Here is a 55,424-nt window from a genome sequence, read left to right as displayed (position 1 = left end):
TTGGCGTCAGCGATCTCCTTCCACCGGCTCTTTCGCCCGAGCGCCTTCCCGGCGATGCTGCGGTAGGTGTCGCCCTTCACGACCGTGTAGGTGTGCGGCTTGTCGCGATTGGCCTCCTCGGGCGAAGGAAGCCGCTGGCCGGTGACGTCCTGCCGTGGGTCGTGGCGCAGGTACAGCGTGCCCGCCCAGCGCACGAGGCGGTCCGCCTGGTCGGTCGCAGGGCACTGCTCGTCACGGCGCTCATCAACGCCGTCGATCACGTACGCGAGGTCGGCGTGACGCAGAGGACCTTCGACGCGCAGCCGCGGCGGGCGTGACCCGTCAGGCCGGCGCATCAGCTTCTCCAGGGCGTCGAACTCCCGCTGCACGTGAGTGCCGTGGGCGATGCCCTCGAGCAGCACAGGAACGGCGTGCACGAGCGTCTGACCGGAGACCCAGTCGAGCAGCTCGGTCTGGTCGGTGCGGGGCGCCGACTGGAAGCCGCCGTAGCCGCCGGGCGGGACGATCTTGCCCGTGAGGAACAGGTCCAGTGCGGGGTCGGGCTTCGGCGGGATGAGGCGGATCCAGCCGCGCTGACGCGGGCCAGGCGGGTTGAGGATCGCCTCGCCGTCGCGTCGCGGGCCCGCCGCGCGTCCGAGCGCGCCGCCGAGGCTGGACCCTGGCCCGCCGACGCGGGCGCCGAGGCTGCTGCCCGTTCGGATCGTGGGCATCTACCGGCGCCCCTTCGTGCGCAGCTCCGACTTGTGGTTCGCCCGCGCGACGACTTCCCCGTCGAGCTTGACCTCGGTCTGCACGTAGGCGACGCCCGCGTCGCGGTAGCCAGTGAGGCGCGGGTCGACCGGGTAGGCGTGCCCGTCGACGTTCACGCTCGTGGCGGTGCGACCGTCGGGCAGCGCGCCCGGCGAGCCCATTCCGGGGCCGACCGCTGCGCGCCGGCGCGCAGCGTCAGCGCCGGTGGTCGCGTAGTCGTTGTTGGGCATGATGCCCGACTCGGCCAGCAGGATCCCCGGGAGGAGAAGGCCGGACAGCTTGCCGACCGTCTTGGCCTTGCTCACCAAACCTGGCGTCTTGTCCAGCTTGGTCGGCAGCCCCCCGGGCCCCGAGCCCGAGCCGGTCACGTCCTCCACGAAGATCGGGTTCAGCGGCGTCGACCCACGCCCAGCCGCACCGGCCAGGTTGCCCTTCAACCCGCCGGAGAAGCCGCCACCGAACCGCCCCGCAGCGATCCTGCCGACCGTGCCGAACGCGCCCATCTTCGTCAGCAGGAAGCTGGCGCTGAAGACCTTCGTCCAGGTGTCCGCGTTCCACCAGGCGGTGGCGAAGCGCTCAGCGAGCACGGGGGCGGTGTGCACGATGTGATCAGCGATGAACGGCGCGGCCGCGTCGAAGCCGTCACCGAGCGCCTCGCCGAACTCGCGCCCGCCGAGCAGCTGCTTGAACTCGTCACCCCAGTCGTCGACGAGCGGTCCGAAGGACCGCTGCGCGCGTCGGCTGGAGAGCGCCAACTTCTGCTCGATGTCGAGATCGTCGCGGCCGAAAATGTCGGCTACGCCCTTGCCGAACTTCTCGATGACGGGGGTGACCTCGTCGACGCGATTGGTGATGCCCGTGAAGAGCCGATCGGTGATCGGCTCCAGGCCGCTGCCAATCGCCTCTTCGAGGTTCTCGACGTTCGTGTGGAGCTTGTCCAGCGCGGTGCCCTGCGCGGCGGCCTGGCCGCCGAACTGGCTGCGCAGCTCCTTCAGGATGATTCCCTGGGCCTCGCGGAGCTTGTTCTCCTTGACCAGGCGTTCGATGCGCTTCTCGTCGGCGGCCGAGAACTGGACGCCAGCGCGGCCCAGCGCGGTCATGCCCTTGATCGGGTCGTTCAACGCCTTCCCGAGCATGATCGCCGCCTGCTTGGGCTCCTTGTCCATCTTCACCGCGACGTCCGACAGCAGCCCGATCGTCTGATCGAGGGTGCCGCCGACCTTGCCGCCCTCGTTGCGGATGTTCTTGAAGGTCAGGAGCATGTTCGCTCCCGACTGGATGGCCTCGTCGTCGACGCCGGTGAGGCCGCTGATCTTGCCCGACAGGCGTGCGATGTGGTCGGCTGTGACGTTCGCGGCGCCGCCGGTCGACTTGATCGTCGCGACGGTGTCAGCCTGGACCTTGCGCGACTCCTCCCAGGCCTGGGTGGCGCGCTTGGCCTCCCAGAAGATGAGACCGCCGGCGGTTGCTGCTGCGCTGCCGGCGGCGATCAGCCCCGTGCGGAGTCGGCCGGTGGCACTGTTGAAGAGACGACTGGCGTGCTCGGCCTTTGAGACGTCGCTCGTGACGCCGCGAACGGGGCGCCGGATGTCGGCGTCGACGTCGCGGGCGAAAGCCTTGTTCCCGAGGAGTCGGTACCGAAGAGCGACTTCATCAGCCATTGCGTATCACCCCGAGCGCTACGAGAACGGCACGTGTAGCCGCGTCGGCGGCCATCTGCGCGGCAGCCTCTTGGCCGTCGCGTTCCAGCTCCGCGCGCCGTACAGCGACGGCAAGTGCGAGCAGGTGCTCGGCGCGGTCGGTGGACCGCGCCAAGTCGATTTCTAGTCCGCCGAGACGGGCGATCGCGTCGACCGCACGCCAGCGAGCGATTCCCCCACAAGAGCGCCCTCGACCTCCTGCGAGGTGTCGAGTTCCCAACGTCCCTGCTGCGCGTAGAGGCGCCGGATGGCGCCACCGTTCTGGCGGGTGAGACACATCAGTACGTCGCGCTCGGAGCGTGCAGTGTCGATCCCTTCGACCTTGCCGCGCAGCCGGTTGGCAAGGTCAGCGCCGATCGTAACGGACTGCCCGTTGCCGTCGAGGACCTCGTGTTGCGTGCCTTGGCCGTCGACGGCGAAGACGCCCGTGCAGGCAGCAGCCAGCCATGCGCTCTTGAAGATGAGGTCGTCCTCATCGGCTGCGAGCTCGGCCAGGCGCTCGACCTCCTCGTCATCGTTGAGGACCTCGAACCGGGCGAACAGCTTGCCGTGCCAAGTGGGGATCCACAGCAGCAGCCGCTCACCCTGCGCGTAGGCCTCATTCCACGCGTCGGCGACCTCGGCGAGGACGCTGCCGTCCGGATGCTCGCTCACAGCGCGAGGTCCTGGTCGACCGCGAAGGTGCAGACGAACATCTTCGCCGTCGCACCGTTGGCCAGGTTGACGTTGCCCGACGCCGCACCGAGCAGCACACCCGTGTACACGTCCGGGTCGCCGAACGCGACCTTGCGGCCGTCGATGTAGACCACGGTGACGCCGTCGCTGTCGGAGACGGCGCCAGCGTTCAGGGCGCGTTCGACCTGGCGGCGCAGAGCGATGTCGCTCTGCTTCTGAGGGCGGCGGACGATGACCGGGCTGCGGTCGCCGGAAAGGCCGGGCAGGACGATCTTCTTGCCGTCCTCGTCGGTGATGGTGAACGCCTCCATCGTGAGCTCGCCGCCCTCGAACTCGGTGAACCGACCGAGCTGGATACCGCCGGCGCCGACGGCGCTGAGTCGGGCGTTGGCCTCTGACAGGCGAATTTCGCGGGCCATGTGATCAGGCCTCCTCGGGGGTCGTGGCGCTGCGCACGGTCTCGATGGTCACGGTCTCCGCGGTGAAGGCGTCGGTCCAGCGGGCAACGATCTTCACGCGGCCAGCCTGCAGCTCGCTGACGGGGTTGACGGACTGCGAGGGGCCGGTGTCGATGACCAGGCCACTGATCGCGCCGGCGGTGACGTAGGGCTTGAGGACCTTGGCGCCATCGGCGGCGAGGTCCTTCAGCTGCACGTTGTTGCGGTCAAACGTCTGGTGGACGTAGCGGGCGGCGACGACCCCCAGCAGCGCCTTCACGGCCATCCGCATCCGAGCGGCTCCGAAGAACACGCTCAGCGGGTAGGTGTCCGGGTCGGCGGGCCCGCGGCTGCCGTACATCTTGATGTCGCCGTACTCCTCGATGAAGACGGCCAGCCCCTTGGCGTTCAGCGTGGCCCAGTCGTCCTCGGCGAGCACCATTGTCGCGAGCGCGTCAGAGCGCACCCACGGCGTGACGATGCCGAGGTCACCGGCGGCCGGCTGGTTGGGCATCTCGCCCGCACGGTCGTTGCGCGCCAAGCGCGCGGCCTCGATCACCGAGGCGGCGATGGTCCGCGTGGTGCCGGGCACGACGCCGTCGCAGGGGAGCGGCGGCCAGCACGGGTACATCACCTGGGCGACCGAGCCGAGGTCGCGAACGTCGTCGATGTAGTCGTCGAGCGTGCCGAACGTCGTGGTCGCCGGCGCGTCGACCGGGTACACGCGGTTGCGGTCAGCGACGACGTCGGCGATCGCGCCCTGGATCGCGGCATCGCGGAGATCCGGAGTGACGACCTGGCCGACGCCGAGGTTCCGCGGCGCGGTCTTCGCCGCGGCGACCCACTGCGTCACCGTGGCGTTGGCCACGTCGTCGGTGCCGCCGGCCAGCGCGCCCTTGACCACGGCGACGGGGAGAGCGCTGGAGGCGCCAGTCGCGATCAGCTTGCCGTACACGCCGTTGGCGGTCGCCGAGATGCACGCCGCGCGGCTCGCCGCGGTGAACGTCTCCACGAGCTCCTTGACGCCGTCGCCGTCCTCGTCGTAGTAGACGTTCAGCACGACCGGGCTGGTGCCGGTGATCTCGATCTCGATGTTGTTGCCGTCGTCCCACTCGTTCGCGACGTACTTCAGGGTGTCGGCGTTGGTGCCGTCCTTCAGCACCTTGAACGCCTGCACCGGGGTGGGGCCGAACAGCCGCGACGTGTGGATCGTCGCGGGCCCCTCCATCTCGAAGGCCTTGTCGACCCCGTCGTAGGCGCTCTGCGCCTTCGTCGTGCGGCCACCGCGCTCGCGGATGTAGTCGGCGAGCGAATGCAGGTCAGTGACTAGGGCCGGGCCCTTGGCCATCGCCTGGATCAGCAGCATGGTGTCCAGCGCAGTGGGCTGGCTCCGCGGCGTCACCAGGTCGGAATCGCGGTACTTGACGCCTGGCGTGTCGGCCACGGGTCAGTCCTCCTCGGTCTCAGGGACGGGGATCTCCAGCAACAGGCCGTCGGCGAGCAGCTGGCGGTTGGTCGGGTGGTCGGGATCCACGTCGTGGGCCTCCTCCAGCGGGGCGAGTAGACCTCCGCCGCCGAGAACCAGCGGCGTACTGCCCGCCGGCGCGGTGCTCGCGACGCTCACGCGCTGAGGCGTGTGCTCTGCGATGAACGCCTCGAGCTCGGGGACGGTCAGCTTCTCGTCGACCTCGACGTCAACCAACTGGCGGGCCTCCGTGAGGAGGGTCGCCTTGTTCTTCTGAGCCATGCTCGCCTCCTCAGGCGGGGTCTAGGTCCGGATCCGGCGAGATAAGCGGCGCGTCATCACCGACGTCGACCGTGACCTGCTCAACGAGATATGCCGGGTCAGGTTCCTCAGTGGGGTCGGTTGACGGCTCGGTCGGACCGCCGCTCGGATCGACGATGGCGTCGACGAGGAGATCGAAAGTCACCCGGCCGAGCGAGTACTGGCGGGCCGTCTCGCTTCCTGCCAGGTCGTCGAATGAGACGCCGGTGATCTCCAGGTTCTGAGCGAAGCCGTCGTAGGTCCCGTACTGCTCAAGCACGGCGTAGATCGCCGCGGTGTACGTCCCCGCGAGCCAGCGGCTCTGCTCGTGGGCACTGCTCGTGATGCCCTCAGCTCGCTGGTTGGCTTCGGTGAAGATCCCGACCCCGCAGCGCCACACAGCGCTCTTGGCCGAATCATCGATCTGATGGAGGCCAGTGGGGATACTGGACACGCCGATGCCGATGACGGGGAAGCTGCCGTCAGGCTCTTCCTGAAATCGGGCCGCGAACCGCCAAGCACGCGGCATCGGTAGCCAGTCCCGTGGTCGGCCAGCGCGGGCACTGAGCTCGGCGAGCCAGTCGGGCAGCCAGGCCCGTAAGGTGCCGGCGACGCTCTGCTCGACCTCGTGACGAGTAACGAGGGGCCCGAAGATGTTGGTGTCCTCAGCCATCAGGGCTCCCCTGTGATGGCCCAACTCTGCAGGCGCTTGACCGCGGAATCGCGGTCATGTTCGGTGAGGTCGATCACTCGCCGTTGAGGCACGCCGCGCCCGCGCTGGTGGAATTCGGCGTAGTCGAGCAGAGGTCGGAACAACATCCAGTCGGGCTCACTGATGAACTCCTGGTTCTTGTCCCCGCGCTGGGTGAGTGCGCGGCGCAGGTCGCCGCCGTCCTCGAGGATCGCGTACGGGTCCTTGCCGCGCCGCGCCTTGTCCTCCTTCGTGGAGTCCGCGAGTTCTGGCCACGGGTGTGCACGACCGCCGCGGCTGTCGAACTGCTTCTCGCCGATGACTAGAAGGTCGTCGCGAATGGCGTTCCAGGCCGGCCGCGCGTCGCGCACGCGATCCTCGAGTCGAAGAATCTCGCGATCGACCTGGACGTCGCCGAAGATGTCGAGGACGAGGCGCATTCGCTACCGGGCGCAGCGGCCAATGCCCGACGCGGGCGGAAACCCGTACGCCGGCGCGGCCGCATCATCGATCGCACCTGCGTCGCCGCCGGCAGCCTCCTCACGGATCGCCTTTGTCAACGCCCCGAGCCCATCGGTCCACTCGGAGCGCATCTGCTCGTACGTCGACTGGCCGGCGGCGACCTGCTGACGGAAGAAGCGGCGCTCGACGAGCATCGCGGCGCGCAGCACCACCAGGTGGCGGGCGCTGCCAATGAGCTCCTCGTCCTCGAGCTGGGTGCCGGTGCGCAGCGCGACGTCACGGACGGCCTGGTCGATGAGCTCCTCGACCTGCGCCTGTGTCGGCTGGGTCTCTGCGGTCCAGTCCTCGAGGTAGTTGCCGGCGTCGTCCTTGCAGCGGTCGGGGAGCTCGGCGGCGACCTCCTCGGTGGAGGGCCGGAAGATGACGCTGCTGTTGAAGCTGACTGCTGCGTCGCCGTCGGCCATCGTCTACCTCCGTTGCGTTCTGGGCGTCACCGATACGCGACCCATCAGAAGCCCGCGCTGGCCGCCTGCGGGGACCGCTTCCCCGCCTTCCATGCCAGGTACATCGCGGCGAGGCGCGCGCCTGCGGCCATGGAGTAGGCGGCGTAGGGGTGGTAGGTGTCCGAGGCGAACGCGTTCTGGTTGAACGAGTTGTGGTTGTCGATCGCGTCGACCGGCAGGATCGCGCCGCCCTCGTTCGGGTTCAGCAGCACGCAGCGACGGTCACCGGTCTCGGCGACGTAGGCATTGAAGCCAGCCGGGTTGCCGCGGTCGAGGCCCGAGGCGCTCTGGTTGAACGGGACGCACACGACGATGTCGGCGACGGGCGCGAGCTCACGCACCAGATGAAGCCCCAGGCGGACGTTCTCCTTGATGTCCTGGTTGACGTCGTTGGTCCCCATGTTGATCAGGACGATCTCCGGCGACGGCCACAGCAGCCCGTCCTCGTCGAGGCGGGAGACGCCGGCCATGTGGTAGGGCATCGTCGATGGCGGCGTGAGGGTGAGGCTGTAGAGCGGGTCCTCGCCGGCGACGCTGTCGGCCCAGTGCTGGCCGGCCTTGCCGATCCCCGCCCACTCCATGCCGACCGTGTCGGCGAACGCCTTGCCGTACGTCTTCAGGGAGTCGTTCCCAGCGCCGCCCTGGCTGCCGCCGGTCTTGCCGATCGTGCCCGACCCGTCGAGGTAGGAGTCACCGAACTCGTACACGGTGCCGCGCTTGCGCTTCACCGGAACGAGCACGGCCGACGAGTGGCACTGCAGGCCGAGCAGGCGCATCCGTCGCGCGCCCGCCCACCGGCCAGTGTCGGTGCCCGAGCCGCCGACCGCGGCGAAGTAGAACCAGATGTCGTACGTGCCGGCCGGGGCCGATGCGAGGAGCACGACGCGGTCAGTCGTGGGCGACAACTTCGTGCGCTGCCACACCTGGTTGGCGTCTGTCGGGTTCACCACCCATGACAGCGTCGGGTAGTTCAGCGGCGAGAGGCTGCCCGCGACGTTCGGCGACGGGTCGAACGGGATCGCGATGTCCCCGGCGGAGGTGGTCGTGATCTGCAGCCGGCCGTAGGCGCTGGGGTTGAAGCTCTCGGCGAACGCGCCGTCGACGATGTGCCAGTTCCCCGGGCTGAGCAGCATGTCGACCATCAGGTCTTCGTCGGGCTCGTAGGCGATGAACGGCTTGACGAAGATCACCGAGAGGACGTTGGAGGCCGAGAAGGCGCTGTCGGTGATCGTGGCCGTGCCGCTCGTCGAGCCGGCGGTGATCGTCAGGCGGACCTCGTTGTCGGAGATCACGTTGACCTGGTCGATCGTCGTCCCCGATGGGAGGGTCGAGCCGGAGAAGTTCGGCGGTGTCGTCAGCCAGCGCTGAACCCCGTTGCCGGTGACCGTGACGATGGACGTGATGCCCGCGTTGATCTGCCGCGGCGACATCGAGATCGACGGGGCGGTCACTGCGAACGAGAACTTGGTGGCGTCCTTGCTGTCGGTCAGGACGATCGCGTCGCTGACCGACCCGGTGTTCGTGATCGGGACGGTCGCGTGCGTCGCATCGTGCACGACGGGGGTGCCAAGCGTGACGCCCGAGCCGCCGGCGGCCGACCAGGTCGTCGACCCGTCCCACGTCGTGCCGATACCCGTCAGCTCGACGGAGACCGACTGGCCCGACCCAGCGGCGCTCGGCGTGCCGACGACGCCCTTCGTGTTGAGCACGTAGGACCGGCTGCGGTACCAGGTGTTCTTGATGCTTGCGCTGCCCTCGGCGATCCCCGATCGGCCCGACGCGGTGATCTTCGACCCGTTGGTGTCGGTCGCCGTGATCGTGGTGATCTCGCCGGTCGTGTTGTTGACCAGCGTGGCGACGAGCACGGGGTTGCCGCCCACGTTGCGGATGGAGAAGTCCCAGACGGCGTCGTTGTTCAGAGGCACGGCGGGGGCGTTCGTCGCGCCGCCGACGGTCGAGGCCGCCTGCGCGGCGCTGACACGCTCGAAGCGGAAGACCGTCGAGCCTGTCACCAGGCGGTAGTGGCTGCCGTCGGACTGCTTGCGCAGGACGATGTACCAGGGCGCGTTGTTGGCCTGGGAGACCTTGTTCTCGCGGCGACGATCCGCGCCCGCTTCGGAGGCGGGGCGCGTGAGGCGGTTGCCGGCCGTGCCGCCCGGGCCGGTCTCGGCGCGCAGCTGGTTGCCGACGATGTCGAAGGTGCTGCCGGCCTCGTCCTCCCAGTTGTTGCCCGCACCGGTCTTGGAGCCTGCGCTGCCGACGGTGGTGTCGGCGCGGGCGTAGTCGTCGCGGGTGAACTCCTGCCACACGTCGACGGCCACCGTCGTCGATGAGCCCTCGCCGTCGTCGATCGTCAGCGTGCCGCCGGCGGCACCGAACGACACCGTGATGAGCGCCGCCAGGGCACCGTTGACCTGCTGGTCGGTGATCTCCGCGCCGGTGATGCCGCTGATCGCGAACACCGTCTCGCTGTCCCACGAGGTGCCCGTGCCCGTCAGCGTGAACTGATGCCGCGAGGCGTTCGGAACCAGCGTCGGGGCGACCGCGACCGACATCAGGCGAGGTTCGCGAAGGTGGCCGTGCCGGTCGCGCTGACGACCTGCTTGATCGCGGCGAGCAGCGTGAACGGCTGATTCGCCGCGTAGGTGATCGTCAGGGTGGAGTCGTTGGTGAACTTGATGACGGCCTGGCCGTCGGTCGTTGGGTTGACCCACAGCCAGCGGCCAGGAGTGACGGCGTCTGCACCGACGGTGAGCGCAACGGCGCCCTGGGCGGGACGGCCGCTGACATTGAGGACGCCGGCGAGCGCATCGACGATCGCCTGCAGTCGGCTGGACGCGGTCGTCTGGTTGCTGGCGGTGGCGAGCTGCGAGAGGTCCCCCGGCTCGAGCTTCTGCGAGAGCTCGGTCAGGAGGTTGGTCAGCAGCGTCGCGGCCGTGTCCTGCTTGGCCGAGGTCGCCGCGCCACCGGCGGGCAGCCGGTCACGAACCTGCTGCAACACCACGTCCTTCGCCAGGCCCGTCTCCGGCGAGTCCGGCATCGCCTCGCCGACCGCGTCAGCGATCAGCTCAACGAGCTGCTCCTGATGCTCGGCCGGGTTGTACGGCACCCACTGCTCGAGCTCGGAGTCCCACACCTGCAGCTGCGCCGAGACGGCCATATTGCTACCTCCCCGCCTCGAGCGCGGTGGTCAGGGTCCTTAGTGCGGCGCCCCGAGTCGAACGGGGAGCCCCGCCGGGGTCACCGGCGGGGCGGCCTGCATGCGCCGCGAGACGTCAGGCGATCGTGAACGTGACCAGCACGAGGCCGCCCGAGTGGGCGGTGCCGGTGCTGGCGTGCGTCTCGACGAGGACGATCACGTCGCCCTTGACCACGTTCAGGTTTGCCGGGGTGCCCGACAGGGTGAACGCCTTCTCGTCGAAGGCCACCAGGTCGGTGCCCGTGACGAGGTCGAGCACCGCGACCGATGTGGACCCGGCCCCGGCCTGTCCCTTGTTCGCGGCGGTGAACGTGCGCTTCGTCGCCGTCGCGCCGGTCACCGCGGCTTCAGGGACCAGCGAGAACGCGCTGATCTTGCCGTCGAACGGGGCAACCGCCACAACCTGGTCAGCGTCCGCCCCCGCGATCTGCGCCGGGATCGTCGCCGTGCGCACCACCGGGTACAACTGCGCGAGCAGAGCCCCGTTGTCGGACCGCTTCAGGTCACGGGTGAACGGATCGCCCGCCTCTGCCGCGGCGACGGAAGCCGTCGCCGCGGGGTCGACGTTCAGCAGGAGGCCGCCGGCGGCGTTGCGCTTGACGCCGCGCCACAGCGTCGGGCCGGCCATCAGGCGTCACCGGCCTTGGCGATCGCCTCGAGCGCGGCGACGAGCGTCTTGCGCGCCTTCTTGCCCTTGGCCTGCTCGAGGTCGAGGACGCGCCGGGCCCGGTCCTTGTCCGCCCCGACCCATGCCTCGAGCGGCTCGACGTTGGCCTCGCCGAGCTGGTCGTCGGTGGCGTCGTCACCGAGCTCGATCGGCTCCGCTGCCTGGCCGGCGACCGGTTCAACGATGCCGTCCGAGGCGAGCCGGGCAGCGCGCTCGTCGGACAGCTCGACGGTCTCGCCGTGCGGGGTGAGCTTGCCGCCGACGCGAACGAACGCGCCGACGACCTTCACCAGGGGGCTCACGAGGACGCCCCGGTCAGCTTCAGCACCGCGTACGGGTTGTCGACGAAGTAGACGACCCGGGCGCCGATCTGGATGTAGTCGCTCTCCTCCTCCTCCTTGCGGTAGGTGTTGGTGTAGAGCGGCTTCTCCCAGCGCGTCTCGCCCGCCTCGTTGGAAGCGATCAGGCGCGACGTGCCGGCGGCGATCAGGTTAGTCGGGATGACCTCACCGTTGCCCTCCGGGAACACGCCGAGGTTCACGCCGCCCTTGTCGATCGGGTAGACCGAAAGCAGTGCGGCGTAGTCGAGCGTGTTGACCAGCAGGACGTTGTAGCTGACGTCCCAGTCGCTCGAATCGGCGATCGCCTGGGCGGCCTGGACGTCCGCGGCGGACCGCTCGCTGATCGGCGTCTGGTTGGCGCCGATGTTGACGATGTCCGCGAACTCGGTCGTCCACGCCGCGGTCCGCGAGAACTCCGCGATCGCAGCGTCGATCGCGGCGACGGCGTTCGCATGGAGCTTGCGCACCATGCTGTTGGACGCCCGGACCTGCTCCCGCTGGACGTAACGAACGTCGTTGCGGTCGCGCTTCTCCTCCGTGATCTTGATCTTCGTGCCCCACTTCGCGACCCGCGCCGTCCGGGGGATCGGCTCGCTGGCGTTGCTGATCGGGAACTCGGCGCCGGGAGCGATCTCCTCCGGCTCGCGATCCGCGTAGGCATCACCAGGCTGGGTCAGGTCGTAGACCACACCGCCGCCGCTGACACCGCCGCCGTTCGGCAGGACGCGATCGGCCCAGTAGTTCGCGACCGCGACAGCAGCGACCTGGCGCGTGACGCGGGTCGGCTGGTTCAGCAGCATCGGGACGGTGATCGCACCGGTCTGCTGATCGACCTCGCCGGGCGAGGTCGGAAGGGGACTCGTGGCAACAGGCATAGTGAGCCCCTCCTCAGAGGCCGGGTGCGACGCGGACCATGGCGAACTCGCCCGCGCTGGCGGTGGACAGGATCTGGCAGGCCTTGACGTTGCTGCCGGTGTGGGTGACGACCTTGCCGGAGGTGTCGACCATGCCGGCGGTGCCGTAGGTGACGCCGCCGGAGCCCACCTCGACGGGCACGACGTGGCCCGGGCCGAAGACGTCGTTGACGTCGCCGTCAGCGGTGTCGCCGGCGAGGACGCCGAGGATCGGGACGGTGGTGCCGGTCGGGTACTTCACCTTCAGCGGCTCGCCGTCAGCCTTGGCGGCGGCCTGCATGACGAAGCGGCCGCCGACGAGGTCGGCGCCCGTCGCGCGCCCGGTGAGGTTCCGTCCGGGCTGGTAGAGCGGGGTGATGGCGCCCATTGGATCAGGCCTCCGCGGGGATCAGGCCGCGCGCCGCCAGGGAGGCGCGCTGCTGGGGGGTGCACAGGGACACGTCGAGGCCGGTCGCGGTGACGCCGGTCTCGTTGTCGCTGGGCGCGCTGCCGCGCTCGTCGACGGGGATGCGGCCCGGGGTGAGCGCAGCGAGGGCGGCCGCTTCGGCCTCGGGGCGAGCGTCGAGCGCCTCGCGCCAGGCCTCCCGGCTCGAGGGGGCGATGCGACCGTCGGCGACGGCCGCCGTGACGAGAGCGTCACGGTCGGAGGCAACCTGCTGGTTGCGGGCCTCTCGACCGGCGGCCGCGTCGGCCTGCATCTGCTCGAACTGACCGCGATCGACGGTGACCGCGCGGGTGGCGGCGACCGGCTCCAGCTCGGTCTCGAGCTCCGGCTCGGCCTCGGCGGTCGGCTCGGTCTCCGCCGGCTCGGTGCCGGCCAGCACTTCGGCTGCGTTGCGCTGCGCCTCGGACGCCGTGTCGGGGTCGAGCCCCTGACGCTCGAGGACCTGGCGGACGGCGTCCTCCATGGTGTGCTCCTCTGAGTCGGGCCCCGCCGAGGCGGCGGCCGGGTTGGTGTTCGGCTGCGGCTTCGAAGGCCGCTCGGTGAAGGTGGCGAGCACCTGCTGCTGCTGGCGCTCCATGACGCTCACGGCCATCGCGGCCGGAGTGCCGGCGTGATCGACAAAGACACGACGGAACCGGTCAGCCGCGCTGGCCGCGGTCGGGGCGACGTCGACGTAGGTCTCGCGGACGCGGACCGGCTCACCGAACGTGACGGCGTCCTCGCCGTCGGTGCTGAACGGGACGCGCCACAGGCCGCCCTCGTCGTCGTCGGCGATGATCTCGGCCGGGTCGTAGCGGATGTCGCGGGCCCACCACCAGTAGGTGTCCAGCCCGTCGACCGGCTCGCCCATCGTCCAGTCGAAGTTGAAGCGGTCGCGGATGACGCTCGCGGAAACGCTGAGCTCGGCTGCGGGCACGGTGGCCTCCGTGGGTTGAGCGGCCGGCAGAGCGTCGGGGCCCTGGGCCAGGAGAGAGACGAGGTCTTCGAGGTCCTGCACGGCAGGGCAGTAGGGGCCCAGCCAGGCGACGGCGGTGACGACCATCGAGTAGCGCTTGCCGCCCGGGGTCGTGACGTCCCACGAGCACTCCATCGACCGGGACGGGTAGGTGCCGGCGTTGATCCAGTCGGGGACGTCGATCGCGTCGCCGATGAGGACGGCGCCGTCATTGGCGGTGCGGAGGTTGATGAAGCGGCCGAAGGCGGGCTCACCGTCGCCGATCGGGGCGAACGGGTCGTTCTTCGGGATGCCCTCGTTGAGCGCGCTGGTGTGACCGACGCGGCCGCGCGGGACCTGAATGTGCGGATCCTCGTTGGCGGCGACGATCGCGTCGGCGATGTTCTCCATCGTGACGGTCGCGGGGCCGGTGGAGGCGGGCCAGTCCATGCCGGCGGTGCAGATCTCGACGCCTTCGATGACGTGGGTCATGCGAACACCGCCGCCACGGCCAGCAGCACGACCAACACCGGCAGCGTCCAGACTGGCCACCACTCACGACGCTGCGAAAAGTCGAAGACGAGCCAGCAGGCGGCGACGAACGCCAGCAGCGGCAGCAGTGAGTTGGGCACCTCAGTCGATGAGCGCAGCCACTCGCTCACGCCGCCTCGCTCTCGTCGTAGACCGCGACCAAAGTCCCGCGGCACTGCGGCCCGCCGAGACAGTCAGCCGCCCCGCCCGTCGGGTAGTCCTGCTCGGCCTCCTCCAGCGACGCGTACTCCTTGCCGTCCAGGTCCGCGCACACCTCGCACGTATTGGCGTCCAGCAGCTCCGACGCGTAGATCCGCACCGGCGGATGGACGCGCATCACCTCGCGCCGCCCGGTCGCCTGCGCCTGCGTCAACGCGCCGCCGAGCTGCTGCTCCAGGTACGTGTCCGACAGGCCCTCGAGATGCTCGCGCACCTGGTCGGCCACGTCGCGCATCGACACCTGGTCGCTGGACCGGGCGACCGCCTGCCGCGCCGCCGTCTCGCTGAGCGACCGCGCCAGCAACGCGGCGACCGCGTCGGCGCGGGAGCGCAGCTGGTCACGGAGCGTGTCGAGGGGCGGGACGCTGAGCGTGCGGCCCTGCGCCGCCGCCTCGGTGATGACCGAGTCGGCGCCCTGGGCCAACAGCGTCTCCATCGACGCGGCCAGCTCGTCGGTGCCGGCAGACGCGGCCGCCAGCTGGGTCAGGTCGGTGAGGTCGCCGGCCGCGGCGATCGCAGCCACGAGCTCGTCGATCTGACCCGCGCGCACCGTTCCCCACGCCTCGAGGACCTGGCCGAGCTCGCGCTGCCATGAGGCCTGCAGCTCGTCGAAATCGACGTGCTCGACACCGGGCGTGTCGGCCGCAGCGGCCATGTGCCGCTTCGCGCGCTGCGGCCGGGCGCGGGCCGCGGCCGGCGCGGGCGCCGGCGGGGCGGGCGCGTCGTCCTGACGTTCCGGCGCGCCGAGCTGCTGGCGCAACCAGTTCTCGGTGTCCGGGTCCATGACGATCGCGCCGGCGCCGACCGCCTCCAGCAGCGTGCCGACCGCGGCCATCGGGTCGTCGTCGCGCTCGAAGACGATCCGCGGCACCAGCGCCTCGGTCTCGCCGTAGTTCCAGTCGACCCAGTCCTCGACGATGTGCTCGTTGCTGACGTCGGCGGCCCATAGGGCGACGGTCTCCTGGCCGAGGCTGAAGAAGTCCAGTTGCGTCTCGGCCTGCTGCGTCGAGCCGTGCCCGGTCGAGGTCACCCCGATCTGCATGAACATGGCCAGCAGCGCGCGAGCCATCGCCTCGTCGTGGTAGCGGATCGAGCCGAGCGTGTCCGGCAGGTTGCCCTGCACGCCCTTGAGCTCGAGGTCAAGCCCGTACGGCAGGTAGCCGCCGGCGTCCTCGCCGGCGCGAACGGCCTGCGCCATGCCCAACGCCTTCGCCTGATCGGCAGGACTCGGCACGACGTCCTTGTCGGTCTGACGGGTGAACGGCATCCCCATGCCGTTGCGCTCGTGCTTAAGCGCGTCGACACGGATCAGGATGTCCTTCACCAGCCAATGCCGGTACAAGGGGCGCAGCATCGACCGGCCCGTCCAGTTGCCGGCCTCCTGCTGCCAGATGTAGGCGACGAGACGGTCAACGGGGATCTCCGGCCCGTTCGCGACGTTCTGCTTGATGTAGACGAGGCCGCCGTCGTCGGCGACCTTGATGTCGCTGATCGTGCGCGGCAGCCGCGGCGCCAACTTGCGCAGCCGCCACATGCTGTCGCGGATCTCACCGACCTGCTCGAAGAACATGTGGCCGTACACCAGGCCAAGCAGCACGTGATAGAGATGCTGCTGCCAGCTGAAGCGGCCGCGGGTGCGGCGCTGGAAGTCGGCCTCGGCGCCCTGGATCGGGAGGCCGAGGTCCTCGGAGAGCTTCTCGACGATGACGTCGCGCGCCCCGTTGGGGTCGATCATCCACCGGTAGCGGCGGATCGGCAGCGTCATCGCCGACCACAGGGCGTGGACCTGCGCATCGCCGCGCATGCGCTCGTAGGTCGCAACAGCGCCGTACCCGTCGGGCTGCCAGCGCAGCTCGGGAACGTCCTCGGTGTCGTCGGTGTAGCTGGCCAGCCCCTTCCAGCCGGGAATGGCGGTGAACGGGGCGACGCTGCCGAGCTCGCTGGTAGGCGCTGAGGCCACGGGTGACCTCCAAGGTCAGGGCTACATGGCGCGGCTCATCAAGCCCGCGGTCAACGACTGGCCGGCCGTGATGACCGTGTCGTCGGGGAACTCCATCGGCCGCGACTCCATGAGATCGGTGACCGCCCAAACCATGGCGTCGAGCCGATCCGGGGAGTCGTCATCGCCGGGCACCCAGGTGCACAGCTGGTCCTCGAGCTCAGGGAAGCCGCCGACCAGGTGAACCTTCGACGGGCGGGCGGGCGGGTTGCCGAACATGGCGGCGACCGGTTCGGCGCGGGTCTGCTTGCCGCGACTGGCGTGCACCGCCTTGTAGGCGACGTGCGTGTCGGCGTTGCGGATGACGGCCTCGACCATCTCGCCGCCGTTGTTGACCTCGCCGACGATGCGATCACCGTGATGCTTGTGGTGGGCGCGCACCGCGCGCTGGCCCCAGCCGTCGGGCGGGAGGTGACAGGTGCGGTCGGCGACGATGTAGATGTCGCCGTCGACGCCGCGGCCGGCGACGATGATGCCGGTGTCGTCGTTGCCGGCGCCGCTGCCGGCGGCCGGGTCAACAGCGGTGACGACGACCGCGAGGTCGGGGACCTGGTCGTCGCTGACGCGGCACGCCTCGAGCACCTTGCGCTTCCACAGTGCGCCCTCGACATCGTCGAGCAGCTCGCCGCCGAGCTCCTGGCGGCCGAGGCGGGTGCCCTCGTAGCGGCGGCGCATCATCTCGACCCATTCGGGCGGGTTGTGCGGGTTGTCGAAGAGGGTGCCGTGCGTGCGGGCGACACCTTCGTCGCCGCGAATGTCCCGGTAGTCACTGACCGAGCGCGGCGTGGTGGAGGCGATCGCGCGCGGGTGCTCGCCGAGGCGCAGCCCGAACGCCGCCTGATCCCAGGCGGCCTTCAGCTGCGGGTTGGCGGCCATCTCCTCCCACCAGTCGATGTGCCGGTTGCCGCCGGCGCGGAGACGGTCGACGTCCTTGGGGAACGGGGTGCCGAGAACGAGCGCTTCGGAGCCGTTGGGCCAGACGACTTTCGCGCCGCCGGGCGCTGAGGGCAGCCACTTGATGTCGGGGTCCATGGCCAGCAGGCCGGATGGGCCTTGGATGCACGCTTCGACGGCGTCGCCGAAGGTCGGGGCGATGATGCGGCCGCGGTGCCCGGGGTTGGCGCGCATGTAGCGGGCGTAGTAGCGGGCGCATGCTTCGGTCTTGCCGGAGCCGCGGCCGCCTTCGAGGAGCCAGAGGTTCCAGTCGCCGGCGGGGGGTTGTTGGTGCGGCTCGAGGTCGGGGCGGCCGGTGGGTTCCCAGGCGGGTGGGAAGAGGCGGTCGAGGACCTGGTCGGTGGTGCCGCGTGGGAGCCGTCTGGCGGCCGGTTCGATGAGCGCCATCTCGGAGTGGTCCCCCTTCCCCTTGCGCCGGCCAAATCGGTCGGCGTAGGGTCAGCGCTATGGACGATCAGATCGGTCAGCAGATCGCTGACAACTTGGCGCGGCTCGCGACGACGCAGCAGGAGATCATGAAGCTGCTCGGCAACATCAACGCGAACTTGCAGGCGATCGCGACCAACAAGCCGCCGAGCATTCGGCAGCAGGTCTAGCGCGCTGGTGGCGCCGCGAGCCGCGCCTAGGCGGGGCCGGCTTCGAGTAGCGCCATGTGCCGGCGCACCACGATCGGCGCCTGCTCCTGCTGCGCCGCGGTGAGGACCAGGTCGCCGAGGATGCCGCCGATGAGGCGGGCGAGCATCTCGCCATACCGCTCGGCCATCTGGATCTTCCGCTCGTCGACGCCGGCGTCGAGCGCCATCTTGCTGAACTTCGCGAGCCGGTCCAGGCCTTCGTGCCGGACCTTGATCCAGACGTTCAACTCGACCGGGGCGGCGGTCGTCTCGACGAGCTCGCCTTCGATGTCCTGGTCGTCTGGATCGTCGAGGTCGGCGTGGTGGACGACGATCCGCTTGCGCTTCTCGGTCACCGGGTTGCCGACCGCGTTGTCGGGATCGAGCTCGGCGATGCGCCGGCTGGCGTAGGCGACTTCACCGGCGGCGACGCGGACGCACCACATGAGGGCGTCGAGCGGGTCGAGGTCGAGCTCGGCGCCCATGACCTGGACTTCGTTCATGGCGGCGAGCTTGGCGGCGTACTTCATCCCGTTCGGGGAGAGGCCGCCGTGGTGTTTGCAGTGGCCGTAGCCGAGGTGGTCGGTGCCCCAGCCGGCTTCGCGGCCGCAGGGCTTGCCGTTGCGGACGGCGCCGCACTTGCCGGTGTCGGTCATGAGGGCAGGGGTCGGGATGGGCCCTTGTCAGTGCTCATGACGACCCCGGTCGCGGCTCCGGGCATCTGGCAGGCTGCCGGAGAATGTAGCGCGTTGCAGGGACGTTGTGTCAAGCGCCGCCCCAAAGCCGAAGGTTCCGCGCCGGCTGACCCGCTCGGCTGCAGCCGCTTTCTCGTCGTCCGTCATCTCAAGCGTGGTGATCGACGCGGAGGCCGAAACCGAGACGTAGAGGTCCTCTCCGTGGTCAATCACGCCGCCTGTCCTTCCTCGAGCTCGGCGACAGCCTGCTCGATCACCGCCAACTGCGGCGCATCCGGATCCGCGTGCAGCACCGCCTGCCGCGCCCGCCGACCGATGTCCCGAGCCGACGACCGCCGCCCGTTGCGCGACTGACGATGCTCGACCCGAGCCTGCTCCACGTACGCGGCCACCGCCGCGTCATCGAGAACCTCCCCAGCATCCACCATCCCGAGATCCATGCGGCTGGTGTAGCCATGCTCACTCCCCGCCGGCTGCCCGGCCGGAGCCAGCCACACCACCGGCTGCTGCCGCTCGTGCACCAGGTCCAGCACCCACACCTGCCGATGCGCATGCCGCTTCTCAAAGCGCGACAGCGTCTCCTCGTCCGGCACCTCGACCGGCCGGCGGATCGCGCCCAGCCCCTCACAGACCGCGCACGTCCCATCCTTCGGGCACGACGGGCACCACGCCCACCTCGTCGGCGGCCACTGCTCATGCTCGCGCAGCCACGCCGCCGCGAACCCCGCCCGGGTCGAGAAGCCCTCCGCCTCGATGTCCTCCTGCGACAACTCGCCCAGCCGCGCCCGGCGCCGTCCCGTCACCGTCACCCGGGCCTTCGCCTTGCCGGCCGCCTCGACCTGAGCCACATAGGTCTCGCCGACCGAGTACGCGCACCGCGTCGCGCGACCGTCAGCCACAGACACCGGATAGCGCTTCGTCGCCGGCCGATCCTTCAACAGCCGACGCACCTGCTCCACACGCAGCCTCATCGCATACCCCCTTGGGGTACCCGCATCGCATGGGCTCGCCGCACCCCGCCCCGTGCATAAGGACCCAGGCGCCGCGACCGTCGATCGGTCTCGCAGGTCAGACGAGCGACAGCGGAGTCGTGCATCTGTGGACGCGGTGCACCCCCGTCTCGTTGCTCCTTATACGTGGGGCCTGTCATGCGGCTTCGTCGAGGGCGGCGCGGAGTTCGCGGCGGTTGAGCTGCAGGGTTTCGCCGCTGGTGGCGAGGGTGAGCAGGACGGTGTCGCCGTCGCATTCGAGGAGCGTTGGTTCAGGTTCGGGTTCGTTGTCGGGTGGGGTGCGGACGGCCATGAGGTGGATCGGGTCCATTGGGCGCCTCCTGTGGTGGCGGGTGGTGGTGGTGCCCGATTGGTGACCGGAAGTCCGGATCCACCGGTTCGATTCCGGTCGTCGCCTCTCGCAGCCTGACCGGCTGGTCACCGGTTGTCCGGACACCGCCGCGGGTAGACGCGGCGCCATGCGCTCCATCGTCGCGGTCGCCGTGGCCGTCGTCGTCGTGGTCGTCGTCGCGATCGGGCTGCTGCTCGTGCTCCACCAGGGCGACAGCGGGGTGGCATGGACGTATCCCGCCGACCAGCGACTCGTTCTGGCCCAGGGCGAGACCGCCGTCACGACCGCCGACGACGGCGGGAAGCTGGTCGCCCGCGCGGCGGATTCCGGCCAGCAGCGTTGGACGTTCGACCTGGGGTCCGCAGAGATCGTCACGGTGCAGGCGGTCGGGAGGACGCTGCTGGCCACGAGCGAGGACAACCTGGTCCGGGCGATCGACCTGGACAGCGGGAAGCTGCGCTGGAGCGAGCCCGCGGACGATCCCGCGTTGCCCGTCGTCGCCTCCCCCACGACCGTCGCCATCACCACCTGTCAGGGCAAGGAGTGCGCCGTCCAGGCCCGCGCGCTGGACACCGGCGAGGTGGTCTGGTCGGCACGGACCTCGTCGCGCGGCGCGTACCTCGGCGCCCCGACCACGTCGCGCCAGTTCCCCGCGCAGCTGTCCCAGCTGTGGCCCGCGCGGTACGTGATCGTCGCCGACCCCGACGAGATGAACCCGGCCTACGCGGTCCGCGCGCTGGACAGCGGCCAGACCGTCCTGCGCGACGAGATCGGCGACGAGGAGCAGGTCGTCATCGTCGGGAACCAGCTGGTGCGCGCCGGGACCGACACCGAGCGCCACACCCCGCTCGTCGCCACCGACCTCGACACGCAAAGGACCGCCTGGCAGCTCCCGCAGCCCGCGTCCGCGGCGATCGGCACCGAGGACCCGCCCTACACGATCGCCATCGTCGACGGCAGCATCGTCCTGTTCCCCCGTTTCTCGCTCATGCCGCGCGGCAAGATCGCCCGCGACGGACGCCTCCAGACCGTCGATCCGGCCACCGGCCGCGTCCGCACGACCGACGTCGGCTTCCCGGGTGCGACGGCGATCCTCATCGAGGACGCCGTCGGGCCGGTCACCGAGCGGTCGGCCGGCCGCGCCCCGGCCGCACGCGTTCCCGTCATGCTGGCCTACCAGGACGACAAGCCGACGCTCGTCTCCGGCGACCTGCGCGAGACCGACTTCGACAGCGCCTCGGTCGTCACCACGTCGACGCGCGTCGCCTACCTCGAAGGCGACGACCACGCGATCGTGCGCGACCGGACCAGCGGCGACGTCGTCGGAGAGGCCCACGGCGACGACCTCGAGGTCACCGCGATCGGCGACGTCGTGGTCGCCCGCGGCGACGACACGGTGCGCGTCTTCACGCCCTAGCTCGCTGGACGACCCGTTCCAGCTCATCCAGCGCCGCCACCCGCTCGGCCAGCGGCGGATGCGTGGCCCACAGGCGCTTGATCCCCTGCGGATCCTCGACGGGCAGCAGGTGGAAGACGTCGGCGGTGGCGGCGACCCGCAGGTCGCGCCCGCGGCGCTGCTCGAGCTCGCCGTTGAGCGTCAGCAGCGTCGCGCTCAGCGTGGCTGCCGAGCCGGTCAGCGCGACGGCGCCGCGGTCGGCCAGCAGCTCGCGGTGACGGGAGACGAGCCGGGCCAGCAGCATGCTCAGCAACAGCGGCGGGACCATCCAGAACGAGAGCAGCACGACGCCCTGCTTGCCCTTGCCGCTGGCCCCGTCCCACAGGTGACGCAGGCCGGTCAGCAGCGTCGTGGTCGGGCCGGCCACCGTGGTCATGATCCAGGCGTCGCCGTTGACGATGTGGGCCAGCTCGTGGGCGACGGCGGCCTCCAACTGCTCGTCGTCCAGCGCCTCGGCCAGCGCCTGCGTGACGACGATCGTCGCACGGCGGCCGGGCACCTGGGTGGTCCAGCTCAGCGGCGGCAGGCCCTCGGGGACGCGCACCTTGGGCGGCCGCGCGTCGGCCAGCACGCACAGCCGGTCCAGGATCGTGCGCACGCGCGCCTCCTGCTCGGCGTCGTCGACGCCGTCGCCCCGGCGCTCCATCACGCCGGCGAACCAGCCGACCGCCACACAGACCACCACGAAGACCAGCAGCGCCCACGACAGGGGCCCGGCGTCGTTGCTGACCAGCCAGTAGGTGACCCAGGCCAGCGCGCCGATGACCACGGCGACCAGGAGCACCGCGCCCACGAAGGCCGACAGCATCAGCGCCTGGCGCCACCACGGCGGCGAGGGAATCGGGCGACGTGTGGTCACGATCGCCAGATTCCCCGCCGCCGGTGCCGCGCTAACAGCCGGTCGTCGGCGGGACGCCGAACCGGGGGCTCGTGGCCGCGTCGATCGTCGCCTGGTCCAGCGTGAACGGCGCCGTCGTCTTGTAGTCGTCCAGCTTCACCGACGGGTCGCCCTGGATCGTCGCCGAGCGGGTGCACTTCAGGAACGGCAGCGCGATGCTGGCGCTGCGCACGGTCACCGTCTGCAGCGTGGGCACGTGCAGCCACCACTCGCTGTTGGCGCCGGTGACGAGCACGCCCAGCCGATGCCCGGCGGGCAGCTTCCAGTCGTCGCCGTACAGGTCGAACGTGACCGCCCCGGGCGCCCGCAGCAGGTACGCGCCCCGCGAGATCAGCGTCGCCGCGCCCTCGGCGTCGATGTCGTAGACGTCGGCCACGAGGTTGGCGTTGGGCAGCGGCGTGTCGACGTCGACGGTGATCTTCGGCACGCCGGCCAGGTGCGCGTCGCCCCGCAGCGGCGGGGAGATCGTCCACACGCCCTGTCCGTTGGGCGTCCCGCCGTCGGCCGTCCCGACGTTCTGGCCGTCATCGCTGTAGGTGCCCGGGTTCAGCCCGCGCGTGACCGCGCGGGAGTCGGCCGGCGGCCAGGCCGTCTCCGAGCGCCACGTGCCGTCGCTGGACTCGACCGCGATCGGGGGATCGACGGAGCTCGCGCCGACGTCGCCCTTGAGGTGCTCGTCGTAGAAGCGCATGACCTCGTCGAACCAGCCCTCGCGCCCCATCAGCAGGCGGCCGCTCTCGTCGACGTCGTTGCCGCGGACGTGGTCCCACATGCCGAACCACGCGCGCTTGGGGCCGGCCAGGCCGTTGTACAGGTCCCAGGTGCCGTCGGGCTTGGTGTTGTTCTCCAGGAAGCCCTGCGTCAGGAACAGCGGGGTCGTCTTGCCCTTGGTCTTGGCGATCAGGTCGCGCTCGCGCCAGTAGGTCGCGTCGTGCTCGCTCTGCTGCTGGTCGAGCCAGTTGAGCACCGGGCAGCCGGGCCGCGCGGTGTCGTCCAGCGCGCCCTGGTTGTAGGCCAGCTCGTCCTGGATCGAGCCGGGCGTGCCGGCGATCGCGTCGTACAGCAGCGGCGTGGCCACCGAGTTGGTGAAGCGCACGCGGTTGGAGAACAGGTAGCGGTACATGTCGTACAGCGGCTCCTGCGAGACGACCGCCGACAGGCCCTTGGGCTGCTGCGCGATGCCCAGCAGGCCGGTGACGCCGTCGTAGGACTTGCCGTACATGCCGACCTTGCCGGTCGACCAGGGCTGCGAGGCGGCCCACTCGACCGCGTTCTTGACGTCGGCCTGCTCGCCCGGTCCACCCCAGTCCAGACAGCCCGAGCTGCCGCCGAAGCCGCGCAGGTCCACCATCACGAACGAGTAGCCGCGCTCCATCAGCTTGGCGCCCTCGATGAAGTCGTAGAAGCGCGCCGACGGTCCCGCCTCACCGGCGGGCGTGAACGGCGTGCCCTCGATCGGGCCGGCCGGGCCGGTCTGGCCCGAGTGGTTGAAGTACGGGCCGATCGACACGATCACCGGCGTCTTGGCGTCGGCCGGGAGGTTCGACGGCCGCAGCACGTCGGCGTGCAGCTTCGTCCCGTCGGGCTCGGTGATGGTGGCCTGCGACCAGGTCGAGCCGGGCGGGGGCGGATCGGCGGAGGCCAGGGCGGGCAGCGCGCACAGGGCGGTGCCGGCCGTGGCCAGGAGAGCGAGAAGGCGGCGCATGCAGCCCAGAACGCTGGGCTGCGCCAGGACTTGCGGCTATCCGACGGCGGGTCGCCGCTGGCCCTTGAGCACGCGCAGGACGCGGCGCTTGAGCTGCAGCGGGATGCGGCGCTTGAGGCCCACCGGGACGGCCTTGGCCAGCCGCACACGCAGCGGTTGGGCGCGCTGCACGGCCGCGGCGGCGGCCGGCGGCTTGCGCGTGGCCGCGGCGATCGAGGACTGCGCGACCGCCTCGGCCTCCTCGTAGAGGTCGATGTACGCCGTGCGCGCCGCCTCCAGGCGCTCGATGCTGGCCGCGTCGGCGATGCCGTCGGTCTCGGCCAGGCCGCAGACCAGCGCCCACACCTCATCGGCCTGCTCGCGCAGCGGGCCGGGGATCCGGAACGCCTCCCAGTCGGAGCTGGAGCGGCTCAGCGAGCGATCGACGAAGTCGTGCACGTCGCGCATCGAGGCGGCGCTGGCGTCGCGCACGACCGCCAGGTCCAGCACCTCGCCGACGTGGCCGACCGTCTTGGTCCAGTCGTCCAGCAGATCCCCGTAGTGGACGAAGATGCGCGGCGCGTCGCGCGTCGCGCGCTCGGTGTACAGCGTGAAGTTGACCCAGCCGGCGCAGCGCGCGGCCTCGCCCTGCCAGCCGCCGTACCAGCGCTGCTTGGAGGCGATCACGGCGGCCGGGTGGCGCAGCATCGTCACGAAGCTCGGCGTCACGCCCAGGCCCTCGGCCACGCGGCGCCACAGCGGCAGGAACCACGACAGGCGCGGGTCCTTGACGATCAGGTGGTCGTTGTCGCTGAACTGCCCCTCCAGCCACAGGCGCAGCTCGGCCTCGACCTCCTCGTCGAGCGTGACCTGTGCGGTCTGGGCCCACGCGGCGGGACGCGCGTCGGACACCTGCACGCCGGCGCGGCGCAGCAGGCGGGTGTGGAAGTCGACGACCCACTGCGACTCGGCGAACCCCTTGGGGTTCGTGTCGTCGGCCGGCACTTCGGGCTGCGGCACGTGGTAGCCCAGCCGCTGGAGCATCCCGGAGAACAGGCTGGTGCCGCTGCGGCCCGAGCCGGCGACGAAGATCAGCGAACGATCGGAGGCAGGAGTCATGTTCGCCCCGAACCCTATCGGGTCAATGGACCCGTTCCGGGCTCCTCATCGCCAGGTCTTAGACTGACCGCGATGGCCACGACCGAGCTCCCCGAAGCCGCGCCCGTGCCGTTCGCTCGCCACGTCGCGCAGCGGACCGTGGTGCTCGAAGACCTGAAGATCCTGTTCCTGCCGGTGCCCAAGTCGGCCTGCACGACGATCCTGTGGCTGCTGGCCGACATGGCCGGCATCCCGGCCGAGCGCTTCGAGAAGTCGCTGCAGCCGGAGGTCTCCCCCGCGCTCACCGTGCACGACATGAGCCTGTGGGAGCCCGAGCACCGCCTGTCCTTCTACGAGGACGAGGCGCGCGAGCGGATCCTCACCGCGGACGGCTGGCTGCGCTTCGGCATCGTCCGTGATCCCGCCTCCCGCGTGTGGTCGGCCTGGCAGTCCAAGCTGCTGCTGCGCGAGCCGCGCTTCGTCGAGCAGTTCGGCGAGGCGCCGTGGTTCCCGCGCGTCCCCCAGGAGCCCTTCGACCTGGTCGAGGACTTCCGCGCGTTCGTCGCCGCGCTGGCCACGCCCGACCCGCCCGTCGACGTGCACTGGGCCGTCCAGCACGACCTGGTGCGCCAGCTGCCGCTCAACCACGTCGGCCGCGTCGAGTCCTTCGGCGAGACGATGCAGCTGCTGCGCGACCACGTCGGCGAGGCGCGCTGGCCCGCGACCAAGCGCCGGGAGAACCGCACGCCGTTCTCGCTCCCGCCCGCGGCCTACGACGAGGCCGCCGCGGCGATCCTGGGCGACCGCTACGCCGCCGACGCCGAGGCCTTCGGCTACGAGCTGCCACCGGCGCCGGGCAGCAGCGAGGCGCAGGCCGCCTGGGAGGAGCGCGTCGCGCCGCTGCTGGGCATGGCCCGCGACGCGATCGACGAGCACGGCCGCGTCGGTGCGATGCACCGCGCCGCGCAGGAGCGCCTGGCCGTCCAGCGCCAGCAGCGCGAGGAGCGCGAGGAGCGCCAGAAGGCCAACAAGCGCGCCCAGCCCACCACGAGCCGCTCGCCGTGGCTGCCCAACGCCGAGGGCGACGAGGACTTCGACGTGACCTGGGGCTGGTCGGAGGGCGCGCTGGAGAACGGCTTCACCGCCGTGCTGCGCGTCAAGGACGAGGCCCGCTCGCTGCCCTGGACGCTGCCGCCGCTGCTGCGCGCCGTCCAGCGCATCGTCGTCGTCGACAACGGCTCCACCGACGGCACGCCCGACGTGGCCCGCGCCGTGGCCGCCGAGCACGGCGCCGAGGATCGCCTCGAGGTCCACGAGTACCCGTTCTCGGTCGCGCCCTGCGGCGCCGAGCACCTGGCCACGCCGACCGACTCGCTGCACAGCCTGGCCTACTTCTACAACTGGTCCTTCGCCCACGTGCGCACCAACTACGCGCTGAAGTGGGACGGCGACATGGTGCTGACCGACGCCGCGGTGGCCCAGCTGCGCGATCTGGCCTGGCAGGTGGAGAGCGTCGAGGCGATCATCCGCGTCCCGCGGATCCCCCTGTACCTGGCCGACGACCGCCACGCGTTCCTGGACGTGTCGGTGCGCAACGTGGAGCCGTGGGGCTGGCCCAACCGGCCCGGCTACAGCTTCGTCAAGGCGATGGAGTGGGAACTGCCGCTGTGGGGCTCCAAGGCCCGCAACGTCGTGCTCCCCAGCTGGGGCTGCGTCGAGCTCAAGCACCTCGACGCCGACGAGTTCGCGCACTGGTCCAGCACCGACTTCGACCAGACCTCGCGCACCGCGCGCAAGCGGCGCGAGTGGGAGGTCTTCCAGGCGCTGACCAACGGGGCGAAGGCCCCCGACGAGGTCGTGCGCATCGAGGCGCCCGCAGGCGTGCACGTGATCGACCACGTGCGCGACACCGTGCTGCCCCAGCAGGCCCGCGCCGGCGCCGGCCGGTAGCGGCAGCGCCGATCGGGCATCCTGACGGGATGGCCGCCGACGACCGCGACGTGCTCCGGCGCCTGTGGGAGCGCCTGCAGGCCCGCGACTGGGACGCCGTCGGCGACTGCCTGCAGCCCGACGCGACGCTCGCCTACCCGCACACGGGTGAGCGGTTCGCCGGGCGCGAGGCGATCGTCGCCATCAACCGCGAGTACCCCGACGGCTGGACGATCGAGATCGAGGCGGTGCTGGCCACCGACGAGGGCGTCGCCTCGCGCGTGCTCGTCACCCAGGACGGCGAGCGCCATCGGGCGGCGACGTTCTTCACGCTGCGCGACGGGCGCCTGGCCGACGGCACCGAGTACTGGGTCACCGAGGCGCCGGACGACGCGCCCGCGTGGCGCGCCCGGTTCGCCCCATGACCGGCCCGCGCCGTCTGCCGGCGCTGGACGGCCTGCGCGGCGTGGCCGCCGTGGCCATCGTCATCCACCACGCCTGGATGTTCAGCGCCCACGGCCTGACGCTGACCGACCGCGCGCTGGACGAGCTGCGCCTGGGCGTGACCATGTTCTTCGTCCTGTCCGGCTTCCTCGTGTTCGGCCCGTTCGTGGCCGCCGCGCTGGACGGGCGCCACCAGCCCAGCAGGCGCCGGTACGCGCTCAAGCGCGCGGCCCGGATCCTGCCCGCCTACTGGCTGGTGCTGATCGGCGCGTTCGTCCTGACCGCGGCGATCGACCACCCGATGCGCATCGACGCCGCGCAGCTGCCGCTGTTCGTCGTCTTCGCCCAGAACCAGGTCGAGGCGGTGCGCGGGCACCTCGATCCACCGCTGTGGTCGCTGGCCGTGGAGGCGAGCTTCTACGTGCTGCTGCCGATCGTGGCCATCGCCGTCGCGCGCCTGGGCCGCAACCGCCGGGCGCAGCTGCTGCTGGTGCTCGCGCTCGGCACCGCCGGCCTGGTCTGCTGCGCGCTGGGCGCCGCGCTGGACTGGCCGCGCACGGTGACCGACTCGCTCCTGACCACGCTCCCGCTGTTCGCCTGCGGCATGGCCGTCGCGGTGATCACGCACGGGCGCGCGTTCACCGCACGCGCCGGCACCCTGCTGGCCTTGGCCGGCCTGCCGCTGATCCTCGGCGGGGCGATCGTCGAGAGCGCCGCCGGGCTGGAGGCGGGCGCGCTGCGCTTCCTGGTCAGCGACTTCCCCGCGGCGGCCGGCTTCGCGTTGATCGTCGCCGCGCTGGTGGCCACGCCGCTGCGCGCCCGGCCGCTGGTCGCCGCCCCGGTGCTGTTCGCCGGCACGATCTCCTACGGCCTGTACCTGTGGCACTTCCCGGTCATCTACGGCCTGCACGCCGCGCACGCCTGGCCTGCGGGCCCGGTCCCGGCCATGGCGCTCACGCTGGCCGTGACGATCGTCCCGGCCACGATCTCCTGGTACGCGCTCGAGCAGCCGACGCTGCGCTGGGCGCACCGCCGGCGCGGCGGGGCCGCTAGCGCGCCATCAGGGACGCCGCCGCGTCCCGATTCCCCGCGCGCCGCTGCACAGCCAGGTTGACGAACAGCAGCACGATCACGAACAGCAGCAGGCCGGTGGCCACGACGTTGACCTGCGGCGGCACGCCCTGACGCGCGGCGCCGTAGACGAACAGCGGGAACGTCTCGGTCTGACCGGCGGTGAAGTTCGTGATGACGAAGTCGTCCAGGGAGATCGCGAAGGCCAGCAGCGCCGCGGCCGCGATGCCCGGGGCGATCAGGGGCAGCGTGACCAGGCGCAGCGTGCGCCACTGGTTGGCGCCCAGGTCCATCGCCGCCTCCTCGATGTGCAGGTCCAGGCCCTCCAGCCGCGCGCGCACGGTCAGCACGACGTAGCCGAGCGTGAACATCACGTGGGCGATCAGGATCGTCACGAAGCCGCGGGCGAAGCCGAGCGTCAGGAAGTAGCCCAGCAGCGCCGCGCCGAGCACCACCTCGGGGGTGGCCAGCGGCAGCAGCATCAGCCCGTCGACCGCGCTGCGACCGCGGATCTTGTGGCGGACCAGCGCGAGCGCGACGCCCACGCCGAGGATCACCGCGATCGCCGTGGCCACCGCGCCGATGATCAGCGAGTCGATCAGCGCGTCCTGCAGGCCGGGAACGATGAACGGGTCCTTCCAGTGCTTCAGCGTGAAGCCCTGCCACGTGTAGTTGAAGCGGCCCTTGTTGTCGTTGAACGAGAACAGGCCGATCACGAAGATCGGGACGAACAGGTAGATCAGCGCCACGCCGGACCACAGGCCCAGGCCCCAGTTGCGCAGGCGGTCGGCGCCGCTGATCACGCGATCGACTCCCGCAGCGTCTTGGTGCCCAGCGCGCGGGCGTAGGCGAAGATCCCCAGCAGGATCGCGGCCATCAGCACGAACGACAGCGCGGCGGCGACCGGGTAGTTGCGCACCACCAGGTACTGCGACTGGATCACGTTGCCGATCATCTGCTGCCGCGTGGAGCCGAGCAGCTGCGCGTTGATGAAGTCGCCCAGCGCCGGGATGAAGACCAGCAGCGTGCCGCTGAACACGCCCGGGAGCGAGAGCGGCAGCGTCACCCGCGCGAACGCCATCAGGCGGTTGGCGTACAGGTCGGTGGCCGCCTCGATCAGGCGCCGGTCGATCTTCTCCAGCGCCACGTACAGCGGCAGCACCATGAAGGGCAGGAAGTTGTAGGTGATGCCGGCGATCACCGCGGTCCGCGTGGCCAGCACGCGCCCGTCGTCGGCCACCAGCCCGAGGCTCTGCATCGCGTGCACGACCCAGCCGTCGTCGGTGAAGATCGTCTGCCAGGCGACGGTGCGCACCAGCGAGCTGGTGAAGAACGGCAGGATCACCAGCAGCAGCATCGCGTTGCGGTAGCGGCCCGCCTTGAAGGCCATGAAGTAGGCCAGCGGGAAGGCGATGATCAGGCACAGGACCGTCGCGGTCGCCGCGTAGCCGACGGAGCGCAGCAGCTGCTCGGAGTACTTGTCGATCGAGTCCGGATAGACCGACCAGTTCCAGTTGGGCTCGAAGCCCTTGTCGGCGTTGCCCGTCATCAGCGACACCCACAGCTGGTTGATCAGCGGGATGACGAAGAAGATGAGCAGGAAGAGGACGCCGGGGGCGAGCAGCGTGTAGGCCATGGTGCGGCGCCGCCGCTCCAGGCCGCTCACGCGCCCGCGACCTCCTGCATCCGCGCGGTCGCCTCGCGCTCGGCGGCGCCGGTCAGGTTGACCAGCGGGTAGAGCCGCTTCTGGGTCGCCTCGTCGGGGAAGATCAGCTGGTTGGCGGCCAGGCCCGGATCGATCTGCTCGGCGTACTTCTTGGCCCCGACCACCGGCGAGACGTAGTTGACGTAGGCGGCGAGCTCGGCGGCGACCTTCGGGTCGTAGTAGTAGTTCATCCACGTCTCGGCGCCGTAGGGCTGCGTCGCCTTCTGCGGGATCATCATGTTGTCGGACCAGATGCCCGCGCCCGCCTCGGGGATCAGGAACTCCAGCTGCGGGTTGTCGGACTGCAGCTGCACCACGTCGCCCGACCAGGCCACGCAGGCCCACACGTTGCCGTCGGCCAGGTCCTTGGCGTAGTCGTTGCCGGTGAAGCGGCGGATCTGCCCGTTCTGGGCGTTCTCGTCCAGCTTGTCGAGCTGCGTCATGACGTCGTCGAGCTTGGCCTCGGCGGGCTTGATGCCCTCGCCCAGCAACATCAGCGACACCGAGTCGCGCCACTCGCTCAGGAACGTCACCCGGCCCTTGAACTTCGGGTCGAACAGGTCCTGGATCCCGGTCAGCTTGCCGCCGGTCTTCTCCGGGTTGTAGCCGATGCCCGTCATGCCCGACTGCCAGGGCAGCGTGTAGTTGCGCACCGGGTCCCAGCTCGGGCTGGCCAGCGAGGGCTGCAGGTTGGCCGCGTTGGGGACGTTCGTGCGGTCGACCGGCTCCAGGTAGCCGGAGCGGATCCATCGCGCGGCCATCCAGTCGGTGAGGATCACCATGTCACGCCCGATCGCGCGACCGTCCTGGAGCTCCTGGCGGACCTTGGCGAAGAACTCCTCGTTGTCGTTGATGTCCTCGACGTACTTCAGGCCCGCGTCGTACTTGGCCTGCCAGGCCTTCGGCGTCTTCTTGTCGATGTACAGCGGCCAGTTGGAGATCGTCACCGTGCCGATGTCCCCGCGCGCGTGACGCGCGATCTCCGAGCTGGCGGCCGCCGTGGGCGCCGTGCTGGTGCGCTCCCCGGCGATGCCGCCGCACGCGCTCAGCAGCCCACCGGCGCCGGCCACGAGGCCGACCGCGCCCATGCGGCGCAGGAAGACCCGGCGCGAGTGGTCGTCGCCGTTGATCAGCCGCTCGACGACATCGGCCAGCGGCTGCTCGTCACTCCGCGACACGCTCGGCCTCCTTGTCGACGACGAAGCTGTGGTGTGGGCTCCAGGAGACGTCGACCTCGCGGCCGGCGCCGAGCGTGCTCAGGTCGCTGTCGCCGGCGTTCTGGGCGATCGCCGTCAGCTCCTGGCCGGCGGCGGTGCGCACGACGTACTGCGTCATCACGCCCAGGAAGCTGGCGTCGGTGATCGTGCCGGTCAGCACGTTGGCGTCCCCGGTCGTGCTGCCCACGGGCGCCAGGCGAAGCTTCTCCGGGCGCACGCCGACCCGCACGGCGGCGGCGTCGTGGCCGCTGACCCGGTCGGCGGGCACGCGCAGGCGGGCGCCCTCGGGCGTGATCAGCTCCACGACGTCGGAGGCCCGGGCGACGAGCTGCCCGTCGAGCAGGTTGCAGGCGCCGAGGAACTGGGCGACGAAGCTGGTCTGCGGGTGGTCGTACAGCTCGGCGGGGCTGCCCAGCTGCTCGATGCGGCCCTGGTTCATGACGGCGATCGTGTCGGCCATCGACATCGCCTCCTCCTGGTCGTGCGTGACGTGCACGAACGTGATGCCGACCTCGCGCTGGATGCGGCTGAGCTCGAGCTGCAGCTGCTTGCGCAGCTTGAGGTCCAGCGCGCCGAGCGGCTCGTCCAGCAGCAGCGCGCGCGGGCGGTTGACGATCGCGCGGGCCAGGGCGACGCGCTGCTGCTGACCGCCGGACAGCTGTGACGGCTTGCGGTTGCCGTAGCCCTGCAGCTCGACCAGCTCGAGCGCCTCGGCGACGCGCTGGCGCGCCTGCGCCTTGGGCACCCGCTTCTGCTTGAGGCCGAACGCCACGTTGCGCTCGATCGACAGGTGCGGAAACAGCGCGTAGCTCTGGAAGACCGTGTTGACGTCGCGCTTGTAGGGCGGCGCGTGCGTGACGTCCTGGCCGGCCAGCTCGATGTGCCCGTCGGTGGGGTCCTCGAAGCCGCCGATCATCCGCAGCGTCGTCGTCTTGCCGCAGCCCGAGGGGCCGAGCATCGCGAAGAAGCTGCCCTGCGGGATCTCCAGCGAGATGCCGTCGACGGCCACCGTGTCGCCGAAGCGCTTGGTGACCTCCTTGAGGGCGATATCCGGGGCGGGGTTCTCGGCCATGCGGATCCGTAGACAACACCAATTGGGGCGCGTCGGGCCAGATTTGCCGCAGTCGGTCGGTCGCTGACCGACACGATGTCGAATCCGGTTCGAGCGCGCTGGGGCGCCAAGAATGTCAGACGGAGCGCAAGCGGGCGACCAGGTGCGGCGTGATCTCGTCCACGCGCCGCACGACGGCATCGGCGAGCGCCAGCGCGTCCTCGGCCGGCGGGTAGGTCGGGTTGGGCACCGCGATCACCGCCAGGCCGGCCGCGTGGGCCGAGCGCAGGCCGTTGGAGGAGTCCTCGATCGCCGCGCAGCGGGTCGCCTCGACGCCCAGGCGGCGGGCCGCCTCGAGGTACACGTCGGGCGCCGGCTTGCCGCGCGGCACCTCCTCGGAGGAGACGTAGGCCCGGAACTGCTCGTGCAGGCCGGCCAGCTCGAGCACGAGCTCGATCAGCTCCTTGTTGGCCGACGAGGCGATGGCCAGCGGATAGGCCGCGGCCAGCTGCCGCACCGCGTCGATGGCGCCGGGCAGCAGCGGCAGGTCGTCGCGGTAGCCCTGGGCCATCGCGTCGACGACCTCGCGGCCGATGCGCTGCGGGGACTCCGGCACGCCGAGCTCGTCGTGCAGATAGGCCTCCCATTCGGGCGCGCTCATGCCCTGCATGTCGCGCGTCGCCGCGTCCGGGAAGTCCCGGCCCGCGGCCCGCACGACCGCGCGCCGCGCGTCATCCCAGCGCTCCTCGGAGTCGACCAGGACCCCGTCCATGTCGAAGACCACGGCGTCGATCACGCGCTGCAATCTAAACGGCGTGCGGTTTGACCGGCAGGAGGTGCCGCTTCGGCGTCTAAGCTCGCCCTCTATGGCTCTCGCTTCCGCCGCCCGCCGCTGCGCCGGGCCCATCCTCCTGGCACCGCTGGTCGTGCTGGCGATCGCCGCCTCCCCGGCCTCCGCTGCGTCCGTCGACATCCCCAACGTGTGTCCGAAGGGCTCCAACAACCAGCAGATCATCTCGACCGGCGGCCCGACGGCGCGCTGTGCCGAGGGCGTGCCGCTGATGAAGGCCTGGGTGGCGGCCAAGAAGCCCAAGCAGTTCCGCTCCTACGTGTGCGGTGAGGTCAAGAAGACAACCATCGGCTTCCATGCCGACAAGCGCTGGTTCGCGACGTGGCAGTGCCTGCGGGCAGGAGTCCGTGGCTACACCATCTGGACGCGCTACTAGGAGGCACCTCTGATGCTCCGTACTCCCCTCCTCGGCGCGGTCGCCGCGGGCGCGCTGCTGGCTGCTGCCGGCCCCGCGCTGGCCCAGAGCCCCGTGACCCAGACCTACACCGCGGCCCAGACGATCTTCACCGTCCCGGCGAACGTCAGCACCATCACCGTGACCGCCCAGGGCGGCGCCGGCGGCAACGCGCTGGGCGCCGGCGGCTCGGTCCTCTCGCCCGGCGGCCAGGGCGGCAACGTGACCACGACGATCCCCGTGACCGCGGGCGAGCGGCTGTGGCTGCTCGTCGGCGGCAACGGCAGCAACAGCAGCAGCTCCCAGAACTACGCCGGTGGCGGCGGTGGTGGCGCGACCGACGTGCGCACCTGCGCCCCGAGCAGCTCGCCGACGGGCTGCCCCGGTGGCGTCAGCTCGCTGCAGACGCGCCTGGTCGTGGCCGGCGGCGGCGGCGGCGGCGGCGGTTCGGCGGCCGGCGGCGCGGGCGGTTCGGCCGGGAACGCCGGCCAGGACGGCATCAGCTCGATCGGCTCCGGCGGCTCGGCGGGCACGACGAACGGCGGCGGCGCCGGGGGCACGGGCACGACCAACCCCGGCAGCCTGGGCGCCTTCCCCGGTGGCGGCGCCGGCGGCGCGGCTTCCGGCGCCAGCGGCGGCGGCAACGGCGGCTCGGGATCGGGCGGCAACGGCGGCGCCGGCGGCGGCACCAACGGCACCCTGACCGGTGGCGGCGGTGGCGGCGGCGGCTACTACGGTGGTGGCGGCGGCGCCGGCAGCGACCCGCTCGACGCGGGCGGTGGCGGCGGCGGCGGTGGCGGCGCCAGCTACTCCAGCGGCAGCAGCACGTCGATCTCGTGGAGCTCCGGCCAGCCGTCGATCACGTTGACCTACACGCCCGCGACCCCCGTGGTCGTCCTGCCCCCGCAGGTCCAGGGCGTGACGCCGAACACCGGCTCGACCGCCGGCGGCTACACCGTGACGATCACCGGCATCTACTTCGGCTCCGCGCGCCAGGTGTACTTCGGCAACGTCGTGGCGCCGCAGTTCTCGGTGGTCAACTTCAACACGATCACCGCCGTGGTGCCGGCCAGCCAGACGGCGGCGACCTACGACGTGCGCGTCGTCGGCCCCACGCTGCTCAGCCCGATCGCGGCGGCCGACAAGTTCACCTACACCGCGGCGCCGGCCCCCACACCGACGCCCACGCCTGCGCCGACCCCCACGCCGACCCCGACCCCGACGCCGACACCGACCCCGTCGACGACCATCTGCCGCGTCCCCGACGTGGTGGGCACGACGATCGGCCAGGCCCGCTCCCTGCTGCGCAGCTCACACTGCACGCTGGGCACGGTCGAGGGCTCGACGTCCGGCGGCAACCGCGTCGCCCGCCAGACGATCCCCGCCGGGACCCGCCTGGTGCCCGGCGACAAGGTCGGCCTGCGCATGAAGGCCAAGCGCGTCCGGAGGCACTGAACCACCCCCGCGGAGCGAGGTGGCTATCATGCGCGTCCGCTTGCGGCTGTAGCTCAGTTGGCTAGAGCGTCTGCTTGCCATGCAGAAGGTCGAGGGTTCGAGTCCCTTCAGCCGCTTCGTCAGAAAGCCCCGCAAATGCGGGGCTTTCTCGTTCCCGGAGAACCCCCGGTAATCGCCCCAACCGACCGGAGGGCTCGGAGTCGTCGCCGTTTGGGATGCCGCGCCAAGCGCACCTCGCTCCGCGACGGCGACCGGTCACGAGCCGCGCGAACGGTGGCGTGGCCGAGCGGGATGCAGGATCCGCGTCAGCCAGCTGGGTATCCACCAGTTCCACTTTCCGAGGATCGCGACCAATGCCGGGACGAGCGTCGTGCGCACGACGAACGCGTCGAACAGGATCCCGAACGCCAGGCCTGTGGCGATCACACGCACCGGCAGGTCCGGGCTCGTGCTGAGCGACAGGAACGACACGGCCAGGATCAGGGAGGCCGACGTCACCAGTCGACCGGTGCGGGCCAGGCCCCGCACCACCGCGCCTTCGGTGGTGCCCACCGCGTCGTACTCCTCCCGCATGCGGGCCAGCACGAACACCTCGTAGTCCATCGACAGGCCGAACAGGAACGCGAAGACGATGATCGGGATGAAGTCGCGGATCGCGCCGGTGGCCGGAACCCCGTAGATGAGGCTCGAGCCGTGCCCGTCCTGCCAGAACAGCACGAGGAACCCGTAGGAGGCGCCCAGCGAGATGATGTTCAGGACGACCGCCTTGGCCGCCAGGACGACGGAGCGCAGCGATCGGGCCAGCAGCAGGAACGTGATCAGCGCGATGATCACGAGCATCAACGGGAAGCTGCCGTAGACCGCGCTATTGAAGTCCTGTGCCTGCGCGGTGTTGCCGCCCACCTGCACCCCGCCGGGAACGTCCTTCAGCGCGGTGCGCAGGCGGTCGACGGTCGCCTTGCCCTCCGAGGTGTTGCCCTCGGCCCTGGGGACGACGCTGACCAGCGCGTCGGAGCCGATGCGCGATGACGGGCTGTCCGGCGCCAGGGTCGTGTAGACCCCCGGCGTCGCGTCGGCGATCTTGGCCACCTGGCGTGCGCCCTCGGCGCCGCCGTGAGCGAGGACCTGGATCGGGAAGACCACCGCGTTCGGCACGCCGTCCTGGCTCAGTCCCTTCAGGGCCCGGGCGGCCGCCGTCGAGCCCGGATAGGCGCCGACGCTGGGCTGGCCGGTGTTCATCGACAGCGCCGGGATGGCGAGGGCGAGCAGGACGGCCAGGCCGGCCGCGCCGGCGATCCAGCGCCGGCGCACGATCAGCTTCCCCCAGCGCTCCCAGCCGCGGCTGAACGTGGCCGAGCCGCGCCGGATCCGATGGCGGTCTAGCGCCGGCCCCCACGCGGCCAGCGTCACCGGCAGGAGCGTGATCGCCGCCAGCAGCGCGACGACCGGGATCAGCATGCCGCCGTAGCCGACGCTGCGCAGGAACGGCACCGGCAGGACGATGAGCGACAGCAGACCGATGGCCACGGTGATGCCCGACAGCACCACCGCCCGGCCCGCGCTGGCCAACGCGGCGGCGATCGCGTCCTCGTTGTCGAGTCCGCTCTCGCGTTCCTCGCGCCAGCGGGTGACGATCAGCAGGGAGTAGTCGACGGCGACGCCGAGCCCGATCAGGGCGACCAGGTACTCGAGCAAGAAGCTGATGTCGGTCAGGTGCGTCAGGCCGCCGACGAGCAGGAAGGTGATGAGGATCGACGGGATCGCCATCAGCAGCGGCAGGATGGCCAGTGCGGACCCGTAGACGACGGCCAGGATGATGATCGCCCCGGCCATGCCGATCAGCGTCTCCACCAGCACACTCGGGCCGCTCCCGGCGCCACCGGTCTGCAACTGCTCCACGCCGGTGACGCTCACCGTCGCGCCCGCTGGCGCCACGGCCTTCGTCACCTGCGGGATGCGGTCCATCACGCCGCTGCCCAACGGGATGTCCGGGTTGGGCATGTTCACCAACGCCCATGTCGACCGCCCATCAGCGGAGATGAGCTTCGGGTTGGCGGTGTTGGCGTAATCGGCGACCGCGACATGCCCGGCGCGCGGGATCGCCCCGAACACCTTGGCGGCCGTCGCTCGACCGGCCGCGTCATGCATCGTCTGCCCGGCGGGAAGGTGCAGCACGACGATCGTCGGCTGCTCGTTGCCGGAGATGCCGAAGCGCTGCTGGATGTCGGTGTTGGTGTCGTAGCCCGGGTTGCCGGGCGTCGCGAAGGAGTGGGTCAGGCGCGACGTGGCGGACGACACCGTCAGCGCGCCGGCCAGCGCCAGGACGACCCAGGCGAGGACGACGAGCCGGCGATGGGCCAACACGAAGCGGGAGATCGAGGTCATGTCGGCGACGCTACGAACGGCGGGCCGTGCGCACATCGGCCCGCAGGACGCACTTGTGCTCCGCCGTGAGGAGGAGCGCGCGGGGGCTCAGCGGCGCCCGGGGACCACGATGCCGCCCTCGTAGGCGAGCACCACGAGCTGCACGCGATCGCGCGCGCCGAGCTTGGTCAGGATCCGCGAGACATGGGACTTCGTGGTCAACGGGCTGACCACGAGCTCCTCGGAGATCTCGGCGTTGCTCAGGCCCCCCGCCACGAGCGTCAGCACCTCGCGCTCGCGCTCGGTCAGGTCGCCGATCGCCTCGGGCACGGACGCGGGCGTGGCCACCTGGGCCACGTAGGCCTCGATCAGCCGCCGGGTGGCCGTCGGCGCCAGCAGCGACTCGCCAGCGGCCACGACGCGCACCGCCGTGATCAGCTCGTGGGGCTCCATGCCCTTGAGCAGGAACCCGCTCGCGCCGCTGCGGATCGCGCCGAAGACGTACTCGTCCAGGTCGAAGGTGGTGAGCACCAGGACCCGAGTCTCGCCCAGGCCCGGAGTGGCGATCACGCGGCGGGTCGCCTCCAGCCCGTCCAGGCCCGGCATGCGCACGTCCATCAGGACGACGTCCGGCCGCGTTCGAACGGCCAGCTCGACCGCCTCCGCGCCGTCGGTGGCCTCCCCCACCACCTCGATGTCGTCCTCGGCCGACAGCAGCGACCCGAAGCCGGCGCGCACCAGCGCTTGGTCGTCGGCCAGCAGCACACGGATGGGCGCCATCACTCACTCTCCGGAACGCGCGGCAGACGCGCCGCAACCAGCCAGCCGCCGCCGGCGCGCGGGCCCGCCTGACATTGACCGCCCAGCGCACGGGCGCGCTCGGCCATCCCGCGCAGCCCCTGCCCCCAGCCATCCCCGGCGCCGTTGGGCTGCTCGCCGTCGTCGCTGACGTCGATGCGCAGCGTCTCGTCGTCGAGCGACACGCGCACGTCGGCGGCCGTGGCCTGGGCGTGGCGCACCACGTTGGTGAGGCTTTCCTGCACGATCCGGTAGCCGGCGTGCTGGATGGCGGGCGCCAGATCCGCGGCCGCCCCGGACTGCTCGAGGCGCACGTCCAGGCCGGCGGCGCGCGCGCGCTTGACCAGCGGCTCGATGTCCTGCAGCGTGCGGGTCGACGGACGCAGCGGCGCGCCGCCCGGATCGCGCAGCCGACCGAGCGTGCTGCGCAGGTCGCTCAGCGCGTCGGCCGACGCGTGCTTGATGTCCTCCAGCGCGGCGAGCGCGTCGCCGGGCCGGCGATCGTGCAGGTGCGCCGCGACGCCCGCGCGGGTGTTGATGGCCACCAGCGCGTGCGCGATCGAGTCGTGCAGTTCGTGGGCCAGGCGCAGGCGCTCGCCGTCGACCAGCTGCCGCGTGGCGGCGTCGCGCTCCTGCCGCTCACGCGCCCGCGTGGCGTCCACCGCGGTGCGCCGCGACCGCAGGGCATCGCCCAGCGCGACCGCGGCCAGCACCAGCAGCGAGTTGATGACGATCTCCGTCGCCAGGCCGTCCTCGCCGGCGGCGTTGACTGCGACGATGCCCGCCACGACGGGCGCCATCGCCACCGCGAGCACAAGCGACCGGCGGCGGTCGCCGTAGTAGGCGACCGCGGACACGGTCACCACCCCGATGCCCACTGCGGCCCGCGGGGTGTCCAGCGTGGCCAGCGAGACGACGATCAGAGCCAGCTCGACGATAAGGACGACGACCGGGGCGCGGCTCAGCCACAGGAGCGGCGCGCCGATCGCCAGCGCCAGCGCGACGCTACCCGCACCGATCGCGGCGTCACCGCGCACGGCGACCTCGCCCAGCACCGCCGCTACCGCGGCCACGGCCAACCCGGTGTCCAACGGGGTCGGGGTCGGCAGGCGCAAGCCGAGCATCCCAGCGAGGCTACGCGTCGGGAGCATCGCCGTCATCGTCCTCGAGAAGGAACCGGGCCTCCGCCGCGGGATGGAGCGGTCCACGTCAACCACCCGGAAGCGCGCGCTCCTGGGATTCTGCAACGGGCAGGCCGTCGAGAAGATCACGAACGAACTCGCCGGCGATGGACGCGTCGCAGGTATTCAGTTGTTCCACTTCAGGCTGCGCACGGACTTCGTTGCGCGCCACAGCCTCAATCGCAGGGCGACCGCCATAGCGCGGGTCATGACGCCGACCTCAAGGCGCTCGCGATGCGTCCTGATGGGTCGCCCTCCATTCGAGGTCAGATCAAAGGCTCCGTGAAACCCAGCCTGGCTCAGGTTGCTCAGAGCTCCAGAACCTTCGCGATGTCGTCCGCCGCGTGCGTGAGCGCGCCGAGATGGTCCAGGAGGCGCCGCGATCTCGGCGCGGGGACCAGGAGGGCGAGGCACCACTGCACGACGGTGCGCTGCCCCCGCACCGGTACCGCAAGCGCGTCGGCCCCCTGCTCGCCTCCGTTGCTCGTCGTGGCGTAACCACGCTGACGGATCTCGGCTCCGCCGCCGCCGTCGCGTCCGGCGAACGCGCGCAGCACTCGGCCGGAGGCCGTGTCCTCCAACCGGTGACGGGCGCCGATCACCTGTCGGACACGGACGAGATGGGTCGTGGCCACGACCTGCTCCTCGATCACGGTCATGCCCGAGCGGTGGGCCTGCAGCACCACCGTCTCCCCGGTCTGTCTCGCGACGCCGTCCATCGCGCGTCTCGCGGCGTCCCACATCAGGGGCTCGGCGACCTGGGCCAGCTCGATCAGCGCCGGCCCCGCCACGTAGCGTTCACCGGCCTTGATCACGAACCGGCGGCGGTGCAGGGCGTCGAGCATCTCCTGCGCGCCACGCCAACGCAGATGCGCCGGCGACGCGACGTCGACCACGGAGACCGGACCATCCTCGACGACGCGCATCAGCACATCGAGCAGCACGCTCGTGGACTTCGAGCGGTCCACCCCGTGCTCGATCAGCGCGCGCCGGCGGCCTGCTCGGCGTGCTGGAGGCGCGCGGCCCCGAGCGTGTTGGCGAGGAGCATGGCGATCGTCATCGGCCCCACACCGCCCGGGACCGGCGTGATCCGTCCCGCGATGCCCGCGACCGCCTCGAACGCGACATCGCCGCACAGCCCGGTGGAGGTGCGGTGGATGCCGACGTCGATGACCGTCGCCCCCGGCTTGACGTGGTCGGCGCCGATGAGCCCGCGCACGCCGGCGGCGACCACGAGGATGTCCGCGCGGCGACATGCCCGGGCAAGGTCGATCGTGCCCTTGTGGCAGCTGGTGACCGTGGCGTCGTGCTCGAGCAGCATGTGCGCCTGCGGGCGGCCAACCAGGTCAGACCGGCCGACGACGACGGCCTCCGCGCCGCGGACCTCGACCCCGTAGGCATCCAGGAGCTCCATCACGCCGCTGGGGGTGCACGGCCGCAGGCCTGGCTGGCCCAGGGCCAGACGGCCGGCGCTCTCGGACGTCAGCCCGTCGACGTCCTTGTCGGGGTCGATGAGCGCGATCATGCGGCGCGCGTCGAGGTGATCTGGCAACGGCAGCTGCAGCAGGATGCCGGTGACATCCGGGTCATGGTTGAGCTGATCGATCTCATCGGCCAACCGCGCTTCGGAGACGTTCCCCGAAAACCGGCGATGCAGGTCGCGCATCCCGACCTCCACGCAGAGCTGGCGCTTGCGCGCGACGTAGATCTCGGACGCGGGATCGTCGCCGACCAGGATCGTGGCCAAGCCGGGCGGGTGGGCCATCTCACCGATCTGCGCGCGCACCTCGGAGCGAATCCGATCGGCCACCGCCACGCCATCGATGATCTGCGCCGGCATCAGTGACCACCGGCCGAGTCGGCGTGGACGAGCACGTGGTTGGGTCCCGCGGCCGGCCGTCGCAGGCTCGTCAAGCGAGCAACTGCCTGGCTTCGCGCGCGGCGCGCTGACCCGAGGTCACCGCGCCCTCCATGAAGTCGGTCGCGCCGGTCTCCGCACCGGCGAACACGATGCGACCGATGGGACGCCGCAGTGTTGCCCCGACGGTGCTCAGCGTTCCCGTCGGCACCTGGCCGCCGCAGCCGCGTGACCAGGGGTCGCCCTCCCAGTTGCTGACATAGAACTCCTTCGGCTGGCGGGCCTTGGGACCGAAGTACCGCTCCAGCACGTCGAGCGTCAACGCGCGCGTGGCCTCTTCGCTGGAGAGGTCCCGGCCGTAGCGCGCGAGCGTCGGCCCGCTGCCGAAGAACAGCGCGCACAGAACGCCCTCGTCGCCCTCGCTGGGCGACAGGTCCAGCGCCAGCGGCAGCGGCGTCAGCCCTGACGCAACCCCGGCCAGTCCGTCCTCTCGCCACCACGGCGTGTCGTAGATCGCGAAGATCTTGGCCCCGTGGCCGGCCTGCCAGCGTGCCTGGAGCCGATCGCGGTCGGCCGGGAGCGCGGGCTCGAAGTCGATCTTGCCCGCCTGTCCCGGCTCCATGGCCACGATCACCGCCCCGCACTGCACCGATCCGCGATCGGTGCGGACGGTGATGCGTTCGTCGTCACGCAGGATCGTGCGGACCGGCGCCTGCAGGTGCACGCGCTGGCCGAGCTCCCCGGCCAGCGCCGCGACGATGGCCGAGCTGCCCTGCACGAACCGTCCGGTCCAGACCGCCCCGTGCGCCTCCCAGCCGCCGTAGCAGGCCAGAAACCACGCGAGGTAGAACATCGACGTTTCGTACGGGTCGCCGAAGCTCCCGATCTCCGCCTCGAACGCTGCCCGGGCCGCCGGGTTGACCAGGTTCGCGTCCAGCCAGTCTCCGATGGACACGCGATCCAGCTCGACTGCATCGGGCGCGGTCCACGGCTCGTCGGCCGGGATGCGGGCCGCCAGCGCGTCGACGGCCGCGACCGCCGCGCCGAACGCCTCCTGCGCTTGCGGGTCGGAGGCCAGCGGCCAGTCCTCGACGAACCGCTGTCCGTCGAAGATGCGCACGAACCTGCCCATGTTCTCGAGGTCGGCGAACGGCGGCATCGGCTCCACGTCGATGCCGTACTCCGCCGCGAGCGCCCACAGGCCCGCCTGCGCCTCGCCGGTGAACTCCCCGCCCATCATCAGCGTGCGGCCGTTGGGGCGCACGAGCTCGTAGACGCGACCCCCGACGCGGTCTCGGGCCTCGACGACGACGACGTCCTCGACGCCGGCCCGCACCAGGTCACGGGCCGCGGTCAGGCCTGACAGCCCGGCCCCGATGACGACGACGTCGGCGCGCGCCGGCAGCGCACGTGTGGTCGTCATCGCGACGCCGCCAGACGCGGGTCGACCGGCAGCGTCGACAGGTCGATGCGCGACCGGTTCTCCTTGTAGGGCGTGGCCTGCACCGTCGCGCGGATCTCGAGCTGTGCCGTGCCCGGGTTGCCCCACACCACGGTCACCTCCGTCCCGGGCACGTTGTGCGCGACGTCCAGCACGCACAACGAGATCATCTCGCGGAAGTAGGCGCTGTAGCCCCGTGAGCTGGTGATCCCGACGACCTCGCCGTCCTTGACGACCTTGTCGGTGTACATGAAGCCGCGCGGCTCCTGGGGCATCTCCATGAAGTCGGGGAGCGTGCCGCCCGAGCGGAAGAACGAGCCGAACAGGTCGATCACGTCCTCGGAGTTCCACACGAGCGTGGCCAGCGTCCGCCGCGGGGCCTCCACCTCGGCCACGAGCGCTTCGCGCCCGATGAACTCGTGGTCGAACTTGATGTTGCGACCCCAGCCCAGCTCGACCGGGCTGCGGTACCAGTCACGGATGTCGTCGGACTCGTAGCTGCCGGCGATGCGTCCCCAGTACTGCAGGAAGAGGTCGTCAGCGGCCAGGAGCTCCTCGAGGTAGGCGACCTCGGGCCCACTGAACATCGCTGGCATGTAGTCCAGCGTGTGTGTCGGATAGCTGGCCTCGAGATGGTTGACCATCCCGACGCGGCCGCCCATCTGCTTGATGTCGTACTCCTGCCCGACTTCCAGGATCGCGTTGTAGACCTCAGCACCGTGCTCGCGGGCGACCTGCAACTCGAAGCCGAGCTCGCCGGTCATGCCCTGGCGCAGCGCGATGACCTCGTGCCCCGCGATGGTGACCGTCCGAAAGCGCATGAACTTCAGGTCGCGCAGGCTCTCGCCCACGACACGCTCCATCAGATGGACCGAGTTGGGCCCCTGCACGTGGTAGATCGCCAGGTCCAGGTGCTCGGGCTCGTCGACGTCGTAGGCGCCCTGACGCCGCGCGTAGTCGGCCCAGTGCGTGCTGTAGGCGACCACCTCCTCTTCGCCGAACCGGCTGAGGATGCCCTCCTCGATCAGCTTGCCGTCGGCGTTGCACTGCACGATGTGCTTGGACTGGCCGATGGCGAAGTTCTCCATCGTGTTCACCGACACATCGGAGAAGAGCTTCAGCACCTCCGGTCCGCGATAGCGCATCGCGGGCAGGAAGGACCAGTCGCCGATGTAGCAGCTCTCCTTCCAGGAGAGCTGCTCCTCGACCCAGTTGGTGTACTCCGGCGCGCCCCACGCCCCGGCCTGATGCACGAGCAGTGGACGGCGTAGCGCCGCGACGGAGAGATCGAGCGTCGACATGGCTAGCCCGCCGCTCCCCACTCGGGCTTCATCTGATCGACGTTGGGCTTCGTGATCACCAGCGGCTTGTCGATGTCATAGGCGTTGACACCGGCGGGCGTCGGCGTCTTGCCGTTCACCGCCTCGACGGCGGCGGCGCCGGCCAGCTGCCCCATCTGCAGCGGCCATGAGCCGATCGTGCCGAAGAGCGTGCCGTCCTTGACGCCCTCGACACCGCTGCGGCTGGCGCCGTTGCCCAGCAGCTTGATCGAGTCCAGCTTGCCGGCCTGCTTGAGGACCGGCACCACGGCCAGCGCGCCGAAGTCCGCGGCGGCGACGACGACGTCGAGATCCGGATGCGCGCTGAGCGCATCCGCCAGCGACTTGGACAGCACGGACGGGTCGTACTGCGTCGCGATGCGCTGCACGACCTTGACCCCCGGGACCTTGGCCACCTCATCGGCGGCGTCGTTGGTCAGCGGGTCGTTGGCCGTCGCGACCTCGCTCACCACCTCGCATGGATCGATCCCGGCACAGGCCTCCTTGACGAGATCGGCGATCGCCTTCGAGTTGGTCGAGGGCTGCGTGACGATCGACTTGACGTTGCCGGGCACCGTGGGATCGACCGCGTCGATGTCCTTGCCGATCGGGAACTCGAGGTTGATCACCGGCACACCGGCGGCGTCCGCCGCGGTGGCGCACGGAACGGCGGTCGCCGGCGTCACCGGAGCGATGACGATTGCGCTGTAGCGCCCGCTGGTGACGGCGTCCTGGCACTGCTGCGTCTGCTTGGAAGGATCGAACTGGGCGTTGAACGTCGTGACGCCCCCACCCCCGGGGCCGACCTTCTCCTTCATGCCATCGACCATCGCCGTCTGGTAGTCGGCGATCGTGTACGCGAGGTAGGCGATCTTCGCCGGCTTATCGCTCGAGGTGGTGCCGGAGGACGCCGTGCCCGCCGTGGTGGCGGTCGAGCCTGAGCCCGAGCTGCCGCAACCGGTGGCGAGCAGCACCCCGGGCACCAGCGCCGCTGCACAGAGGGCGTGGCGCGCCACCTGTCCTGCACGCAACCGATGCAACATGACTCCCCATTCGTTCGTTTATCGACCGACATCGTTCGAATCCGTACGTTCGTGCAGGACCCTAGCAAGGACTGGAACGACCGTCCAGGTTCACCTGCACAAGACCACTTTGAGCCGCGCTCTGGTACGTTCGTTCAGCCCAAGGACGACCTGCACGTGGGCTACATTGGTCGCCATGAGCGCGACCACGCGACTGCCGCACGGACTCGAACGGCGGGCCACGATCGTGGCGGCGGCGATCACGGTGATCGCCGAACAGGGCCTAGAGGCGACATCCCACCGGCGGGTGGCCGCCGCCGCCGGCGTTCCGCTTGCCGCAACCACGTACTACTTCGCCTCGCTCGACGAGCTCCGCCGCGCCGCCCTCGAGGAGATCGTCCGCCGGGACCTCGATGCCATGGACGAGCACTTCGCCGAGCTCGACGACGACACAGACCTCGGCGCCATGCTCGCAAAGCTCATCGCCGATTGGCTGCAGAACCGCGAAGCGTCCGTCGTGACGATCGAGACGTTTGCCTCGGCCGCGCGTCGCGAGACGTTCCGCGAGCTCTCCGACGCGTGGGCCACCGCCTGGATCGGCGCACTCGAGCCCCGCGTGGGCCCGATCCGAGCGCGCGCCGCCGTCTACGCCGCCTTCGGCTACATCCAGCACGCTCTCGTCAGCAGCCAGCCGCTGTCGCTCGACGAGGTCACCGCCGTGATGCGCCAGATCGTCGGCTGACTCAGCCGACGGCCGCGACGGCCCCCGATTGCGCGAACAGCTGCTTGGGCCCGCGGAACGAGACGTTCGCGGGGAACGCCAACGGCTGATCCTCGGCGATCCGCAGACCGGGACGCTGCGCCAGCAACTGCTCGATGACGATCTGGGCCTGCATCCGCGCCAGCGGTGCGCCGAGGCAGAAGTGGATCCCGCGGCCGAAGGACAGATGGCGCGTCGCGTTCGGCCGGTCGAGGCGGAACTCGGTCGGACCCTCGAAGGCCCGCGGATCGTGATTGGCGGCGCCGAGCAGCAGGAGCAGGCGCGCTTCGGCGGGAATCTCCACACCGCCGACGCGCACGTCACGGATCGCGCGCCTGCGCCAGCAGATCACCGAGCTGTCGAAACGCAGCACCTCTTCGATCGCGGAGGCGACCAGGTTCGGCTCCCGCTCCAACTGCGACCAGATCGACCGGCGCCCGACCAGCTGACGGATGCAGTTGCTCAGGAGGTTGGTCGTCGTCTCGTGGCCGGCGAAGCTCAGCCCGAACACCACGCTGGCGATCTCGCGCAGATCGATCGCTGCCGCGTCATCCCGGTACACGCGCAGCAGCCCGCTCGTGAAGTCGTCGGTCGGCTCGTCGAGCCGACGCTCGACGTGCCGCACGCAGTACTCCCAGAAGTCCATCAGGCGCGTCACGACGTCGATCTGGTCGGCCTCGCCGAGCCGACCCCACACGAGGTAGAGCCGATCGTCCGACCACGCCTTCAGCTGGGCGTGGTCCTCTTCGGGGAATCCGAGCAGGGTGAAGATCGTCAGCCCCGGCAACGGGAACGTCAGGTGAGGAACCAGGTCGAACCGTCCGTCGCGAGGGAGCGAGGCGATCAGCTCGGTGGCCAGCTGGCGCACCCGCGGCTCCAGCGCCTCGACCCTTCGCGCCGAGAACGTGGCCATGTTGTGGCGACGGATGCGCGTGTGCGTCGGCGGGTCGCAGTTGGACATCACGGGGAGCGCACCGAGGCGTTGGGTCCAGATCCGTTGCGCCTCCGACGCCAGCGGCCACAAGGGAGACAGGGCGATCGACGCCGAGAACGAGCCGGGGTCCTTGAAGACCGCCTCGATGTCGGAGTGGCGCGTGACCAGCCACATGTCGAGCTCCGGGCTGTAGTGCACGGGAGCCGCCTCCCGAAGGGCGGCGAACTCGCGGTAAGGGTCCTCCAGATACACCGCACCGAAGGGGTCGAAGTCGTGCGCGACGGGACAGGACACGCTCATCTCTCTTCCTGGGTCTGATTGCCCGCACTCCACTGGTACGACCGTACCAGTGGTGTTAGCGTACCCCATAGTCGGACCGATCAACACGACTATCGGTCGCACCCCCGAAGCGAGAGAGTTGCCACGTGAGCGAGCCCGAGCCGTTTCCCCCCATCGGCGCCGTGCCTGGGTACCCGGACGTGCGCACGTACGTCAACGACCTCGGGTACCTCCAGGTCTGGGAGGGCGACGGCTGGAAGGACGAGTCGATGTCCTGGAAGACCGGCTGCTACCTCGCGATCAACCTCAGCGGCCCGATGGAGTTCACCTACAGCGGCCCCGGTGCGCAGGAGTTCCTCTCACGCCTGGCGATCAACAACGTCCACACCTGGGCGATCGGGTCCTCCAAGCACCTGGTCATGACCGACGAGGACGGGCTGATCGTCAGCCACGGCCTCGCGGTCCGAGACAGCGAGCAGTCTTTCCGCCAACTCGCGGCCCTGCCGTGGCCGGGCTACGTGATGAGCACCGCCGGGACCGACGGCCTGGACGTCGACATGTCCTTTCGCGACAACTTCATCCTGCAGGTGGCAGGGCCCAGGTCCGTTGAGGTGCTCGAGAAGCTGGCCGGCGCGAGCGTCCGCGATCTGCGATTCCTCGGCGTACAGGCGATCCAGCTCGCGGGCGTCGAGACGGAGATCGACCTCGAACTGTCGCGCATCGGGATGACGGGCGGGCTCGCGTTCGAGATCCGCGGCGCCTACGCCGATGGTCCGGCGGTCTACGACGCCGTCTACCGAGCCGGACAGGAGTTCGGCATCACCCGCCTGGGGTATCGCACGTACGCGGTCAACCATACGGAGGGCGGATTCCCGCAGATGATGTTCCACTTCCTCCCGTCCGTCTTCACCGACGACGCGTTCATGAGCAGCGAGTTCGCACTCGGCCTGACCGACGAGTTCACGGGCAGCATCGATCCCAGCGACGTGCGCGCACGGCTGCGCACCCCAGCCGAGCTCAACTGGGCGTGGATGGCCAGGTTCGATCACGACTTCATGGGACGCGCCGCCGTCGAGGCCGACGCGCAGTCGCCCCGGCGCAAGACCGTGATCCTGCGCTGGAACGCCGAAGACGTGATGGACACGTTCGCTTCGCACTTCCAACCCGGCGACGAGTACAAGTACATCGAGTTCCCGTGCGCCCCCCAGTCGCCCGCCGGCGGCCACGCCGACCTGGTGACCAAGGATGGCGCACAGGTCGGGATCTCGTCGGCGGCCGTCTACAGCTACTTCTACCGCCAGATGATCTCCCAGTGCGTCATCGACATCGAGCACGCGGAGATCGGCACCGAGGTCGTCCTCCACTGGGGCGATTTCGGCAAGCGCATCAAGCAGATCCGCGCCACCGTGGAGCGCTTCCCCTACCTCGAGCAGACCAGCAACCGCGACGCCGACATCCGCCGCTCCTGACGGAGGCCGCGTCGGACACCGTGACCGACAGGGCCGCGGCCCTTGGTGACTCAGCCGTGTGACTCAACGCCCCCAGACGCGATCGGCGACGCGCCCGATCAACTCGAGCTTGCGCCATTGCGCTTCCTCGGCACTGACCAGGTGGTCGCCGTAGATGCTCGCGAAGCCGCACTGGGGCGAGATCGCGAGCTGCTCGATCGGCAGGTGTTCGGCGGCCGCCTCGATGCGGCGGATCACGTCGTCCTCGTCCTCGAGCTCGGGGGTCTTGGTCGAGACGACGCCCATGGCCATGACTCGGTCCTTGGGGACGTGCTTGATCGGCGAGTAGTCGCCGTCGCGTCCAAGGTCCTCCCACTCGAACAGGAACCGGTCGTGGGGCAGCTCGTTGAAGATGCGCTCCGCGATCGGGGCCAGCGAGCCACTCCAGAAGCCGCCTTCGAAGTTCCCCCGGCACACGTGCAGCGCGACGGTGACGTCGTCGGGGATGTCCGCGGTCACCGCAGCATCCGCGAGGAGAGCCTTGTCCAGCAGCGACTCGATCGTCTCGCCCTCGGCGCGGGCCGCGTCGAGCATCGACCCGAACGCGCTGAAAGACTCCGCCACCAGGGCGGGGTAGATCGGGAAGTCGAACTGGATCCAGCGCGCCCCGGCCGCGATCGTCTCGGCCACGATGCGACGTTGGACCTCGACGACGTCCTCGAGGAACTCCGCATGGCCGCCGTAGGCGCCGCCCGAGAGGACGATGAAGTCCGTCAGGAAGTACGACGGAGCCGGGATCGTGATCTTGAAAGGATGGGGCGTCAGCGAACGCAGGTACGTCGCCTCCTCGGCCGCCGGCGCGTACGCCTTGCGGATGCGCTCGACGAACTCGGGCTCGCCGAACGCGTCGTAGACGACCTCGCCGTTCTCGTCGAGGACCTCCTGCGAGCCCTGCGGCTCCCCCAGGCCCTCGACGGCGTCGTAGAAGCTGCCGATGAACGTGCTTCGCCGCTGCTCGCCGTCGGTCACGACGTCCAGGCCGGCGTCGATCTGCCGCTGCACCAGGCCTCGGACCGCCTCGTCCGCCAAGCGGTTCAGCTCGGCGATGCGCTCTGCGCGCTCCACGACGACCAGCGGCCGGGCCTTGGTGCGGACGCCTTCGTAGAGCGCGTCCATCTGCGCGGTCAGCTGCGCGTTGCGCAACAGGCTGCCGACCGGCTCAGCCCTCGCCACCGTCCGCGCGGTCCGCGACGACTCGATCAGACTCATGTGTGCTCCTTCGTCAGACGGCGCGCTCACTTGACGCCCATCACGGACTGGACGGCGAAGTGACCGTCGGGGTTGAAGACCAGTGCCTTGGCCTGCAGGAACTCGTGGATCGCGTGCGGTCCGTGCTCGCGGCCGTAGCCGCTCTGCTTGTAGCCGCCGAACGGCGCTTGGGCGTTGAAGGCGGCGCCGTTGATGTAGACCTGGCCGGCGAGCAGCCGACCGGCCACCCGTTCGGCACGCTCGGGATCCTCGGTCCAGACCGCGCCGGCCAGGCCGTACGGCGTGCCGTTGGCGATCCGGACGGCATCGGCTTCGTCCTCGAAGGGCAGGATGACCAGCACCGGGCCGAAGATCTCCTCCTGGGCGATCGTCATCTCCGGGCTGACCTCCGAGAACACCGTGGGTCGCACGAAGTGGCCGCGGTCGAGGCCGTCCGGAGCTTCCTCGCCTCCGGTCACCAGCTTGGCGCCCTCCTCCACCCCGGTGCGGATGTAGCCACGGACCCGCTCGCGTTGCGTCTCGGAGATCAACGGCCCGATCTTCGTCTCAGCCGCGAAGGGATCTCCTGGCGTGAACGTGTCGGCCACCTTGGCGGCGATCTGCTCGGCCTCTGCGAGGCGATCGCGGGAGACCAGCATCCGGGTCAGCGCGTTGCACGTCTGCCCCGAGTTCAGGTAGCAGTCGGCGACGCCGTGGGCGACCGCCGCCTCGAGGTCGGCGTCGTCGAGGATGATGTTCGCGGACTTGCCGCCCAGTTCGAGCGTCACCGGCTTGACGTTGCGCGATGCGAGCTCGGCGACCCGGCGCCCGGCCCGGACGGAGCCGGTGAACGAGATCATGTCGACGTCCGGATGTCCCACCAGCGCCTCGCCGGCGACGGGACCGGTGCCGGTGACGATGTTGAAGGCTCCAGCCGGAAGGCCGCTCTCCGCGAGCACCTCGGCGAGCAGGAACGTGCACAGCGGCGCGATCTCGGAGGGCTTCAGCACCACCGTGCAGCCCGCCGCCAGCGCCGGAGACATCTTCGAGATGACCTGGTCCAGCGGGAAGTTCCACGGCGTGACCGCCGCGATCACCCCGCGCGGTTCCTGCACCACCACGTAGCCGTCGAGCGGCTCGCGCCAGGAGAACGCTTCGAGGTTGTCCGCTTCCACACGCAACGTCTCGATCGACCAGTCGACCTGCACCGGCTGCGTGGTGTGCAGCGGCATTCCCAGCTCACGCGTGACCAGCTCGGCCATCTCCTGCTTGCGGGCGTCCAGGCCGTCGGCGATCCGACGCAGCACGACAGCGCGCTCTGCCGGAGACGTGGCCGACCAAACCCCCAGCGCCGCTCGAGCGGCCGCGACCGCGCGATCGACATCCTCCTGCTGGCCGGCGGGGACACGTCCGATCAACGCCTCGGTGGCGGGATCGGTGACCGCGATGCGCTCCGCCGTCGAGGGCTCGACCCAGGTCCCGCCGATGAACAGCCGGTCGTGGGCATGGATCTCGTCAGGTGTCATGTCAGTTCTCCTGCTTGGGGGTGGAAGCGGGCCAGGACTCGACCGCGGTGCGCAGTTCCTGGACGTGGGCCTGGGTGACGTCGACGAGGCCGCCCTCGACGATCCCGGCAGCGGTGGGCACCGGGCCGCCGACGGGCCTGCGCGCGCCGTACTCGGTGTTCGTCTCGTATCCGGCCAGCGTCCGGTCGCGCCAGGCCGGAACGCCGCCCGGGCGCAGCTTCGGCATGACCTCCTCGGCGAACATCGTCAGGCTCTTCATCGTCATCCACCGAGGCTTGGTCCCGACGTTGAAGACGAGGATCACGCGGCCGGCGCCCGACTCCTCCAGCGACTCGCGCAGCTGCGAGGCGACGGTCTCAGGCGATCCCGAGACCGCCCAGCCATTGGCCACCAGGTCGTCGTAGGTCAGCTCGCTGAGCGGCGTCGACCGGTAGCCGCCACCCGCCATCGCCGCCATCGACTGCGCGCTGGTGTAGCCGGGCGGGAAGTTGTCGTGCATCGGCGAGCGGTAGAAGTTCTGGAACTGCCACAGCGAGTGCGCTTCGGACTCCAGCCGCGCCTGCTTGTCGGTCTCCGCGACATGCACCTCGATCACCTGGGCCATCTGCTTGGGGTCAGCCGTATAGCCGTTGGCCTCGCACAGCTCCCGCAGCCGTTGGTAGGTCTTCAGCAGTGCCGGGCGTGGGCTCAGCACCGACTGGTACACGTACCGATGTCTGGCCACCAGCTCGAGGGTCTCGGCCGACCCGCCGCCGGGAATGAAGATCGGCGGGTGGGGCTGCTGCAGCGGCTTGGGCCACAGGTTCACGTAGGGAATCTGGAAGTACTCGCCGTGCCACTCGAACGGCCCCGGCGCCGTCATCGCCTTGATGAGCAGGTCGTGGGCCTCGCGATAACGCGCCCGCGCATGGGCGGGGTTCATGACCCCCGTCGAGTGGTACTGCATGCCGTGACCGACCGGCAGGCCGACGTCGAGCCGGCCGCGCGCCATGGTGTCGACCGTCGCGATCTCCTCGGCCATCCGGACCGGCGTGAGGTAGTCGTTAATGATCGCCCCGACGACCGCGATGCGGATGCGCCGCGTGCGCGCCGCCAGCCACGCGCCGGCAAGCAGCGGATTGCCCAGCACGCCGATTGGGCCGCCGTGCTGCTCGCTCATCATCGCCCCGTCGAAGCCGAGCTCCTCGACCGCCGCCAGCGTCTCCAGGAGGTCATCGAGCACGCGCTGGCCGTGGACGGGGTCGTAGAGCTCGTTGGGCAGGTTGACGTAGTTGGACTTGCGCTTCCCGGCGTAGGGCACCTGTGGGTAGGCGCCGTCCAGGAGCACGTAGAAATCGATGTCGTGCATCAGGGCTTTCCGGTCGTTCGGATCACGGTGGTCACGCGTTCGCGGCGACGTGGTCGGCGATCAGTCGCGCCACGGCCTGCGGCTGTTCGACGTGGAGCAGGTGACCCGACGGTTCGCCGGGCCGGCCAGGCACCGTGTGCAGGCGACTGCCCGGGATCAGCTCGGCGAAGCGGGCTGCCGTCGGGGTCGGCGTGATGCGATCGTCCTCTGCTCCGAGGACGAGCGTCGGTGCGGTCACGCGGGCCAGCCGCCGATCGAGCTTGCGGTCGTAGCGCGGATTCCAGGCCAGCAGGGCGGTGGTCGCCCGCGCGGCGAACGCGTTGACCAGCCCATCCTCGGTCTGGTCCTGCTCGAAGAGCTCGGCGTGGCGATCGCCGCGGCCGTTGAACAGCGCGTCCTGCAGCTCCTCGGGGCTCATGCGGAAGGTGTCGATGCTGGGCACCCCGGACACGTGGACGCCGGAGGCCGTGACCAGCGTCAGGCTCTTGAAGCGGCGCGGGTAGAAGACGGCAAGCTCGGCGGCGATCCAGCCACCGAGCGAGTGGCCGACGAGGTGGACCTCGTGCAGGCCGAGCGCGTCGAGCAGGCTGTCGTAGTGCAACACCAGATCGTCGAAGCCCGCGAGATGCGCGGGCATCGGGGTGTCACCGAAGCCCGGATGCTCAGGCGCGACGACGTCGTGGCCGGCAGCCAGTTCGGCCAGGAACGGCAGCCACAACCGCGTGAGCCCGCCACCGTGCAGGAACAGGATCGGCTCCCCGGTGCCGCTGCGGCGGTAGGCGGTGCGGAGCCCGTCGATCTGGACGAACTGCGGCTCGGTGTAGTACGTCCAGGTGGGCATCGCCATCTCCGGGGTCGGCATCAGCTGGCGCTGTCGCGCACGAGCTCCATCGTCGAGCAGTGCACGCCTCCGCCGTTCTTCTGGATCTCGTCGTAGGCGACCGTCACGACGTCGATCCCGCGGTCGCTCAGGCGCTGGGCCGTGCGCGGCGTCCCGCCGGCCATCAGCACACGCCCAGGCTCCAGGCAGAGCAGGTTCAGCCCCCACGGCTCAGACGGATCGGCCTCGATCAGCTCGAAGCCCTGATCGAGAAGGAACTGGAGGAAGTCGTACGGGAGACGCTCGGCGTCGACGAGCGCACGATCGGGCGCAACCAGCGCCAGGTGGAGATCGATGTGGATCGACCATCCCGGCAACGGCACGACCAGGAGGCTCACGTCCATCAGCGCGAGCAACGCCTTGAGCTGCGCGGCGCCTTCCGTGTTGCAGCGGATCGACGTCCCCAACACGTGCAGGTCGGGCCGCAACTTGCAGTACGAGCCGCCCTCGAGCGTGCCCGTCCCCGTGATCGTCCCGACGATCGGCATCCCCAGGCCGGCGACGAAGCGCGACACGTCGGGCTCCTCGCCTCGACGCATCCGAACCCCCATCCGACCGATGATCGCGCCGTGCGGCGTGACGACCAGCGGGTCGCGCGTGTAGATCGCCTTGGTGAACCCGCCGCCCATCGCAGGCGCGACGTCGACGGTCACACCCGCACCGCGCAGTGCATCCACCAGGCCCTGATGCTGCCCGCGGACCACATCCAGGTCCGGAGGGACCCGATCGGTCCAGTACCACCGGCCCTCGGGGTCGACGAGCGCCTGGTCACGCTCGCTCCAAGCATCCGCCCGCACGACGCCGAGCTCCCCGCCGGGCTCCCTGACGAGCACGCGGCGCAGCCGCCCTACCTCGTCGGTTGCACCCCATGACTGCCCCCAGACGTCGGCGAGCTCCGCGGCGAACGGTGGTTCGGCGGCGCTCTCCATGGCGCGCTGATGGCTGTTGTCGACGTGAATCGAGGTCATTAATCGATGTATGGCGTTCGGATCTGGCCTATACATTGATAGGCCGGACGAGTTAACCGCGACCGGCGCCGCCTGTCAACTCCAACCGGTCTCCGACCGCATTCGTACGATCCACCGATGGCGCCACCCACAACCACCGACACACGGGAGCGCATCCTCGGAGCCGCGGCGGACCTCTTCGCCCACAAGGGCTACTCGGGCACCCGCACCAGAGAGATCTCGGACGCCGTCGGGATCCGCCAGCCATCCCTGTTCCATCACTTCGCGTCGAAGGCCGAGATCGCCGAAGCGCTGTTGGAGCACAGCCTCGCCGGAGTCGTCGCTCCCATCCGGGCGCTCGCCGAACGTGACCAGCCCGCGTCGACCCGCCTGTACGGCTACGTCTACAGCGACACGATCTTCCTGGCCACGTCGCCCTACGACATGCGTGGGTTGCAGGTCGGCGACATCATCGACGACCCGCTCTTCGCGCGCTGGTCCGACCAACTCGCGGAGCTCCGCGACTGCGTCACCGAGATCGTGCGACAGGGCGTCGAACGCGGCGAGTTCATCCGCGTGGACCCGCTCTTCGCCCGCCAGGCGATCACGGGGCTGCACCAGATGACGATCACCACCCACCACGGCGAGGGGCCCGCCCAGGCGACGCAGCGCGCGGATGACATCGCATCCTTCGCGTTGCGCGCGCTCCTCACCGAGACCGCGGAGCTTGCGCGTGTTCGCCGGGAGGGTTCCCAGATCGCCGAGCGTCTCAGCGCGGAGATCGCCGAAGGCCGCCAGAATCTCCGGCCAGCGACCTACGGCAGCTCCTAGCCGCCTCAGTCCCGTCCTCCCCATGACCTCGATCGCCGACACGCGCAGCGCTGGCCCGATCACGGTTCGTGCGGTGCGGACCGGCGACGTGCAGATCAAGCGCCGGCAGGTCGAACCGCGGTACGAGCGCAGGGAGACACGGGTCCTCGACG

General features: G+C 70.5%; 56 protein-coding genes and 2 tRNA genes (2 of these 58 only partly in view). 13 read left to right on the top strand and 45 right to left on the bottom strand.

All coding sequences use genetic code 11. The annotated features are described in order from the left end of the window. From ACZ5UI_RS04820 to ACZ5UI_RS04730, 19 genes are all read right to left on the bottom strand, one after another. A protein-coding gene (locus tag ACZ5UI_RS04820; protein ID WP_464194778.1) for a LysM peptidoglycan-binding domain-containing protein crosses the window boundary here: on the bottom strand, window positions 1–710 show its 5' portion. Its footprint begins 79 nt before the window's first position; the window shows 710 of its 789 coding nt (coding positions 1–710); its start codon is at window positions 708–710; its stop codon lies off the left edge, out of view. Beyond that, entirely contained in the window at window positions 711–2,411 is a 1,701-nt protein-coding gene (locus ACZ5UI_RS04815; RefSeq protein WP_464194776.1) for a hypothetical protein, read from the bottom strand. A 162-nt stretch (window positions 2,412–2,573) separates the two neighbouring features. Continuing rightward, window positions 2,574–3,104, bottom strand: a complete 531-nt coding sequence (locus ACZ5UI_RS04810) for a hypothetical protein (RefSeq protein ID WP_464194774.1) — start codon at window positions 3,102–3,104, stop codon at window positions 2,574–2,576. Further along, window positions 3,101–3,544 carry a hypothetical protein gene (locus ACZ5UI_RS04805; RefSeq protein WP_464194772.1) on the bottom strand — a complete coding sequence of 148 codons (444 nt, stop codon included), beginning with the start codon at window positions 3,542–3,544 and terminating at the stop codon, window positions 3,101–3,103. The genes ACZ5UI_RS04810 and ACZ5UI_RS04805 overlap by 4 nt, the downstream gene beginning before the upstream one ends. Before the next feature lie 4 nt (window positions 3,545–3,548). Beyond that, window positions 3,549–5,006: a hypothetical protein gene (locus ACZ5UI_RS04800; RefSeq protein ID WP_464194770.1), complete on the bottom strand. Its 1,458-nt coding sequence runs from the start codon at window positions 5,004–5,006 to the stop codon at window positions 3,549–3,551. 3 nt (window positions 5,007–5,009) lie between these two features. After that, complete coding sequence (locus tag ACZ5UI_RS04795; protein ID WP_464194768.1) at window positions 5,010–5,309, bottom strand: hypothetical protein; 300 nt, start codon at window positions 5,307–5,309, stop codon at window positions 5,010–5,012. Window positions 5,310–5,319: 10 nt separating this feature from the next. Further along, window positions 5,320–6,000 carry a hypothetical protein gene (locus tag ACZ5UI_RS04790; RefSeq protein WP_464194766.1) on the bottom strand — a complete coding sequence of 227 codons (681 nt, stop codon included), beginning with the start codon at window positions 5,998–6,000 and terminating at the stop codon, window positions 5,320–5,322. Next, entirely contained in the window at window positions 6,000–6,458 is a 459-nt protein-coding gene (locus ACZ5UI_RS04785; RefSeq protein WP_464194764.1) for a hypothetical protein, read from the bottom strand. Before ACZ5UI_RS04785 ends, ACZ5UI_RS04790 begins: the two co-directional genes overlap by 1 nt. A gap of 3 nt (window positions 6,459–6,461) precedes the next feature. Next, window positions 6,462–6,944, bottom strand: a complete 483-nt coding sequence (locus tag ACZ5UI_RS04780; protein ID WP_464194762.1) for a hypothetical protein — start codon at window positions 6,942–6,944, stop codon at window positions 6,462–6,464. 44 nt (window positions 6,945–6,988) lie between these two features. Further along, window positions 6,989–9,538 carry a hypothetical protein gene (locus ACZ5UI_RS04775; RefSeq protein WP_464194760.1) on the bottom strand — a complete coding sequence of 850 codons (2,550 nt, stop codon included), beginning with the start codon at window positions 9,536–9,538 and terminating at the stop codon, window positions 6,989–6,991. Further along, window positions 9,538–10,143 (bottom strand): hypothetical protein, encoded by a 606-nt coding sequence (locus ACZ5UI_RS04770; protein WP_464194758.1) that lies wholly within the window; start codon window positions 10,141–10,143, stop codon window positions 9,538–9,540. Before ACZ5UI_RS04770 ends, ACZ5UI_RS04775 begins: the two co-directional genes overlap by 1 nt. A 115-nt stretch (window positions 10,144–10,258) precedes the next feature. After that, the gene (locus ACZ5UI_RS04765) at window positions 10,259–10,810 is read right to left on the bottom strand and encodes a hypothetical protein (RefSeq protein ID WP_464194756.1); all 552 of its coding nucleotides are present in this window, start codon (window positions 10,808–10,810) and stop codon (window positions 10,259–10,261) included. Next, window positions 10,810–11,151, bottom strand: coding sequence for a hypothetical protein (locus ACZ5UI_RS04760; RefSeq protein WP_464194754.1), 342 nt, complete (start codon window positions 11,149–11,151; stop codon window positions 10,810–10,812). The genes ACZ5UI_RS04765 and ACZ5UI_RS04760 overlap by 1 nt, the downstream gene beginning before the upstream one ends. Then, entirely contained in the window at window positions 11,148–12,065 is a 918-nt protein-coding gene (locus tag ACZ5UI_RS04755) for a major capsid protein (RefSeq protein WP_464194752.1), read from the bottom strand. The genes ACZ5UI_RS04760 and ACZ5UI_RS04755 overlap by 4 nt, the downstream gene beginning before the upstream one ends. Window positions 12,066–12,078: 13 nt before the next feature. After that, entirely contained in the window at window positions 12,079–12,471 is a 393-nt protein-coding gene (locus ACZ5UI_RS04750; protein WP_464194750.1) for a hypothetical protein, read from the bottom strand. A 4-nt stretch (window positions 12,472–12,475) separates the two neighbouring features. Beyond that, complete coding sequence (locus ACZ5UI_RS04745; RefSeq protein ID WP_464194748.1) at window positions 12,476–13,975, bottom strand: hypothetical protein; 1,500 nt, start codon at window positions 13,973–13,975, stop codon at window positions 12,476–12,478. After that, a complete protein-coding gene (locus ACZ5UI_RS04740) occupies window positions 13,972–14,145 on the bottom strand; it encodes a hypothetical protein (RefSeq protein ID WP_464194746.1) in 174 nt (57 codons plus the stop codon). Before ACZ5UI_RS04740 ends, ACZ5UI_RS04745 begins: the two co-directional genes overlap by 4 nt. After that, entirely contained in the window at window positions 14,142–16,193 is a 2,052-nt protein-coding gene (locus tag ACZ5UI_RS04735; protein WP_464194744.1) for a phage portal protein family protein, read from the bottom strand. Before ACZ5UI_RS04735 ends, ACZ5UI_RS04740 begins: the two co-directional genes overlap by 4 nt. 21 nt (window positions 16,194–16,214) lie before the next feature. Beyond that, window positions 16,215–17,360 carry a phage terminase large subunit family protein gene (locus ACZ5UI_RS04730; protein ID WP_464194742.1) on the bottom strand — a complete coding sequence of 382 codons (1,146 nt, stop codon included), beginning with the start codon at window positions 17,358–17,360 and terminating at the stop codon, window positions 16,215–16,217. Window positions 17,361–17,632: 272 nt separating this feature from the next. Here ACZ5UI_RS04730 and ACZ5UI_RS04725 point away from each other — a divergent pair, with 272 nt between their 5' ends. Beyond that, window positions 17,633–17,782: a hypothetical protein gene (locus tag ACZ5UI_RS04725; RefSeq protein ID WP_464194740.1), complete on the top strand. Its 150-nt coding sequence runs from the start codon at window positions 17,633–17,635 to the stop codon at window positions 17,780–17,782. A gap of 26 nt (window positions 17,783–17,808) precedes the next feature. Here ACZ5UI_RS04725 and ACZ5UI_RS04720 read toward each other — a convergent pair whose 3' ends face one another. The 3 genes from ACZ5UI_RS04720 to ACZ5UI_RS04710 all read right to left on the bottom strand — a co-directional run bounded on the left by ACZ5UI_RS04720 (window position 17,809) and on the right by ACZ5UI_RS04710 (window position 19,815). Next, complete coding sequence (locus ACZ5UI_RS04720; RefSeq protein ID WP_464194738.1) at window positions 17,809–18,456, bottom strand: hypothetical protein; 648 nt, start codon at window positions 18,454–18,456, stop codon at window positions 17,809–17,811. Between the two features lie 248 nt (window positions 18,457–18,704). Further along, window positions 18,705–19,466 carry an ASCH domain-containing protein gene (locus tag ACZ5UI_RS04715; RefSeq protein ID WP_464194736.1) on the bottom strand — a complete coding sequence of 254 codons (762 nt, stop codon included), beginning with the start codon at window positions 19,464–19,466 and terminating at the stop codon, window positions 18,705–18,707. 175 nt (window positions 19,467–19,641) lie between these two features. Beyond that, complete coding sequence (locus ACZ5UI_RS04710; protein ID WP_464194734.1) at window positions 19,642–19,815, bottom strand: hypothetical protein; 174 nt, start codon at window positions 19,813–19,815, stop codon at window positions 19,642–19,644. 14 nt (window positions 19,816–19,829) lie between these two features. Between ACZ5UI_RS04710 and ACZ5UI_RS04705 the strand changes: the two genes are divergently transcribed. Continuing rightward, window positions 19,830–19,902, top strand: a tRNA-OTHER gene (locus ACZ5UI_RS04705). A gap of 61 nt (window positions 19,903–19,963) precedes the next feature. Continuing rightward, window positions 19,964–21,253, top strand: a complete 1,290-nt coding sequence (locus ACZ5UI_RS04700; protein ID WP_464194732.1) for an outer membrane protein assembly factor BamB family protein — start codon at window positions 19,964–19,966, stop codon at window positions 21,251–21,253. On the opposite strand, the gene ACZ5UI_RS04695 is transcribed toward ACZ5UI_RS04700, so the two are convergent. Genes ACZ5UI_RS04695 through ACZ5UI_RS04685 form a run of 3 tightly spaced genes read right to left on the bottom strand, consistent with a single transcriptional unit; the run spans window position 21,243 to window position 24,993 of the window. Then, on the bottom strand, window positions 21,243–22,151 hold the full coding sequence (locus ACZ5UI_RS04695; RefSeq protein WP_464194730.1) for a M48 family metallopeptidase: 909 nt from the start codon (window positions 22,149–22,151) through the stop codon (window positions 21,243–21,245). The two genes, ACZ5UI_RS04700 and ACZ5UI_RS04695, sit on opposite strands and share 11 nt — an antisense overlap. 31 nt (window positions 22,152–22,182) lie before the next feature. Next, window positions 22,183–23,895, bottom strand: a complete 1,713-nt coding sequence (locus ACZ5UI_RS04690) for a CocE/NonD family hydrolase (RefSeq protein ID WP_464194728.1) — start codon at window positions 23,893–23,895, stop codon at window positions 22,183–22,185. Between the two features lie 36 nt (window positions 23,896–23,931). After that, entirely contained in the window at window positions 23,932–24,993 is a 1,062-nt protein-coding gene (locus ACZ5UI_RS04685; protein WP_464194726.1) for a sulfotransferase family protein, read from the bottom strand. Window positions 24,994–25,065: 72 nt separating this feature from the next. On the opposite strand from ACZ5UI_RS04685, the gene ACZ5UI_RS04680 reads away from it, so the two are divergent. From ACZ5UI_RS04680 to ACZ5UI_RS04670, 3 genes are read left to right on the top strand one after another with little or no spacing between them, the layout of a single operon-like run. Beyond that, the gene (locus ACZ5UI_RS04680; RefSeq protein ID WP_464194724.1) at window positions 25,066–26,922 is read left to right on the top strand and encodes a sulfotransferase family 2 domain-containing protein; all 1,857 of its coding nucleotides are present in this window, start codon (window positions 25,066–25,068) and stop codon (window positions 26,920–26,922) included. 29 nt (window positions 26,923–26,951) lie between these two features. Beyond that, the gene (locus ACZ5UI_RS04675) at window positions 26,952–27,326 is read left to right on the top strand and encodes a nuclear transport factor 2 family protein (protein WP_464194722.1); all 375 of its coding nucleotides are present in this window, start codon (window positions 26,952–26,954) and stop codon (window positions 27,324–27,326) included. Then, window positions 27,323–28,459: an acyltransferase family protein gene (locus ACZ5UI_RS04670; RefSeq protein ID WP_464194720.1), complete on the top strand. Its 1,137-nt coding sequence runs from the start codon at window positions 27,323–27,325 to the stop codon at window positions 28,457–28,459. The genes ACZ5UI_RS04675 and ACZ5UI_RS04670 overlap by 4 nt, the downstream gene beginning before the upstream one ends. Here ACZ5UI_RS04670 and ACZ5UI_RS04665 read toward each other — a convergent pair. The 5 genes from ACZ5UI_RS04665 to ACZ5UI_RS04645 all read right to left on the bottom strand — a co-directional run bounded on the left by ACZ5UI_RS04665 (window position 28,395) and on the right by ACZ5UI_RS04645 (window position 33,185). Continuing rightward, window positions 28,395–29,219: an ABC transporter permease gene (locus ACZ5UI_RS04665; protein WP_464194718.1), complete on the bottom strand. Its 825-nt coding sequence runs from the start codon at window positions 29,217–29,219 to the stop codon at window positions 28,395–28,397. The two genes, ACZ5UI_RS04670 and ACZ5UI_RS04665, sit on opposite strands and share 65 nt — an antisense overlap. After that, window positions 29,216–30,082: an ABC transporter permease gene (locus tag ACZ5UI_RS04660; protein WP_464194716.1), complete on the bottom strand. Its 867-nt coding sequence runs from the start codon at window positions 30,080–30,082 to the stop codon at window positions 29,216–29,218. The genes ACZ5UI_RS04665 and ACZ5UI_RS04660 overlap by 4 nt, the downstream gene beginning before the upstream one ends. Further along, window positions 30,079–31,299, bottom strand: a complete 1,221-nt coding sequence (locus ACZ5UI_RS04655) for a polyamine ABC transporter substrate-binding protein (RefSeq protein ID WP_464194714.1) — start codon at window positions 31,297–31,299, stop codon at window positions 30,079–30,081. The genes ACZ5UI_RS04660 and ACZ5UI_RS04655 overlap by 4 nt, the downstream gene beginning before the upstream one ends. Next, window positions 31,286–32,410: an ABC transporter ATP-binding protein gene (locus ACZ5UI_RS04650; RefSeq protein ID WP_464194712.1), complete on the bottom strand. Its 1,125-nt coding sequence runs from the start codon at window positions 32,408–32,410 to the stop codon at window positions 31,286–31,288. The genes ACZ5UI_RS04655 and ACZ5UI_RS04650 overlap by 14 nt, the downstream gene beginning before the upstream one ends. 115 nt (window positions 32,411–32,525) lie before the next feature. Beyond that, entirely contained in the window at window positions 32,526–33,185 is a 660-nt protein-coding gene (locus ACZ5UI_RS04645; RefSeq protein ID WP_464194710.1) for an HAD family hydrolase, read from the bottom strand. A 70-nt stretch (window positions 33,186–33,255) separates the two neighbouring features. Between ACZ5UI_RS04645 and ACZ5UI_RS04640 the strand changes: the two genes are divergently transcribed. The 3 genes from ACZ5UI_RS04640 (at window position 33,256) to ACZ5UI_RS04630 (ending at window position 35,204) form a co-directional block, all read left to right on the top strand. After that, a complete protein-coding gene (locus ACZ5UI_RS04640; protein ID WP_464194708.1) occupies window positions 33,256–33,615 on the top strand; it encodes a hypothetical protein in 360 nt (119 codons plus the stop codon). A gap of 12 nt (window positions 33,616–33,627) precedes the next feature. Beyond that, window positions 33,628–35,088, top strand: coding sequence for a PASTA domain-containing protein (locus ACZ5UI_RS04635; protein ID WP_464194706.1), 1,461 nt, complete (start codon window positions 33,628–33,630; stop codon window positions 35,086–35,088). Between the two features lie 42 nt (window positions 35,089–35,130). Beyond that, window positions 35,131–35,204: transfer RNA gene (locus tag ACZ5UI_RS04630), tRNA-Gly, on the top strand. Window positions 35,205–35,343: 139 nt separating this feature from the next. Here ACZ5UI_RS04630 and ACZ5UI_RS04625 read toward each other — a convergent pair. The 9 genes from ACZ5UI_RS04625 to ACZ5UI_RS04585 form a co-directional block, all read right to left on the bottom strand. Continuing rightward, on the bottom strand, window positions 35,344–37,473 hold the full coding sequence (locus ACZ5UI_RS04625) for an MMPL family transporter (RefSeq protein WP_464194704.1): 2,130 nt from the start codon (window positions 37,471–37,473) through the stop codon (window positions 35,344–35,346). Window positions 37,474–37,560: 87 nt separating this feature from the next. Continuing rightward, window positions 37,561–38,232, bottom strand: coding sequence for a response regulator (locus tag ACZ5UI_RS04620; RefSeq protein WP_464194702.1), 672 nt, complete (start codon window positions 38,230–38,232; stop codon window positions 37,561–37,563). After that, window positions 38,232–39,374 (bottom strand): sensor histidine kinase, encoded by a 1,143-nt coding sequence (locus tag ACZ5UI_RS04615; protein ID WP_464194700.1) that lies wholly within the window; start codon window positions 39,372–39,374, stop codon window positions 38,232–38,234. Before ACZ5UI_RS04615 ends, ACZ5UI_RS04620 begins: the two co-directional genes overlap by 1 nt. An 85-nt stretch (window positions 39,375–39,459) precedes the next feature. Beyond that, window positions 39,460–39,603: a hypothetical protein gene (locus ACZ5UI_RS04610; protein WP_464194698.1), complete on the bottom strand. Its 144-nt coding sequence runs from the start codon at window positions 39,601–39,603 to the stop codon at window positions 39,460–39,462. A gap of 136 nt (window positions 39,604–39,739) precedes the next feature. Continuing rightward, entirely contained in the window at window positions 39,740–40,399 is a 660-nt protein-coding gene (locus tag ACZ5UI_RS04605) for an IclR family transcriptional regulator domain-containing protein (RefSeq protein ID WP_464194696.1), read from the bottom strand. An 11-nt stretch (window positions 40,400–40,410) separates the two neighbouring features. Beyond that, entirely contained in the window at window positions 40,411–41,271 is an 861-nt protein-coding gene (folD, locus tag ACZ5UI_RS04600; RefSeq protein ID WP_464194694.1) for a bifunctional methylenetetrahydrofolate dehydrogenase/methenyltetrahydrofolate cyclohydrolase FolD, read from the bottom strand. A gap of 70 nt (window positions 41,272–41,341) precedes the next feature. Next, the gene (locus ACZ5UI_RS04595; protein ID WP_464194692.1) at window positions 41,342–42,712 is read right to left on the bottom strand and encodes a flavin monoamine oxidase family protein; all 1,371 of its coding nucleotides are present in this window, start codon (window positions 42,710–42,712) and stop codon (window positions 41,342–41,344) included. Then, window positions 42,709–44,031, bottom strand: coding sequence for an aminomethyltransferase family protein (locus tag ACZ5UI_RS04590; RefSeq protein ID WP_464194690.1), 1,323 nt, complete (start codon window positions 44,029–44,031; stop codon window positions 42,709–42,711). Before ACZ5UI_RS04590 ends, ACZ5UI_RS04595 begins: the two co-directional genes overlap by 4 nt. 2 nt (window positions 44,032–44,033) lie before the next feature. Then, on the bottom strand, window positions 44,034–45,065 hold the full coding sequence (locus ACZ5UI_RS04585; protein ID WP_464194688.1) for a sugar ABC transporter substrate-binding protein: 1,032 nt from the start codon (window positions 45,063–45,065) through the stop codon (window positions 44,034–44,036). Window positions 45,066–45,267: 202 nt separating this feature from the next. On the opposite strand from ACZ5UI_RS04585, the gene ACZ5UI_RS04580 reads away from it, so the two are divergent. Further along, window positions 45,268–45,813 (top strand): TetR/AcrR family transcriptional regulator, encoded by a 546-nt coding sequence (locus tag ACZ5UI_RS04580; RefSeq protein ID WP_464194686.1) that lies wholly within the window; start codon window positions 45,268–45,270, stop codon window positions 45,811–45,813. A 1-nt stretch (window position 45,814) separates the two neighbouring features. Here the strand turns inward: ACZ5UI_RS04580 and ACZ5UI_RS04575 are convergent, their stop codons facing one another. Next, a complete protein-coding gene (locus tag ACZ5UI_RS04575; RefSeq protein WP_464194684.1) occupies window positions 45,815–47,098 on the bottom strand; it encodes a cytochrome P450 in 1,284 nt (427 codons plus the stop codon). A 92-nt stretch (window positions 47,099–47,190) separates the two neighbouring features. Here ACZ5UI_RS04575 and ACZ5UI_RS04570 point away from each other — a divergent pair, with 92 nt between their 5' ends. Then, window positions 47,191–48,513, top strand: a complete 1,323-nt coding sequence (locus tag ACZ5UI_RS04570; RefSeq protein WP_464194682.1) for an aminomethyl transferase family protein — start codon at window positions 47,191–47,193, stop codon at window positions 48,511–48,513. Between the two features lie 63 nt (window positions 48,514–48,576). Here ACZ5UI_RS04570 and ACZ5UI_RS04565 read toward each other — a convergent pair whose 3' ends face one another. Genes ACZ5UI_RS04565 through ACZ5UI_RS04545 form a run of 5 tightly spaced genes read right to left on the bottom strand, consistent with a single transcriptional unit; the run spans window position 48,577 to window position 54,462 of the window. Beyond that, the gene (locus ACZ5UI_RS04565) at window positions 48,577–49,761 is read right to left on the bottom strand and encodes a cobalamin-independent methionine synthase II family protein (protein ID WP_464194680.1); all 1,185 of its coding nucleotides are present in this window, start codon (window positions 49,759–49,761) and stop codon (window positions 48,577–48,579) included. A gap of 26 nt (window positions 49,762–49,787) precedes the next feature. Then, a complete protein-coding gene (locus ACZ5UI_RS04560) occupies window positions 49,788–51,251 on the bottom strand; it encodes an aldehyde dehydrogenase family protein (protein ID WP_464197757.1) in 1,464 nt (487 codons plus the stop codon). A 16-nt stretch (window positions 51,252–51,267) separates the two neighbouring features. After that, entirely contained in the window at window positions 51,268–52,614 is a 1,347-nt protein-coding gene (locus ACZ5UI_RS04555; RefSeq protein WP_464194678.1) for an LLM class flavin-dependent oxidoreductase, read from the bottom strand. Between the two features lie 31 nt (window positions 52,615–52,645). Continuing rightward, window positions 52,646–53,476, bottom strand: a complete 831-nt coding sequence (locus tag ACZ5UI_RS04550) for an alpha/beta fold hydrolase (protein WP_464194676.1) — start codon at window positions 53,474–53,476, stop codon at window positions 52,646–52,648. After that, window positions 53,476–54,462, bottom strand: a complete 987-nt coding sequence (locus tag ACZ5UI_RS04545; RefSeq protein WP_464194674.1) for a dimethylarginine dimethylaminohydrolase family protein — start codon at window positions 54,460–54,462, stop codon at window positions 53,476–53,478. Before ACZ5UI_RS04545 ends, ACZ5UI_RS04550 begins: the two co-directional genes overlap by 1 nt. Window positions 54,463–54,579: 117 nt before the next feature. On the opposite strand from ACZ5UI_RS04545, the gene ACZ5UI_RS04540 reads away from it, so the two are divergent. Together ACZ5UI_RS04540 and ACZ5UI_RS04535 are read left to right on the top strand one after the other, a co-directional pair. Then, window positions 54,580–55,272, top strand: a complete 693-nt coding sequence (locus ACZ5UI_RS04540; protein WP_464194672.1) for a TetR/AcrR family transcriptional regulator — start codon at window positions 54,580–54,582, stop codon at window positions 55,270–55,272. Between the two features lie 22 nt (window positions 55,273–55,294). Further along, window positions 55,295–55,424, top strand: partial view of an N-acyl homoserine lactonase family protein gene (locus ACZ5UI_RS04535; protein ID WP_464194670.1) — the 5' end (the start) only. The gene runs 743 nt beyond the window's last position; 130 of the gene's 873 nt are visible here — the first part of the coding sequence; the start codon lies at window positions 55,295–55,297; its stop codon lies off the right edge, out of view.

This window comes from Conexibacter sp. JCM 18997 (assembly GCF_055391915.1).
Note: the sequence above shows the minus strand (reverse complement) of the source record. Positions and strands in the feature narration are given on the sequence as shown.

Coding starts and splice junctions, on each gene's coding strand:
- ACZ5UI_RS04620 (WP_464194702.1), bottom strand. CDS start 38,232: ATGGCGCCCATCCGTGTGCTGCTGGCCGACGACCAAGCGCTGGTGCGC.
- ACZ5UI_RS04750 (WP_464194750.1), bottom strand. CDS start 12,471: ATGGGCGCCATCACCCCGCTCTACCAGCCCGGACGGAACCTCACCGGG.
- ACZ5UI_RS04685 (WP_464194726.1), bottom strand. CDS start 24,993: ATGACTCCTGCCTCCGATCGTTCGCTGATCTTCGTCGCCGGCTCGGGC.
- ACZ5UI_RS04680 (WP_464194724.1), top strand. CDS start 25,066: ATGGCCACGACCGAGCTCCCCGAAGCCGCGCCCGTGCCGTTCGCTCGC.
- ACZ5UI_RS04690 (WP_464194728.1), bottom strand. CDS start 23,895: ATGCGCCGCCTTCTCGCTCTCCTGGCCACGGCCGGCACCGCCCTGTGC.
- ACZ5UI_RS04815 (WP_464194776.1), bottom strand. CDS start 2,411: ATGGCTGATGAAGTCGCTCTTCGGTACCGACTCCTCGGGAACAAGGCT.
- ACZ5UI_RS04555 (WP_464194678.1), bottom strand. CDS start 52,614: ATGCACGACATCGATTTCTACGTGCTCCTGGACGGCGCCTACCCACAG.
- ACZ5UI_RS04615 (WP_464194700.1), bottom strand. CDS start 39,374: ATGCTCGGCTTGCGCCTGCCGACCCCGACCCCGTTGGACACCGGGTTG.
- ACZ5UI_RS04715 (WP_464194736.1), bottom strand. CDS start 19,466: ATGAGGCTGCGTGTGGAGCAGGTGCGTCGGCTGTTGAAGGATCGGCCG.
- ACZ5UI_RS04640 (WP_464194708.1), top strand. CDS start 33,256: ATGGCTCTCGCTTCCGCCGCCCGCCGCTGCGCCGGGCCCATCCTCCTG.
- folD (WP_464194694.1), bottom strand. CDS start 41,271: ATGCCGGCGCAGATCATCGATGGCGTGGCGGTGGCCGATCGGATTCGC.
- ACZ5UI_RS04595 (WP_464194692.1), bottom strand. CDS start 42,712: ATGACGACCACACGTGCGCTGCCGGCGCGCGCCGACGTCGTCGTCATC.
- ACZ5UI_RS04675 (WP_464194722.1), top strand. CDS start 26,952: ATGGCCGCCGACGACCGCGACGTGCTCCGGCGCCTGTGGGAGCGCCTG.
- ACZ5UI_RS04625 (WP_464194704.1), bottom strand. CDS start 37,473: ATGACCTCGATCTCCCGCTTCGTGTTGGCCCATCGCCGGCTCGTCGTC.
- ACZ5UI_RS04805 (WP_464194772.1), bottom strand. CDS start 3,544: ATGGCCCGCGAAATTCGCCTGTCAGAGGCCAACGCCCGACTCAGCGCC.
- ACZ5UI_RS04795 (WP_464194768.1), bottom strand. CDS start 5,309: ATGGCTCAGAAGAACAAGGCGACCCTCCTCACGGAGGCCCGCCAGTTG.
- ACZ5UI_RS04635 (WP_464194706.1), top strand. CDS start 33,628: ATGCTCCGTACTCCCCTCCTCGGCGCGGTCGCCGCGGGCGCGCTGCTG.
- ACZ5UI_RS04730 (WP_464194742.1), bottom strand. CDS start 17,360: ATGCGCGCCAACCCCGGGCACCGCGGCCGCATCATCGCCCCGACCTTC.
- ACZ5UI_RS04745 (WP_464194748.1), bottom strand. CDS start 13,975: ATGACCCACGTCATCGAAGGCGTCGAGATCTGCACCGCCGGCATGGAC.
- ACZ5UI_RS04580 (WP_464194686.1), top strand. CDS start 45,268: ATGAGCGCGACCACGCGACTGCCGCACGGACTCGAACGGCGGGCCACG.
- ACZ5UI_RS04550 (WP_464194676.1), bottom strand. CDS start 53,476: ATGCCGACCCCGGAGATGGCGATGCCCACCTGGACGTACTACACCGAG.
- ACZ5UI_RS04755 (WP_464194752.1), bottom strand. CDS start 12,065: ATGCCTGTTGCCACGAGTCCCCTTCCGACCTCGCCCGGCGAGGTCGAT.
- ACZ5UI_RS04710 (WP_464194734.1), bottom strand. CDS start 19,815: ATGGACCCGATCCACCTCATGGCCGTCCGCACCCCACCCGACAACGAA.
- ACZ5UI_RS04765 (WP_464194756.1), bottom strand. CDS start 10,810: ATGGCCGGCCCGACGCTGTGGCGCGGCGTCAAGCGCAACGCCGCCGGC.
- ACZ5UI_RS04700 (WP_464194732.1), top strand. CDS start 19,964: ATGCGCTCCATCGTCGCGGTCGCCGTGGCCGTCGTCGTCGTGGTCGTC.
- ACZ5UI_RS04725 (WP_464194740.1), top strand. CDS start 17,633: ATGGACGATCAGATCGGTCAGCAGATCGCTGACAACTTGGCGCGGCTC.
- ACZ5UI_RS04565 (WP_464194680.1), bottom strand. CDS start 49,761: ATGAGTCTGATCGAGTCGTCGCGGACCGCGCGGACGGTGGCGAGGGCT.
- ACZ5UI_RS04720 (WP_464194738.1), bottom strand. CDS start 18,456: ATGACCGACACCGGCAAGTGCGGCGCCGTCCGCAACGGCAAGCCCTGC.
- ACZ5UI_RS04590 (WP_464194690.1), bottom strand. CDS start 44,031: ATGTCGACGCTCGATCTCTCCGTCGCGGCGCTACGCCGTCCACTGCTC.
- ACZ5UI_RS04785 (WP_464194764.1), bottom strand. CDS start 6,458: ATGCGCCTCGTCCTCGACATCTTCGGCGACGTCCAGGTCGATCGCGAG.
- ACZ5UI_RS04545 (WP_464194674.1), bottom strand. CDS start 54,462: ATGACCTCGATTCACGTCGACAACAGCCATCAGCGCGCCATGGAGAGC.
- ACZ5UI_RS04780 (WP_464194762.1), bottom strand. CDS start 6,944: ATGGCCGACGGCGACGCAGCAGTCAGCTTCAACAGCAGCGTCATCTTC.
- ACZ5UI_RS04770 (WP_464194758.1), bottom strand. CDS start 10,143: ATGGCCGTCTCGGCGCAGCTGCAGGTGTGGGACTCCGAGCTCGAGCAG.
- ACZ5UI_RS04790 (WP_464194766.1), bottom strand. CDS start 6,000: ATGGCTGAGGACACCAACATCTTCGGGCCCCTCGTTACTCGTCACGAG.
- ACZ5UI_RS04670 (WP_464194720.1), top strand. CDS start 27,323: ATGACCGGCCCGCGCCGTCTGCCGGCGCTGGACGGCCTGCGCGGCGTG.
- ACZ5UI_RS04775 (WP_464194760.1), bottom strand. CDS start 9,538: ATGTCGGTCGCGGTCGCCCCGACGCTGGTTCCGAACGCCTCGCGGCAT.
- ACZ5UI_RS04540 (WP_464194672.1), top strand. CDS start 54,580: ATGGCGCCACCCACAACCACCGACACACGGGAGCGCATCCTCGGAGCC.
- ACZ5UI_RS04650 (WP_464194712.1), bottom strand. CDS start 32,410: ATGGCCGAGAACCCCGCCCCGGATATCGCCCTCAAGGAGGTCACCAAG.